The 57,671-nt window shown below is 71.8% G+C and carries 46 protein-coding genes; 16 read left to right on the top strand and 30 right to left on the bottom strand.

What is annotated here, in order from left to right:
• The 7 genes from BHU15_RS14975 to BHU15_RS15005 form a co-directional block, all read right to left on the bottom strand.
• Positions 1-1,381 (bottom strand): Ig-like domain repeat protein (locus tag BHU15_RS14975; RefSeq protein ID WP_069627641.1); only part of this gene is annotated, 1,381 nt, incomplete at its 3' end.
• A 161-nt stretch (positions 1,382-1,542) separates the two neighbouring features.
• Complete coding sequence (locus tag BHU15_RS14980) at positions 1,543-2,511, bottom strand: type 2 periplasmic-binding domain-containing protein (RefSeq protein WP_209269245.1); 969 nt, start codon at positions 2,509-2,511, stop codon at positions 1,543-1,545.
• A gap of 206 nt (positions 2,512-2,717) precedes the next feature.
• Positions 2,718-5,213, bottom strand: a complete 2,496-nt coding sequence (locus BHU15_RS14985; RefSeq protein ID WP_079128149.1) for a hypothetical protein — start codon at positions 5,211-5,213, stop codon at positions 2,718-2,720.
• Positions 5,213-6,919, bottom strand: a complete 1,707-nt coding sequence (gene pstS / locus BHU15_RS41345) for a phosphate ABC transporter substrate-binding protein PstS (protein WP_176582575.1) — start codon at positions 6,917-6,919, stop codon at positions 5,213-5,215. Before pstS ends, BHU15_RS14985 begins: the two co-directional genes overlap by 1 nt.
• Positions 6,916-8,205 carry a phosphate ABC transporter permease PstA gene (gene pstA, locus BHU15_RS14995; RefSeq protein ID WP_079128150.1) on the bottom strand — a complete coding sequence of 430 codons (1,290 nt, stop codon included), beginning with the start codon at positions 8,203-8,205 and terminating at the stop codon, positions 6,916-6,918. The genes pstS and pstA overlap by 4 nt, the downstream gene beginning before the upstream one ends.
• Before the next feature lie 52 nt (positions 8,206-8,257).
• Entirely contained in the window at positions 8,258-9,226 is a 969-nt protein-coding gene (pstC, locus tag BHU15_RS15000; RefSeq protein WP_023538065.1) for a phosphate ABC transporter permease subunit PstC, read from the bottom strand.
• A 94-nt stretch (positions 9,227-9,320) separates the two neighbouring features.
• Positions 9,321-9,719, bottom strand: a complete 399-nt coding sequence (locus BHU15_RS15005) for a hypothetical protein (protein ID WP_069627642.1) — start codon at positions 9,717-9,719, stop codon at positions 9,321-9,323.
• Positions 9,720-10,025: 306 nt separating this feature from the next.
• Between BHU15_RS15005 and BHU15_RS15010 the strand changes: the two genes are divergently transcribed.
• Positions 10,026-10,601 carry a TerD family protein gene (locus tag BHU15_RS15010; protein WP_023538067.1) on the top strand — a complete coding sequence of 192 codons (576 nt, stop codon included), beginning with the start codon at positions 10,026-10,028 and terminating at the stop codon, positions 10,599-10,601.
• 102 nt (positions 10,602-10,703) lie between these two features.
• Here BHU15_RS15010 and BHU15_RS15015 read toward each other — a convergent pair whose 3' ends face one another.
• Complete coding sequence (locus BHU15_RS15015) at positions 10,704-12,986, bottom strand: hypothetical protein (protein ID WP_255293114.1); 2,283 nt, start codon at positions 12,984-12,986, stop codon at positions 10,704-10,706.
• A gap of 203 nt (positions 12,987-13,189) precedes the next feature.
• Between BHU15_RS15015 and BHU15_RS15020 the strand changes: the two genes are divergently transcribed.
• Positions 13,190-13,732, top strand: coding sequence for a hypothetical protein (locus BHU15_RS15020; protein WP_069627644.1), 543 nt, complete (start codon positions 13,190-13,192; stop codon positions 13,730-13,732).
• A 12-nt stretch (positions 13,733-13,744) separates the two neighbouring features.
• On the opposite strand, the gene BHU15_RS15025 is transcribed toward BHU15_RS15020, so the two are convergent.
• From BHU15_RS15025 to BHU15_RS15035, 3 genes are read right to left on the bottom strand one after another with little or no spacing between them, the layout of a single operon-like run.
• Positions 13,745-14,479, bottom strand: coding sequence for an FAD:protein FMN transferase (locus BHU15_RS15025; RefSeq protein WP_069627645.1), 735 nt, complete (start codon positions 14,477-14,479; stop codon positions 13,745-13,747).
• Position 14,480: 1 nt separating this feature from the next.
• A complete protein-coding gene (locus BHU15_RS15030) occupies positions 14,481-14,900 on the bottom strand; it encodes an FMN-binding protein (RefSeq protein ID WP_069627646.1) in 420 nt (139 codons plus the stop codon).
• Between the two features lie 12 nt (positions 14,901-14,912).
• Positions 14,913-16,250 (bottom strand): ferredoxin reductase family protein, encoded by a 1,338-nt coding sequence (locus tag BHU15_RS15035; protein ID WP_069627647.1) that lies wholly within the window; start codon positions 16,248-16,250, stop codon positions 14,913-14,915.
• A 152-nt stretch (positions 16,251-16,402) separates the two neighbouring features.
• On the opposite strand from BHU15_RS15035, the gene BHU15_RS15040 reads away from it, so the two are divergent.
• Both BHU15_RS15040 and BHU15_RS15045 read left to right on the top strand, forming a co-directional pair.
• A complete protein-coding gene (locus BHU15_RS15040; protein WP_069627648.1) occupies positions 16,403-17,101 on the top strand; it encodes a response regulator transcription factor in 699 nt (232 codons plus the stop codon).
• Complete coding sequence (locus BHU15_RS15045) at positions 17,098-18,531, top strand: sensor histidine kinase (protein WP_069627649.1); 1,434 nt, start codon at positions 17,098-17,100, stop codon at positions 18,529-18,531. Before BHU15_RS15040 ends, BHU15_RS15045 begins: the two co-directional genes overlap by 4 nt.
• A 21-nt stretch (positions 18,532-18,552) precedes the next feature.
• On the opposite strand, the gene BHU15_RS15050 is transcribed toward BHU15_RS15045, so the two are convergent.
• Entirely contained in the window at positions 18,553-19,632 is a 1,080-nt protein-coding gene (locus BHU15_RS15050; protein ID WP_069627650.1) for a FecCD family ABC transporter permease, read from the bottom strand.
• On the bottom strand, positions 19,629-20,702 hold the full coding sequence (locus tag BHU15_RS15055; RefSeq protein WP_079128151.1) for a FecCD family ABC transporter permease: 1,074 nt from the start codon (positions 20,700-20,702) through the stop codon (positions 19,629-19,631). The genes BHU15_RS15050 and BHU15_RS15055 overlap by 4 nt, the downstream gene beginning before the upstream one ends.
• 25 nt (positions 20,703-20,727) lie before the next feature.
• Here BHU15_RS15055 and BHU15_RS15060 point away from each other — a divergent pair, with 25 nt between their 5' ends.
• Genes BHU15_RS15060 through BHU15_RS15070 form a run of 3 tightly spaced genes read left to right on the top strand, consistent with a single transcriptional unit; the run spans position 20,728 to position 23,489 of the window.
• Positions 20,728-21,777 (top strand): ABC transporter substrate-binding protein, encoded by a 1,050-nt coding sequence (locus tag BHU15_RS15060; RefSeq protein ID WP_247748775.1) that lies wholly within the window; start codon positions 20,728-20,730, stop codon positions 21,775-21,777.
• 36 nt (positions 21,778-21,813) lie between these two features.
• Positions 21,814-22,725: a hypothetical protein gene (locus tag BHU15_RS15065; protein WP_069627651.1), complete on the top strand. Its 912-nt coding sequence runs from the start codon at positions 21,814-21,816 to the stop codon at positions 22,723-22,725.
• The gene (locus BHU15_RS15070) at positions 22,722-23,489 is read left to right on the top strand and encodes a hypothetical protein (RefSeq protein ID WP_069627652.1); all 768 of its coding nucleotides are present in this window, start codon (positions 22,722-22,724) and stop codon (positions 23,487-23,489) included. Before BHU15_RS15065 ends, BHU15_RS15070 begins: the two co-directional genes overlap by 4 nt.
• Here BHU15_RS15070 and BHU15_RS15075 read toward each other — a convergent pair.
• Positions 23,486-24,547: a saccharopine dehydrogenase family protein gene (locus BHU15_RS15075; protein ID WP_069627653.1), complete on the bottom strand. Its 1,062-nt coding sequence runs from the start codon at positions 24,545-24,547 to the stop codon at positions 23,486-23,488. The genes BHU15_RS15070 and BHU15_RS15075 overlap by 4 nt on opposite strands.
• Positions 24,548-24,649: 102 nt before the next feature.
• Between BHU15_RS15075 and BHU15_RS15080 the strand changes: the two genes are divergently transcribed.
• Positions 24,650-25,600, top strand: coding sequence for a helix-turn-helix domain-containing protein (locus BHU15_RS15080; protein ID WP_069627654.1), 951 nt, complete (start codon positions 24,650-24,652; stop codon positions 25,598-25,600).
• Here the strand turns inward: BHU15_RS15080 and BHU15_RS15085 are convergent.
• The gene (locus BHU15_RS15085; protein ID WP_069627655.1) at positions 25,530-26,984 is read right to left on the bottom strand and encodes an MFS transporter; all 1,455 of its coding nucleotides are present in this window, start codon (positions 26,982-26,984) and stop codon (positions 25,530-25,532) included. The genes BHU15_RS15080 and BHU15_RS15085 overlap by 71 nt on opposite strands.
• A 170-nt stretch (positions 26,985-27,154) precedes the next feature.
• Here BHU15_RS15085 and BHU15_RS15090 point away from each other — a divergent pair, with 170 nt between their 5' ends.
• Positions 27,155-27,955 carry an AraC family transcriptional regulator gene (locus BHU15_RS15090; RefSeq protein WP_069627656.1) on the top strand — a complete coding sequence of 267 codons (801 nt, stop codon included), beginning with the start codon at positions 27,155-27,157 and terminating at the stop codon, positions 27,953-27,955.
• Between the two features lie 86 nt (positions 27,956-28,041).
• Here the strand turns inward: BHU15_RS15090 and BHU15_RS15095 are convergent, their stop codons facing one another.
• From BHU15_RS15095 to BHU15_RS15140, 10 genes are all read right to left on the bottom strand, one after another.
• Entirely contained in the window at positions 28,042-29,298 is a 1,257-nt protein-coding gene (locus BHU15_RS15095; RefSeq protein ID WP_171908372.1) for an FAD-dependent monooxygenase, read from the bottom strand.
• A gap of 192 nt (positions 29,299-29,490) precedes the next feature.
• Positions 29,491-30,870 carry a cytochrome P450 gene (locus BHU15_RS15100; protein ID WP_069627657.1) on the bottom strand — a complete coding sequence of 460 codons (1,380 nt, stop codon included), beginning with the start codon at positions 30,868-30,870 and terminating at the stop codon, positions 29,491-29,493.
• The gene (locus tag BHU15_RS15105) at positions 30,867-32,036 is read right to left on the bottom strand and encodes a fatty acid desaturase family protein (RefSeq protein ID WP_069627658.1); all 1,170 of its coding nucleotides are present in this window, start codon (positions 32,034-32,036) and stop codon (positions 30,867-30,869) included. The genes BHU15_RS15100 and BHU15_RS15105 overlap by 4 nt, the downstream gene beginning before the upstream one ends.
• A complete protein-coding gene (locus BHU15_RS15110) occupies positions 32,029-32,574 on the bottom strand; it encodes an Rv1443c family protein (RefSeq protein ID WP_069627659.1) in 546 nt (181 codons plus the stop codon). Before BHU15_RS15110 ends, BHU15_RS15105 begins: the two co-directional genes overlap by 8 nt.
• Positions 32,574-35,315, bottom strand: a complete 2,742-nt coding sequence (locus BHU15_RS15115; protein WP_079128152.1) for an aminotransferase class III-fold pyridoxal phosphate-dependent enzyme — start codon at positions 35,313-35,315, stop codon at positions 32,574-32,576. The genes BHU15_RS15110 and BHU15_RS15115 overlap by 1 nt, the downstream gene beginning before the upstream one ends.
• A gap of 7 nt (positions 35,316-35,322) precedes the next feature.
• Positions 35,323-38,616 (bottom strand): type I polyketide synthase, encoded by a 3,294-nt coding sequence (locus tag BHU15_RS15120; protein WP_069627660.1) that lies wholly within the window; start codon positions 38,614-38,616, stop codon positions 35,323-35,325.
• Complete coding sequence (locus BHU15_RS15125; RefSeq protein WP_023538080.1) at positions 38,613-38,897, bottom strand: acyl carrier protein; 285 nt, start codon at positions 38,895-38,897, stop codon at positions 38,613-38,615. The genes BHU15_RS15120 and BHU15_RS15125 overlap by 4 nt, the downstream gene beginning before the upstream one ends.
• Positions 38,894-40,825: a fatty acyl-AMP ligase gene (locus BHU15_RS15130; RefSeq protein WP_069627661.1), complete on the bottom strand. Its 1,932-nt coding sequence runs from the start codon at positions 40,823-40,825 to the stop codon at positions 38,894-38,896. The genes BHU15_RS15125 and BHU15_RS15130 overlap by 4 nt, the downstream gene beginning before the upstream one ends.
• Complete coding sequence (locus BHU15_RS15135; RefSeq protein WP_069627662.1) at positions 40,825-41,829, bottom strand: NAD-dependent epimerase/dehydratase family protein; 1,005 nt, start codon at positions 41,827-41,829, stop codon at positions 40,825-40,827. Before BHU15_RS15135 ends, BHU15_RS15130 begins: the two co-directional genes overlap by 1 nt.
• Positions 41,826-42,755, bottom strand: a complete 930-nt coding sequence (locus tag BHU15_RS15140; RefSeq protein ID WP_069627663.1) for a hypothetical protein — start codon at positions 42,753-42,755, stop codon at positions 41,826-41,828. The genes BHU15_RS15135 and BHU15_RS15140 overlap by 4 nt, the downstream gene beginning before the upstream one ends.
• 531 nt (positions 42,756-43,286) lie before the next feature.
• Here BHU15_RS15140 and BHU15_RS15145 point away from each other — a divergent pair.
• The 3 genes from BHU15_RS15145 (at position 43,287) to BHU15_RS15155 (ending at position 45,910) form a co-directional block, all read left to right on the top strand.
• Positions 43,287-44,294: a beta-ketoacyl-ACP synthase III gene (locus tag BHU15_RS15145; RefSeq protein ID WP_069627664.1), complete on the top strand. Its 1,008-nt coding sequence runs from the start codon at positions 43,287-43,289 to the stop codon at positions 44,292-44,294.
• A 108-nt stretch (positions 44,295-44,402) separates the two neighbouring features.
• Positions 44,403-44,672: an acyl carrier protein gene (locus tag BHU15_RS15150; RefSeq protein WP_069627665.1), complete on the top strand. Its 270-nt coding sequence runs from the start codon at positions 44,403-44,405 to the stop codon at positions 44,670-44,672.
• Entirely contained in the window at positions 44,669-45,910 is a 1,242-nt protein-coding gene (locus BHU15_RS15155; protein WP_069627666.1) for a beta-ketoacyl-[acyl-carrier-protein] synthase family protein, read from the top strand. The genes BHU15_RS15150 and BHU15_RS15155 overlap by 4 nt, the downstream gene beginning before the upstream one ends.
• Positions 45,911-46,047: 137 nt before the next feature.
• Here BHU15_RS15155 and BHU15_RS15160 read toward each other — a convergent pair whose 3' ends face one another.
• Positions 46,048-48,450: an MMPL family transporter gene (locus tag BHU15_RS15160; protein ID WP_069627667.1), complete on the bottom strand. Its 2,403-nt coding sequence runs from the start codon at positions 48,448-48,450 to the stop codon at positions 46,048-46,050.
• Between the two features lie 119 nt (positions 48,451-48,569).
• Here BHU15_RS15160 and BHU15_RS15165 point away from each other — a divergent pair, with 119 nt between their 5' ends.
• The 3 genes from BHU15_RS15165 (at position 48,570) to BHU15_RS15175 (ending at position 50,578) form a co-directional block, all read left to right on the top strand.
• Complete coding sequence (locus BHU15_RS15165) at positions 48,570-49,202, top strand: TetR/AcrR family transcriptional regulator (protein ID WP_069627668.1); 633 nt, start codon at positions 48,570-48,572, stop codon at positions 49,200-49,202.
• A gap of 246 nt (positions 49,203-49,448) precedes the next feature.
• Complete coding sequence (locus BHU15_RS15170) at positions 49,449-49,895, top strand: hypothetical protein (protein WP_069627669.1); 447 nt, start codon at positions 49,449-49,451, stop codon at positions 49,893-49,895.
• A 92-nt stretch (positions 49,896-49,987) separates the two neighbouring features.
• Positions 49,988-50,578, top strand: coding sequence for a carbonic anhydrase (locus BHU15_RS15175; protein WP_069627670.1), 591 nt, complete (start codon positions 49,988-49,990; stop codon positions 50,576-50,578).
• Between the two features lie 93 nt (positions 50,579-50,671).
• Here BHU15_RS15175 and BHU15_RS15180 read toward each other — a convergent pair whose 3' ends face one another.
• The 3 genes from BHU15_RS15180 to cseB form a co-directional block, all read right to left on the bottom strand.
• Entirely contained in the window at positions 50,672-51,622 is a 951-nt protein-coding gene (locus BHU15_RS15180) for a D-alanyl-D-alanine carboxypeptidase family protein (RefSeq protein WP_069627671.1), read from the bottom strand.
• A gap of 194 nt (positions 51,623-51,816) precedes the next feature.
• A complete protein-coding gene (locus BHU15_RS15185) occupies positions 51,817-53,076 on the bottom strand; it encodes an ATP-binding protein (protein WP_069627672.1) in 1,260 nt (419 codons plus the stop codon).
• Between the two features lies 1 nt (position 53,077).
• On the bottom strand, positions 53,078-53,794 hold the full coding sequence (cseB, locus tag BHU15_RS15190) for a two-component system response regulator CseB (RefSeq protein ID WP_069627673.1): 717 nt from the start codon (positions 53,792-53,794) through the stop codon (positions 53,078-53,080).
• 303 nt (positions 53,795-54,097) lie between these two features.
• Between cseB and BHU15_RS15195 the strand changes: the two genes are divergently transcribed.
• Complete coding sequence (locus tag BHU15_RS15195) at positions 54,098-56,767, top strand: FG-GAP-like repeat-containing protein (RefSeq protein ID WP_171908374.1); 2,670 nt, start codon at positions 54,098-54,100, stop codon at positions 56,765-56,767.
• A 72-nt stretch (positions 56,768-56,839) separates the two neighbouring features.
• On the opposite strand, the gene BHU15_RS15200 is transcribed toward BHU15_RS15195, so the two are convergent.
• Complete coding sequence (locus BHU15_RS15200; protein WP_069627675.1) at positions 56,840-57,565, bottom strand: DUF4328 domain-containing protein; 726 nt, start codon at positions 57,563-57,565, stop codon at positions 56,840-56,842.
• Positions 57,566-57,671: the final 106 nt, after the last annotated feature.

Below are 57,671 nucleotides of genomic sequence, written 5' to 3' on the forward strand. Positions count from 1 at the left end.
GTCCCTGTGCGGTCTGGGCGCGCACCACGAACAGCGCGCCCAGACCGCACAGGGACAGCGCGGCGAGACCCAGCGTCAGCGCGCTGCTGCCGGTCGAGGCCAGCGGACCGCCCGTACCACCGCCGTCGCCGCCGGAGTCGCCCGAGCCGCCGGTCGCGCCGCCGTCCGAGCCTCCCGTCGAGCCGCCGTCAACGCCGCCGTCGGCGCCCTGCGAGTCGCTCGGACTCGGGTCGGGGCCGGGCGCGTCGCCGATGCTGAAGACGAACTCGACGAGGTGCCCCTCCGCCTTGTCCTCGGTGAGCGTGAGGGTGTACGAGCCGTCCGCCAGCGGGTCAGGCACCGTGAACTCGTAGTCGGCGACGGTGCCTTCGGCGTCGGCGGTGGCGTCGGGATACGTCTCCTCGCTGCCGGTGAGCACGACCTTGACCTTCGCGTCCTTGCTGTAGCCCCGGGCGGTGACGAGGACCTTCTGCCCTGCGGTGAGCGTCGGGTTGACGTCCAGCGGTGTGCCCTCCTCGTCGGTGACGTCGAGGTCCGACGGCTCGTCGGTCGGGTCGGGGTCCGGCGGGGGTGACGAACCGGCCTCGGTGATCGTGTAGTTGGCGGCCTGCGACTCGGACGGGTCGAAGGCGGCCGGGTCGGTCGGGGCGAACTTCGCGGTCAGCGTGTGCGCGCCGGCGGTGAGCGCCGACGTCTTCAACTCCGCGCCGCCGGTGGCGACATCGACCGCGCCCAGCACGGTGGTGCCGTCGAGGAACGTCACCTTGCCCGCCGCGTCACCGGGCGTGACGGCGGCCTTCAGCGTGACCTCGGCCCCGACGGGCGCGGTGCCCGCGGGCGTCGCGGTGAGGCTCGTGGTGGTCGGTGTGGCGGCGGCGGCCTTGACCGCCCAGGAGTCGCCGGTCACCTGGACCTGGGTGGTGAAGAACTCGGGACCGAAGTTGGTCGCGTTACGGCAGAAGAGCCGGATCTCGTACGTTCCGTCGAGCGGTCCCTCGGGGATCGCCGCCCTCAGCCGGGCCTCCAGCGACGTGCCCGTGGGCACGTCGGCCGTCACGGGGCCCTGGTCGTAGGGCGCGCCGGCGGTGGTCCGGCCGAGCAGGGCCGTACCGCCCGAGGGGACGACCACGGAGACCTGGAGCTGCGCGGCGAAGTCCACGGGGCAGGCGGCGTCGGTGGCGATCTTCGGGAAGGTCGGGTTGTCGGCGATCCTGCCCGTTGTCGTCGTGAACGTCAGCTCGCCGAGTTCCCCCTCCGCCCGTGCCTGGGGGGCGAGGCCGACGACGACGGCCGCCGCTGCCAGCAGCAGCGAGCAGCAGAGCAGCAGGGCGGTGACGGCGGACGTGCCGGGCCGTGCGTTCGGTGGTGCGGTGTTTCTCATGGTGGGTTGCCCCCCAATGGGACTGTCGGGTCGGTGGAGTCGGGCCTGTTGGGCGGAGTCGGCGGTGAGGCGCGGTGGCGCTTCCCGGTGCCGGGGTACGCCGTGGGGCCGGGCACCCCTGAGGGGTGCCCGGCCGGTGCGCGGTCAGCTGGTGGTGATGATCAGCTCTCACCCTTGGTGGTGGTGCTGCCGCAGTTGGGAACCGTTCCGAAGCCGTACTCCTGGGTCACGGCGGTCTGCGCGCAGACCTTGGAGGACGTGCCGACGAACGTGGCGGCGATGGTGGCGTTGGTCAGCTTGGCGGTCGGGACGACGTTGTAGACGTCGCGGTTGAACGGGAAGGCGGTGTTCAGCGTGCCGTTGGCCAGCGTGGGCTGGACACCGTCCACCGAGCCGAGCACGGCGAGGCCGCGACGGTCGATGACGTCGCCGGGCTGGTTGCCCTGCGCGATGTACTGGGCGATGGAGTACGGGGCGATGTCGCCGGCGCTGTTGAGCGCCTCGCCGTTGTGCTCCTGGACGGTGTCGTCGACGCACGGGCCGAAGGTGGCCTCGGTCAGGCCCAGCGAGGTCAGGAAGAAGGAGCGGGTGCCGGAACCGGCCTGGGGCAGCAGCGGGGTGAGCGCGACGCCGTTCAGCGAGGTGGTGGCGCAGGTGTAGATGGACTTGAGCTGGGCGGTCGTCAGCGCCTTGGGCAGCGCGCTGTTGCCGCGGACCGCGAAGGTCACCGCGTCCTTGCCGAACGGGATGAACGTCAGGTCGGTCGTCGAGGTGTTGGCGACACCGCGCGAGGAGCGGGCGAAGTCGATGCAGCCGGTGTTGTTGTCGATCGCGTTGTTCAGCGCGGTGATGCCGGCGGAAGAGCCGTTGGGGCGCGGGATCACACAGTTGGCCGCACGCGTCTTGATGGTCGTCGTGCCGGTGGCGTTGTACGAGGCGATGAGGCTGCCACCGTCGATGGCGGTGCCCAGACCGTTCAGGACGTCCTGGGTGGTGTCCGAACCGACACCGGCGAGCACGCGGTAGTTACCGGTGCCGGGGTCGGCGGACGCGGGCACCGCCAGGGCGCCGAGGGCGAGGGCGGTGGCGCCGACGAGGGCACCGACGCGTGCGCGGGACTTGACGTTCACTTCTGTTCTCCTCCGTGATTACGGATACGAGGAATGGACGCTCAAGCGACAACACTGAATCGCGAGACCGAGAAATCGAGGGACGCAGCTGTGCGGAATTCCGAATTCTTGATCCACCGGCCCGTCGACCGGCACCGATTACCTTTCCGTATTCGGTGCCCGGCGACCACCAACTCATCAGGTTGATCAGGTTACGAGATGCTTTCCTAGATGACTCCTGGAGCGCCCGGCCCTGATTTCCGCGCGGAAAGGCGGAGCAGTATCGGACCGGAAAGGGCCGCGAGGCCGCCCGCGACGAGCACGCCGAGCAGCACCCAGCGGATGATCCCGAGGACGGTGGAGGGGGTCAGCCCGCCGGACTCGGCGACGTTCTGCTTGTCCGGGTCGGGGGGTGTCGCGCTCGCGTCGGGCGAGGCGCCCGCGTCCGGGTCGGCGGCCGGGTCGCCGCCGCCCGTGGCCGCGCCGGAGGCGCCGGCCCCGCCGTCGAGACCGGAGGTGGATCCGCCGCCTTCCGATCCCCCGTTCCGGGCCCCGTCGCCGCCGCCCGAGCCGCTGGTGCCGGCGGAACCGCCGTCCTCCCCGGCCTCCTTGGCGTTCTGCAGGCGGTCGGCCGCCGCCAGGGCCTGGGTGCGCAACGAGGCGGGCAGCGGGGCGTATCCCGGCGGGAGCTGGCCCGGTGAGACGCCGGGTGCCTGGCCGGCGCCGACCGCGTACCGGACGAGGCCCGCGTAGTCCTTGCGGTCCGCCGCCGGGGTGTTGGTGTACCCGGCCGCGTAGACGAGGGAGGTCAGCGGGTAGGCGCCGCCCTTCGCCGCGCCCGGGTCGGTCCCGAGCACGCCGGGCACCGGCGACTTCTTCATGTCCGCCACGCCCGCGAGCAGGGCACCCGTGGTGGGCTTGACGAACGCGCCGTCGGCGTTGCGCAGGGCGGCCGTCTGGAGGCCGTACCGCGCGGCGGACGCGGCGTCCACGAGCGCGAGGACCATCCGTTCACCGGGCAGCGGAGGGGTGTTGACCAGCTTGGCGGGCGAGCCGTTGCTGCCCGCGGCGGGTGTGGTGGTCTCCAGGTTGTTGCCGCGCCGGGTGCGCAGCGCACCGTCGTGCATGTCCTGGACGTACGGGGCGACGTCGGTGGTCCCGTACTCCAGGGTCGCCCCGTCGATGGTCACCGTGGTCCGGGTGGGGTCCGCCTTGGGGAAGTCCGACACGGACTCGTCGGTGGCCAGGCCGATGTTCGCGAAGAACGGATTGACTTTCGTGCCCCAGGGGTCGGCGATGCCCGACAGGAATTCCTTCGCCTCCCGGTCCGACCTCAGCCACTGCCAGGCCATTCGTGTGGTGTCCGTGTTCGCGAGCTGCACCATAAGACTCATGGGCGGCAGGGACGTAGGACCCCAGTTCTTGAACTCGGGGTTTATCTCCTGGAATTCCGGGTCGTGGAAGAGACTCGGCGGATTGTTCTTGACGTGCTCGGGTATTTCCCGGCGGCTTCGTGTCACGTCCTTCTGGTACGAGGAGGTGAGCAGTTTGGCCAGCAGTCTGGGGGTGAGTCGCATCGACGTGAGCTGTCCGGCGTCCGGCAGCTCGACGAAGAAGCCGACCGCGAGGCCGCTCACCGCGACGGGCGCGTGGACCACGTCGGGTCCGTCCGCCGGTGCCTCGACCGGATCGACGGTGAACGCGAGTCCGGGGGCGCCGGCGGCCGGCCGGGAGATCGTGTCCCTGGCCCCGCCCTCGCCGCTCTGGCTGAAGGCGAACCTGGCGCCGCCGGGGGCCGAGCAGAGCGCGGGCTGCCAGGACGACATGGCGTCGGTCACCAGCTCCGAGCCGGTCACCCGGCGCTCCGCCCGGTCGGCCGGGCAGCTGTTGCCGACCGGCAGGAAGTCGAGCGGGACGACCATCCGCTGCGCCCAGTTGGAGGCGGTGAGCGGGGAGGACAGGAGCGGGGTGGCGGCGCCGCCGGCCGTCCCGTCGACGTCGTGGTCGCCGCGCGGCACGATGACCAGCCAGCAGGGCCGCCCCTTGACCGTGCTCCCCTGTTTCACGGGGGCGCCGCAGCCGAGCTGGTCGGCCTCCTGGTCGGTGTACATGGGGAAGGTGAACTCGCCGGTGCCGTCCGCGTGGGTGATCCCGTACGGCTCCTCGTTGGTGTCGAGGCTCCCGAAGTAGGTCCAGTCGCGTGAACCGGTGGTCGGGGCGTCGCCGTTGGCGGGGTGGAACGGTACGTAACTCTCGCCCTGGCCGTTGTCGACGTACTGCGTCTCCGCCGGGTCGGGCGCCCCGTCGATCTGCCGCAGCGAGGTCCACCCGCCGCCGCTCGTCAGGCCGCTGCCGCCGAACTGGCACTGCTCGCGGCTGGGCCCGGCCGGGTCGTCGCCCCAGCACTGCATCAGCTGAAGGTAGTTGTGCCGGAAGCCGGTCTCGGTGGGCTTGGCCCCGGTCCAGCTGACGCGTACGCCCTGGGCGCGCAGCTGCTCGGTCTGGTGGACGGTGACCTTGAGGGAGGAGAAGTCGTCGTACTTCCCCTTCTTGCCGGTGACCGTGACGGCGGAGCCGGCCGCCCGCGCGGCGTCGGCCGCCTGCGCGGGGGTGGTGGTGGCGGGCAGCGGGAGCAGCGCCACCACCAGGGCGGCGAGCAGCGCGGTGATGCCCGTGGTCGTCCGTACGCGTACGGACGCACGCTTGCCGGAGCGCGTGCTCATCAGAAGCCTTCCTTGCGTCGGTTCCGCGCGGCCAGCGCGCGGGCGGTGAGCGGCGGGCCGACGACCACGCCGAGCAGCAGGACCGCGGACAGGGCCATGAGTACGCCGCGCAGGCCGCCGGACTCGCCGGCGGCGAGCGTGACGGGGTTGCCGACGACGGAGGTGTCCCCGCCGGTGCCGCCGTCGCTGATCAGTTCGCCGGTGTCGGGGTCGATGGCGCCGCCGGCCGCGGCGCCCGCCGTGGAGCCCTCGGTCCCGGCGGTGCCCGCGGTGTCGCCGCCGGACGCGGCGCCGCCCGTCGCCGCGCCGCCGCCCGTTCCGGCGCTGCCGCCGCCCGAACCGCCGCCGGTGGACGCGCCGCCGGTGCCGCCGCCCGAACCGCCGCCCGTGGCACCGGGTTTGACGGGTGTCTTCTCCTTGGCGCCTGCCGTGCCGTCCGCGCACTGTGTCGGGCCGCGCTTGTCGCACGCCTTCGGGTACGGGGCGTTGTTGGCGAGGGTGTTGGAGCCGTCGGCGGAGAAGGTGGGGTTGCGGCACTTGGCGATGTCGGTGCTGCCTGCGGGGGCGCCGGGGATCTTCCTGACCTGTGCGAACCCGGCCTGGACGAGGTTCCTGGGCAGCGGTGAGTAGCCGAGTTCCTCGGCCTGTTGCTGGCCGTCGCAGAGGAAGTAGTTGGCGAAGGTGCCGAGTGTCTTGCCCTTGGCTGTGGTGAAGGGCTGTTCGGCCTTGGTCGGGATGATCATGTAGCTGTAGCTGGAGAGCGTGTACGTACGGCGGTCGGCCGACCGGTAGACGTTGTCGAGGATCTGCGTCAGATAGTTCGGCGAGTTCTTGTCCTCGTTGATACGGGCCTTCAGCAGGGCCACGGCGACACTGGAGGCGGTGGGCTCCACGTAGTAGCCGGACGCGTTGAGCATCTTGGCGACGGGGAAGCCGGTCGTGATCGCGTAGGAGTACTCGACGTAGGTGATGGCTCCTTCGGCGTGCCCCTGCTTGGTGAAGCCGGAGACGCCGAGCGAGCCGGACTTGGCGATGTGCGACGAGCCGGGGACGACGGGGAAATACGAGGTCATCCCGCAGGGTGTGGAGCGTCCCGCCCGGCCGCAGTAGTCGTTCCACAGGGCGGGGTGCTGCTTGGACATCCAGGTGGTCAGCTGGGCCGTCGTACCGGAGCCGTCGGAGCGCACCACCGGGATGACGCGGGCCGCGGGCAGGTTGAGACCGGGGTTGTCGGCCCGGATCTCCGGGTGGTTCCACATGGTGATCTTGCCGGTGAAGATCTTGGTGACGACCTCGCCGGACAGCCGCAGGTTGGTGACCTTCTTGCCACCGATCTTGAGGTTGTACATGAAGGCGGTGCCGCCCGCGACGATCGGCATGTAGGCGTAGCCGCGCTTGGGCGGCGCGTCCGTGGCGCCGGCTTCGGTCAGTCCGTAGGGGATCTCGGAGACGGCGAAGTCGGCGGTGCCGTTCTTGAACTGCTCACGGCCGACGGAGGAGCCGAGCGCGGCGTAGTTGACGGTCATGCCGCTGTTGGAGGCGACGTTGCGGCGCCACTGGTCGAGCGCGTTGGAGCTCCAGGTGGAGCCCGCGCCGCTGATCTTGGTGAACGAGGCCGCCTGGGCGGCCGGTGCGTGGAAGGCGAGCAGCGCGCAGAGCAACGACGCTACCGCCAGGGCGAGTCGGGAGACGGTGGCCGGTCTCACGGGGCGCTCCTTCGGGGGGTACGGGGTGGACTCGGCTGTGCGGTGGGCGAGTTGGCGCCGGGGCCGCTGGCGGCGGCAGGGGTGCGAGGGGCGCTCGCGGCGGCGGAGGTACGGGCGGCGAACCGCTCCGCGTCCTGCCGGGAGGCCCGCACCCGGCGGTGTTCCTGACGGCGGGTCAGCTGACCGGGGCCGCGCCCGCCGATGACGCGGGCGATGACGAACAGCAGCAGGACGAGCGCCATCAGGGCCGCCGCGGTGCCGAAACCCCGGGCGATCATGGTGGGTTCGGGTGACTTGACGAACTCGAAGGTGGCCAGCGGCAGGGAGAGCTGCGGCCCTTCGAACGGGTTGCCGTTGATCTCGGCGGTGAATCCGGCGGTGAGCAGCACCGGCGAGGTCTCGCCGACGCCGCGCGCGGTGCCCAGGATCACGGAGGTCGTCAGTCCGGAGCGCGCGGTCGGCAGGACGACGTGCCAGACGGTGCGCCACCTTGAGGTGCCGAGCGCGTACGCCGCTTCGCGCAGATTCCCCGGCACCAGCCGGATCACCACGTCGGCCGCCCGGATGATGATCGGCAGCATCATCACGGAGAGCGCGAGGGAGGCGGCGAAGCCGGACCGGTCGAAGCCGAGCGCGAGGATGATCGTCGCGTAGATGAACAGGCCCGCGACGATCGACGGCAGCGCCGTCATCGCCTCGACCACGGTGCGGACGAACCGGGCGAAGCGGCCCGGTACTTCGTTGAGGAAGACCGCGCAGAGCAGCCCGGTCGGCACGGTGATGGCGAGCGCGATGGTGATCTGCTGCAGGGTGCCGAGGATGGCGTGCAGGATGCCGCCGGCCGTCAGTGGATCGAGGGGGCCCGCCTCGGCCATGTCCTGGGTGAAGAAGTTCAGATGCGGCAGCGCCTTGCGGCCCTCCCACAGGGTGTAGATCACGACGACGGCGAGCGCGGTCACCATCACCAGGCCGAGGCTCTGTACGACGACGGCGGCGATCCGGTCGCGTACGGCGGGCCCGTCCTCGTCGAAGGAGACCAGCAGGCCGTAGAGCGCCAGGAACAGGACGTACGCGACGACCACGAAGCCGACGGTGCCGCTGAACGGCAGCAGCCGGGTGAACATCAACGCGGTCAGGGACAGGGCGGCAGCGGCGGCGCCCAGCATCGCGTACACGTCGGTGGCACGCAGCTGTCCGGGCGAGCGGCGCCGCTCCCCCACGGTCGGCGCGCGTAGATTCGGACCGGTGCCGCCCGGTGCGACCGGTCTCTCCGGCGCGATGGTCATCTGCGCTGTCCCCTCGTCGAGTTGGTCACTGCTGCGCTGACTCGCGGCTGTCTCATTCGCTGGCCGCGCCGGACCGGCTGCGCGCGACGATCGAGGACGCGGCGAAGTTGACGACGAGCGTCATCAGGAAGAGCGCGAAGCCCGCGGCCATCAGGGCCGACATGCCGAACTCGCTCGCCTCGCCGTAGCGCAGGGCGATCAGCGCGGCGACGGAACTGGAGCCGCTCTGCAGGACGTGCCACTGGATCTCGAAGACCGGCGAGATGATCAGGTAGACGCCGATGGTCTCGCCCAGCGCGCGGCCGAGCCCGAGCATCGTGCCGCCGATCATGCCGCCCTTGCCGAACGGCAGGACGACGCTGGAGATCATTCCCCAGCGGGTGGCGCCCAGCGCGAACGCGCCCTCGCGCTCGCCGACGGGTGCCTGCGAGAACACCTCGCGCATCACCGAGCAGGCGATCGGCGCGACCATCAGGGCCACGACGACGCCCGCGATGAGGGTCGACGACGTGTAGACGGTCTCCGGTGCGAGCGGGTCGTTCGGGTCGGCCCCGGCCACCTCGAAGATCGGGATCCAGCTCAGATAGGTGGCGATCCAGCGGGCGGTGGGCAGGATCTGCCCCTCGAAGAAGAACAGGCCCCACAGCCCGTACACGACGGACGGCACGGCGGCCATCAGGTCGACCACGCCGATCAGGGTCTGGCGCAGCCGGGGCGGGGCGTACTCCGAGATGTAGAGCGCACCGCCCACCGCGAGCGGTACGGCGACGACGATCGCGACCAGCGCGATCAGCACGGTCCCGACCAGGACGGCCGCGATGCCGAAGCGGCCGGCGTCCGGTTCCCATGCCTCGGTCGTCAGGAACGACCAGCCCGCCCTGGACAGCGCTTGCCATGCCCGGTACAGCAGGAACCCGCCGACCAGGAGCATGACGGCGAGCACCAGTCCCCCGCCGCCTCGGGCGACCCCCCGGAAGACCCGGTCGGGCAGGCCCGGGTCCGCGTACAGCCTCCGGGGCACGTCGATTTCCGCCCCACTCGCTCTTCTCGTCACGTGGCCGACGCTCTCGGTGCGCGATTGACACGCGCGCACCGAGATGTGAACGAGGTGTGCCCTAAGGGCAACTTCCCGTAACTTCCACCATGTCGGTCAGCAGGGCCCGGAACCTCTGCCAGGCCGCGCGGCAGGTCGAGTGCCGCTCGTAGGGGCGCGCGGAGACGGCGACGACGCCGCCTGCCGCGTCACGTAATAACCACATCCAGCCGTTGCCTCCCGCCGTGTGCTGTACGGCGCCGGCCAGTTCCGCGTGATCGCGGCACAGCGTCTCGAAGGCGCTGCGGCAGTGGCCGTACTCCCCGTACGGCCGCGCGGAGACGGCGACGACGCGCCCGTTCTGGGCGACCACCCGCCAGCTGTACGCGCCGTCGGCGTCGACGTCGATACGGCAGCGGGCCCCACCGGTGTCCGGTCTCTCCCCACCGTCCGCGCCGTCCACGTCCTTGGTAACCGTCATGTCGAGATTCCACCCCCGCCGCCCCATCGGGAAGCGGGGCGGCAGGCGCAACTTAGTGAGACGGACGTGACACAGGACGTCACAAACCCGACAGCGCCGCCGGGTTTCATGACGAAGTTGCCCTTAGGGCGCCCGCAGTACACCGGAGGCAAGCCCTTTCACCGTGCGGCGCCCGACCGCCGCGCCCGACGGCCGCGCCGACGTCCGGCGCCCGACGTCCGAGCGTCGGCCGACTCACCTGGGTCGCGTTTTCTACAGTGTTGTAGATTTTGATCAGTCATTACCTTCGAGCACCAGGAGAAGATCGTGGGAGTTTCCCTCTCCAAAGGCGGCAACGTTTCGCTCAGCAAGGAGGCCCCGGGCCTGACGGCGGTGCTCATCGGTCTGGGCTGGGACGCGCGCAGCACGACCGGCGCCGACTTCGACCTCGACGCGAGCGCGCTGCTCGTCAACGCGGCCGGCAAGGTCCCCTCCGACCAGCACTTCATCTTCTACAACAACCTGAAGAGCCCCGACGGTTCGGTCGAGCACACCGGTGACAACCTGACCGGTGAGGGCGAGGGCGACGACGAGTCGCTGAAGGTCAACCTCGCGGGTGTCCCCGCCGACGTCGACAAGATCGTCTTCCCGGTCTCGATCCACGAGGCCGAGTCCCGCGGCCAGAGCTTCGGCCAGGTCCGCAACGCGTTCATCCGCGTGGTGAACCAGGACGGCGGCGCCGAACTGGCCCGCTACGACCTCACCGAGGACGCCTCGACGGAGACCGCGATGGTCTTCGGCGAGCTGTACCGCAACGGCGCGGAGTGGAAGTTCCGCGCCGTGGGCCAGGGTTACGCCTCCGGCCTCTCCGGTATCGCGACGGACTTCGGCGTCGGTGTCTGACCCACGCACCACCTCGCGGGGGGCCGCCCTCGCACCGACGGCGCCGCGGGGAGCGTTCCCGCGGCGCCGTCGGCCGTTCGTCAACCCGTCCGGGCCGTACGCCTATTGAGCGGCGGTCCCTGCTTTGCGGCGGCGCATCCACCACACCAGCGCCCCGCCGAGCGCGACGATCGCGACGGCGATGGCCGAGATGAGTCCGACAGGGGTGCCGGAGCCGGTGTCGGCGAGATCGCCGTCGGGCTCCTTGCCCGTGACGGGGTCGGACGGTTCGCCGCCGGCGGACGAGGGGTCCGGTGCCGGGGACGACGGTTCGCCGTCGCCGGGGTCGGCCGGCTTCGTGGGACTCGGCGTGGGATCGGGCTTCGAACCCGGGTTCTCACCCGCGGTGTTGCCGCCGAGGAAGAGCGTGCCGTCCCTCTCCGCGTCGTTCGTCATCGCCTTGACCGAGGTGTCCTTGGTACGCGGCAGATAGCGGTGCTCGGAGCGGAACTGTTCGGCGCTGACGTTCTTCTTGGGCGCCTTGGACATGTCGACGCCACCGACGATGTAGATCATCGTGCCGCCCGCCGTCGGGACGTCGTACTGGAACTCCCCCTCGGTGTAGATCTTCCGGTACTCCTGGAACAGCTCGTTCTTGTCCCACTTCTCGTTCGGCGCGCGCAGCGGCCACTTCGAGACGTCGTTGCTGTTGATGACGGAGCGGTAGTCCGTGGGCGCCTCGGCGTCCTGCTGGCGTACGAACTCCGCGGCGACCCGGGCGTTGTAGACGCGGCGCAGGTCCGCGTACTGCGGCTCGGTGTTGATCTGCTTCTCGACCGCCGGGACGATCATGGCGTCGATCACCGTCTGCGCGGCCGCGGTCTCCGCCTCGTCCGGGGTGCAGATCGGCTCACCGGGGCCGGGCGTCGACGTGGTCTGCGCGGTGGACTTCAGCCGCAGCGGGGCGTCGAGGATGTAGATGCCGCCGTCCTGCTCGCGTACCTGGGCGGGCTTGGGCTCGATCCAGTTGCGCAGACCCGGCATGCACGGCTTGCCGTCCTCCTTGGGCAGCGCGGCCCAGTAGCGGCGGCCGAGGTCGGTCTTGGGGTCCATGGCCCGGTAGAAGTCGTGCTTCATCCGGAGGTCGGCCTCCAGCAGGACCCGTCCGGCGTCGGTCGTGCCGAACTTGGCGTCCATGATGCGGTCGGGCTCGTCCGGGTTGAGGTTGACCCAGAACTTGTCCGGTGTCAGGGCCAGCCAGGTGAGGAACGAGTCGGAGATCAGCTGGGCCTTGGCCTTGCCGCCCCAGCCGGTGTTCTCCTCCGGGTCCTCCTTCGCGCTGAACGCGTAGTCGACGCCCTTGCCCTTGACGGGCTTGCCCACGTACTGGAGTTCCAGGGTGGAGAAGTCCACCCCGCCCGGACCGCGCAGCGCGTTCGCCGCACCGGGCACGCCGCGCGCGGCCTCGATCTGGCGGCGCATGGTCTCCGGCGTCGGCTGCGACCGGTTGATCATGTCGGCGCCACCGGTCCTGGCCCCCGGCTGTCCCGGGGGTGTCATCAGTCCGTTGCCCTGCTTGTACGGGCTGCCGCCGGCCGGCGGGCGCTCATTGGCCGAGGACAGGTGCTGGTACGTGGTGACGGTCCGGTTCGGCGCGTTGGTGCGCAGTTCCTGGACGAACTTGGTCGTGCCGGACTTCTGCGGCTGGCCGTGGACGATGGTGTAACGGGAGCCGTTCCACTTCGGGTCCTTGGACCAGGCACGGTCCTTCGGCGCCTGCGCCGGGTCGTGCTTGCCGTTGGACTTGATCTCGACGATGTGGTTGGTGCGCTTGTTGTAGGCGTCGAGGGTGCGCTTGTACTCCTTGCCGGTGTCGGGGTCCTTGAAGGTGACCTCCTTCTGGCAGATCCAGTCCGGACCCACCAGCCCCATGTCCCGCACGACCTTCGCCTCGAAGGCCTTGCCGCGCGGGTCGTGGCCGGAGGGCGGTATGTACGCCTCCCGCAGCCAGGTCCCGAAGTCGGACCACCGGTCGGGGTACTTGGTGCGCGCCCGCTCCCAGTACGCGTAGACGCGCTCCTTCGTCCCCTTCTTGTAGTCGTCCGGGTCGTCGCTGACTTCACCGGGCTCCGGCGCGGGAAGGCCGTCCCACTGGAGGCCGCTGTTGACGTAGTCGTAGGTGTCCCACAGTGACTTCACGCGGGAGGCGTCTCCGGCGGGCAGACCCCCCGGGCGCACGCCGGATATCTTGTACAGCTCGTCGCAGCGGATGTCCGGCTTCGGCGCGGCGCCGGCCGTTCCCGTCAGCGCCGGCAGCGCGCCGAAGGACAGCACGGCGGCACCGGCGACGGCGACGACGGCACGCATCAGCGCACGCGGACGTCCGTGTCTGGTCGAATGGTTCACGTCGGTTTCCCCCGGGGACCCCGTTCAGGCGGTCCTCGCGCGGCCCCTGGGCCCCCGTGGTCGATCGGGGCCGGCGAGACCCACCAACATAGGACTGTCATGTACGGGACGTCCCGCCGACACGCGCGGGCGACATGTTCCAACTCCCTTTGCTCACATGGTCTTTACGCGGGTGCTGGTACAGGCGGTTAGAGTCGCGCGGTATGGAACGCGGTGAGGAGTTCGAGGACGAGGACGCGTATCTGGCCGACCAGGAACGCCAGCACGCGGCGGACCGGCTGCGCGGCGACAACCCCGTCCTGCGCAAATGGCTGGCCGCGCGGCGGGCGGCGTTTCCCGCGTGGGCGGAGCGGGCGCGGGCGTACGGGGCGTGGGACTTCGGCGCCGAGTCGGTCGACCGGCTCGAAGAGCTGATCCGCGCCACCTTCAGTTCCCACGAGGACGCGCGGGCGCACGAGGACAGCCCCTTCATGCTTGTCGCGGCCTGGTATCTGGGCGAGGTGCACAACCGCGTCTGCGGCACCGTGTGGCAGCTCCATCCCGACGCGGCGTCGTTCCCGCCGTACACGGTGCGGCCGTTCGTGACGATCCCCTGGGAGCGGAAGGCCGAGTACGCGGACGAGGAAGGCGTCGAGGACGACGCACGCCCGCTGTACGGACCGGTCAACGGGATCTGCCGGCTGTTCACGTGGGGACCGGACCGGCGTCTGCGCGACGACATGAAGCGGTACGAGCCCTCGGCGTAGCGCCGGGCATCGTCAGGCCGCGGCGCGTACGGAGGGGAATCCGGGCGTGCGCAGTACCCGGCGCTTCTCGTCCACCGCGAACACCTCGCAGCCGTCCCTCGACGCGGCCCATCCGACGCCCCGCGCGCCCATCGCGAACGCCGCCGTCGCGGTGGCGTCCGCCTCGGTCAGGGACGGGGCGACGACCGTGAGGCTGAGCAGGCCGGTGGCGGGGCGGCCGGTGCGGGCGTCGAGGATGTGGTCGCCGCGCTCGTACCGGGCGGAGGTGGCCACCGCGCCGTCGGTGATCTCCAGTGCCGCGCAGAGCCGGTCGGCGTGTTCGGGGTGGCGTACGCCGACGCGCCAGGGCCCGCCGGCCGCGACGACGTCGCCGCCGGCGTTCACGCAGTACCGAGTGGCGCCGGCGGCCGACAGCAGTTCCGCCGCCTTCTGCACCGACCAGCCCTTCACCACCGCGCAGGGGTCGAGGCCGCGCCCCGGCAGCCGGGCGTCGAACGCGCCGCCGGTGGCGAGCCGGTAGTGCTCGCACAGGCCGAGGATCTCCGCCAGTTCCGGGCTGACGGCACCGGCCGGGATCTCGCCCCGGTCCAGCGCGGACACCTCGCTGTCGGGCCTGAACGGGCTGAAGCGCGCGTCGACTTCGCGCAGCCAGGCGAACACCTCGTCCGCGGCGGTCTCCGGCGCACCGGCCCCCTCGTCGACGCGCACCGAGACGGGGAAGCCCATGACGTGCTCGACCCGCAGCACCTCAGGCGCCCCTCGCGTCGATGGCGGCCTGGAGCGACTCCCGGTACCCGTCGCTGGTGATCGTGGCGCCGGTGACCGTGTCGATGTCGGCGCTCTGCGCTTCGAGCGTCTCCTCGATCAGGGTCGGTACGGCGGCGGTGGTCTGCGGGTGGTCGGGCTGTCGCAGCAGGCGTACGGCGCTGATCCGCTCGCCCTCGAAGGTCACCTCGACCTCCACCGGGCCCTTCTCGGTGGAGACGGTGGAGCCACGGACCACCAGCGGGGCGGTGGCGCCGGACTCCCCGTCCGGATCGGGCGGGTTGACCGGCGGGGCCGGTACCGGGGGCGCCGTCTCGGCGCTCGTGCCGAGGGACGGTTCGTAGCGCCACAGCGGGATCACCGCGGCGACGGTCAGTGCCAGGACGGGCAGGACTCGCTTCATCGTCTTCCCCCTCTATCCGGCCAGGCTGAAACGCTCGGCGTGGATCTGCCGCCTGGGCACGGCCAGTTGACGCAAGGAGCGCAGCACCGCCGTGGTCATGCCGGGCGGTCCGCACACATAGACGTCCCGGTCGGCGATGTCCGGTACGAGCAGGGCCAGTTCGTGCGGGGCCAGCTTGTCCGGGGCGGCCGGCCCGGTGATCAGGTGCAGTTGGGCGCCCTTGGCGTGGGCCAGTTCGGTCAGCTCCTCGTACAGGACCGCGTCCCGGTCGGTGGCGACGCGGTAGATGAGCACGACGTGGCCGTGCAGTTCCTCAAGCAGCGCGCGGACGGGGGTGATGCCGACGCCTCCGGCGACGAGCAGGGTGTCCTGTCGGGTGCGGTGCATCGTGGTGAACGCGCCGTACGGGCCCTCCGCGAACACCCGGGTGCCGACCTTGAGTTGGCGCAGCGCCGCCGTGCCGTCGCCGGCGGTCTTGACGGTGAGCCTGAGCCGGTCGCCGTCGGGGGCCGCCGAGAGCGAGAAGGGGTTCGCCTGCCACCAGCGGTCCCTCGTCAGGAACCGCCAGAGGAAGAACTGGCCGGCGCGGGCGGGCAGCCGGTCCAGGTGGCGGCCGGTGACGTAGATCGAGACGACGTGGTCGGACTCGGGGACGACGGCCGTCACCCGCAGCCTGTGGCGCAGGTTGCGCCACAGGGGCAGGACGAGGCGGCCGACGAGGACCGAGGTGAGGGCGACGCCCCACAGGGTGTACCAGTACGCCGTGGCGATGGGCGACGCGGTGAAGGTGGAGCCCGCCGCGACCTGGTGGGTGAAGGCCAGCACCACCGCGAGATAGGTGTAGAAGTGGATGAAGTGCCAGGTCTCGTACGCCAGTCGGCGGCGGGCGTAGCGGGCCGAGACGGCGCCAACCAGGATGATCAGGGCCATCGCGACGACGGCGCGCAGCACCCCCTCGACGGTCTCGGCGAGGTCGACCAGCTGGTCGACCGGGCCCATCGACGACGACTGGGCGTAGCCGAAGACGATGAACACGCCGTGCGCGAGCAGCAGCCACAGCAGGCCGAAGCCGACCCACCGGTGCCAGGAGGTCAGCCGGTCCATGCCGATACGGCGGTCGAAGAACGGCAGCCGGGCGACGAGCAGCAGTTGGAAGGCCATCAGCAGGGCCGCGTAGAGCCCGGCCAGCCGCCCGAGCAGGACGAGGGCGTTCGACGCGAACCCCGCCCGGACGAAGAACACGCTCACCACGATCACGTTGGCGGCGAACAGGGCGTACAGACCGGCGCGGGCCACCACTTGGGGGCGGACCGGCGTGGGAGGCGGCTGGACACGTTGGACGGTCGTCACGGGCGGCGACTCCTTGATCGGTGTCTGGGAGTCCGAGCCTGCCTGCCGGGAGCTGTCGTTTTCCTGTCGGCGAACTTTCAACTGCTTATCGATATGGGCCGGGAGCCGTCCGGGCGTGGGGCGGCGGCGGGCGCGTACAGCACTATGGGTGGGTGGAAAAAGTGCGCCTTCTCGTCGTGGACGACGACCCGCCGATCGCCGATCTCGTGGCGACGGTCGCCCGGTACGAGGGCTGGGAGGCGGTCACCGCGCACACCGGCGAGGAGGCGCTGCTGCGGGCGGCGGAGTTCGGGCCGGACATCGTGGTGCTCGACCTGATGCTTCCGGGGCTGGACGGTTTCGCCGTGCTGGACCGGCTGCGGTCGTCCGGGACGATGGTGCCGGTGGTGTTCCTCACGGCGCGCGACGGTGTCTCCGACCGGGTCGCCGGGCTGACCCGGGGCGGCGACGACTATCTCGTCAAGCCGTTCGCGGTCGAGGAGTTGATGGCCCGGCTGCGTACGGTGCTGCGCCGCAGCGCCGGGCCCGGTTTCCAGCGTTCCGTCCTGCGGGTCGCGGAGCTGACGATGGACGAGGACACGCGGGAGGTACGGCTCGGCGACCGGCTGCTGACGCTCACGCCCACCGAGTACGAGGTGCTGCGCTATCTGATGCGCAAGTCGCCGACCGTGCTGACGAAGGCGCAGATCCTGGACCATGTGTGGGAGTACGGCTTCGGCGGCCGGTCCAACGTGGTGGAGCTGGTCATCAGCCGGCTGCGCCGCAAACTCGACGAGCCGGGTGACGGCGGCGCGCCGCTGATCCACACCGTGCGGGGCGTTGGGTACGTGGTGCGGGAGGTCGCCCGGTGAGCGGCCGTCCCACCCGGCTCACCGCGACGTACCGCAGGCTGCGCCTGGGCACCCGGCTCGCGCTGGGGCTCGGCGTGCTGGCCCTGGCGGTGTTCGCCGCCGTCGGCACCGCCCTGTCGACGTACATGCGCGACTATCTGGAGCACCAGCTCAACGACCAGATGGCGCTGGTCCAGGGCACCCAGGCCAAGGACGCCGAGGTGCACGGGACGGTGGAGCGTCAGCCGTACTACCGCTGGTACACGGCGGTGTACGAGGTGACGGACGACCGGGCCGTGCTGCGCAGGCCGAGCGACGTGCCGGCGGACGCCGGGAAGCTCTCCGCCGTCGCCGAGGTGCAGCGCGACTCGGGGGCGAGGGAGGTCTTCCGCACCGCGTACATCGAGGGGCAGGGCGAGTACCGGCTGCGCGCCTGCGAGGTCAGCCCCGGGGTGGTCCTGGTCACCGCGGCCCCCATGGAGCCCATCGAGAAGACGATGGACCAGCTGGTCACCGTCCAGCTTGTCGGCTTCTCGCTGGCCCTGGTCGCTCTGGTGGTGCTGGGCCGTTCGCTGCTGCGGCGCGGGCTCAAACCGCTCAGCGACATGGCGCACACGGCACGCGACATCACCTCGCACGACTTCACCGACTCGGCGCGGCTGCCGGTACGCGTCGACTCCGACGACGGCGGCCCCGAGGTCGGGGAGCTGCGCACCGCGTTCAACACCATGCTGGAGCACATCGACGACTCGCTGGCCGTACGCACCGAGGCGGAACAGCGGCTGCGCCGGTTCGTGGCGGACGCGTCGCACGAGCTGCGTACGCCGCTGATGTCGGTACGCGGTTACGCGGACCTGTTCCAGTACGCGGCGGCCAACGAGCCCGCCGAACGGGACAGACACCTGGCACGTCTGCGCGCGGAGGCGGCCAGGATGGGGCTCCTCCTTGACGACCTGCTGCTGCTCGCGCGCCTGGACGCCGCCGATGTGGAGGCCCCGCTGCGGCTGGAGGAGACCGATCCGGCGGAGCTGCTGAACCAGGCGGCGGACGCGTTCCGGGCGGGGCGGCCGGACCGTCCGCTGTCGGTGAGGGTCGACGGCGGGCCGGTACGGATGCGGCTCGACCCGCTGCATATCCGGCAGGTCCTGGACAATCTGCTGACCAACGCGGCGGTGCACACCCCGGCCCGTACGCCGGTGTCGCTGGAGCTGTCCGTCGAGAGTGACGCCGCGGTGGTCCGGGTCGGCGACCGCGGTCTCGGTATCCCGGCCACCGACCAGGAGCGGGTCTTCGACCGCTTCTACCGCGTGGACAAGGCCCGCACCCGTGACAGCGGCGGCAGCGGGCTGGGGCTCGCGGTCGCGCGGTCCCTGATACAGGCGCACCACGGCACGACGGAGGTGGCCAGCCGCCCGGGTTCGACGGTCTTCACGGTCCGGCTTCCCCGCTAGGGCGCGTGGTGCGGGCGGGTTTCAACCGCCGTTCCGCTTCTCCCGCCAGAGCAGTCCGAGCAGATAGAGGCCGCCGAGGGCGCCGGTGACCAGCCCGACCGGAATCTGGAAAGGGGCCAGTACGCGCTGGGCCGTCGCGTCGGCGACGGCGAGGATCAGCGCGCCGACGAGCATCGCCGAACCGGGCGTGATGCCGGGGCCCCGGGTGACGCGCCGGGCCAGTTGGGGTGCGGCGAGCGCGAGGAAACCGATCGGGCCGGCCACGGCGGTCGCCCCGGCGGCCAGGGCGACGCCGAGCAGGAGGCTTGTCGCGCGCACCCGTTGGACGTTCACGCCCAGCGCGCCGGCGGTGTCGTCGCCCATCTCCATCATGCGCAGGGGCCGGCCGGCCGCGAGGGCCGCGGCGGCGAGCACCGGGAGCGCGACGAGCAGCGGTACGACCTGGGTCCAGGTGATGGCGTTGAGACTGCCGAACGTCCACGCCTTGGCGCTTTCCGCGGACTCCAGATCGGCCCGGGTGATGAGGAAGGAGTTGAACGCGGCGAGCATCGCGCCGACCGCGATCCCGGCGAGGACAAGCCGGTTGCCAGAGACGCCGCGTGGCGCGGTGAGCGCGTAGACGACGACGGCCGTCGCCAGACCGCCGGCGACCGCCCCCGTACCGACACCCACGCCGGTGCCGGCGCCGCCCGCGAGGATGACAGTGAGGGCGCCGCTGGTGGATCCGGTGGTGAATCCGATGACGTCGGGGCTGGCCAAGGGGTTACGGGCCAGGCTCTGGAAGAGGGCTCCGGAGAGTCCGAGGCACGCGCCGACGAGCAGGGCCGCGCAGATACGGGGCAGCCGCTGGTCCACCACGATGAACCGGTCGGCGCCGGAGCCCGACCCGGTCAGCGCGTCGAGCACCTGCCAGCCGCCGATGCGGTAGGTGCCGGTGAACAGTCCGAGCAGTGCGGTGGCCAGGCACGCGAGGAGCAGGACGGCGGCGACGGTCACGGCGCGCGCGGAGTACCGCAGCGTGATGCCGCCGGGAAGTCGGCGGACGCGGGCGGCACGGGTACGGGTACGGGTAACGGTGCGGGGTGCGTACGACTCGGTCACAGGGCCGTCCTCCGCCGGCGGACGATGAACCACACCAGCACCGGCGCGCCCAGGAACGCGGTGACGATACCGACCTCCAACTCCCCCGGCGGCGCGACGATCCGCCCGATGATGTCGCTCATGAGCAGCAGGACGGCGCCTGCCGGGAGCGCGTACGCGAGCAGCCACCGGTGGTCGGGGCCCAGCAGCAGGCGCAGCGCGTGCGGCACCGCGAGGCCGACGAACGCGAGCGGACCCGCCGCGGCGGTCGCTGCGCCGCAGAGCAGCATGACGGCGCAGAACCCGGCGGCCCGTACCCAGCTCACGCGCAGGCCCAGGGCGCGGCCGGTCTCGTCGCCGAGGGCGAGGGCGTTGAGGGCGGGGCCGAGAAGGAGCGCGATCACCGTTCCGGCGGCGACGAACGGGGCGACGGCCACGAGGACGTCGATCCCACGGTTCTGGAGGGATCCGACGACCCAGAACCGGTAGGAGTCGAAGGCCGTCGAGTTGAACATGGTCAGGATGCCCGTACAGGCTCCGAGGCTCGCCGACAACGCGGCCCCGGCCAGGACGAGTCGGGTGTGCTGGTGGCTCCTGGCGGAGCCGGCCGCGAGTGTGTGGACGAGCAGCGCGGCCAGGATCGCGCCGACGAGGGCGAACCAGATGTATCCGGACACCTCGGTGACCTGGAACGCGGCGACCGCGATCACGACGGCGAGCGAGGCACCGGCGTTGACCCCGACGAGGCCGGGCTCCGCGAGCGGATTGCGGGTGATCGCCTGCATCACGGTCCCGGCGAGGGCCAGGGCGGCGCCCACGACGACGGCGAGCGCGGTACGGGGCACCCGCAGCCGCCAGACGATCAGGGCTTCCGGGCTGCCGTCGTCGTGCAGCAGTACGCTCCACACCGTTTCGAGCGGGACGGTACGGGAGCCCACGGCGAGGCTGACCAGAACGAGGCCGGCCACCAGGACAAGACAGCCCGTCAGCACGAGGAGACGGCGGCGCGCGAGGCGCCCGGAACCGCGTTCGGGGGGCCTGGCGGGAGAGATGTGAGCGACGGCACGGTCGCGATCCTTGCTCAATGACACTTAGGTGAGCCTAAGCTAATTTCTCGTGTACCGCTTCCGTGACTTCCCCCTCACCCGTCTCAGCGCCGGCCTCCTCATGGCAAGTGCCCTGCTGCTCACGGCCTGTTCGTCCGATTCCTCCTCCCCCGCCTCCCCGGACACGGGCGCCGCCCCGCAGTCCGGCACCACCACCCACACCGCCCCCAGAGCCGTGCCCGACGGCATGGGCAGCGGCGTGAAGGACGGCCAATTCCCGCGTACCGTCGCCCACTTCGAGGGCAGAACCGCGATCGGTACGGCGCCCGAGAAGGTGGTCGTCATCTCCACCGGGCAGGCCGACGCGCTGCTCACCCTCGGGGTCGTACCGGCGGGATCCACGCGCGGCGAGGACGCCGGGCTGATCCCTCCGTACCTGTCGGCGGCCTTCCCGCAGAAGTCGGCCGCGCTCGCCGATGTCGCCGACGTGGGCTCCCGGGTGGACCCGAGCCTGGAGGCGATAGCGAACATCAAGCCCGACCTGATCCTGATGAACATCGCCGGGAAGGACGCCGACGGCCTCTACAAGGCGCTGAGCGAACTGGCTCCCACGGTGGCGACCCAGGGCACCGGCGTCTACTGGAAGCAGGACTTCCTGCTCGTCGCCGACAGCATCGGCAAGACGGAGCAGGCGCGGAAGCTCCTCGACGCCTTCCACCGGGACGCCGAAGAGCTGGACAAGGCCGTGGAGAAGCCGGTCAGCGTGTCCTTCCTGCGGTTGAACGGTGACCGCCTGCGGGTCTTCGGGGTGCCGTCCTTCACCGGGAGCATCGCCGAGGACGCGGGGCTCGGCCGCCCCGGGAGCCAGCGGTTCGACGAGACCTCCGAGGACATCAGCAACGAACAACTGGACCGGGCCGACGCCGACTGGCTGTTCTACGCGGTGCAGGGCGACGACGCCGAGGCGACCGCGCTCACGCGGGCACCGCTCTGGCCGACGCTGACCGCCGTCGCGTCCAAGAGGGCCGTCCCCGTCGACGACGACGCCTTCTACCTCAACACCGGTCCCACGGCGGCCCGCGGCGTCCTCGCCGAACTCGACAAGCGCCTGCGGCCCTGACCTGCGCGTACCCGCCCCTCGTGCTGTACTGGCCTGATGGAACGCAAGCACACGCGGGCGTTCGTCTCGCACGCCCAGCGGCACGGCCGGGCGGCCTCCGACGCCGCCCGCGCCGAACAGGCGGATCTGGTGCGGACCCGGGTGCGGCTCATGATCGAGATCACCGCGCGGGCCGGGGCGTACCGCAAGGGCCTGGTCCAGGCCGCCGAACGGCTCAGCCCGGAGGAGGCGGAGATCCTGGCCGACCTGGAGGGGCACGGGCTCCAGGTGCCGCAGCTCAGAGACGTACTGCGCGGTGGGCATGTGCTGGTGGACGATCCGCGGCTGTACGAGAAGTGGCGGCTCGCCAAGGGCAGCCATCCCCGGATCTCCAGCCACCACCGCGACATCGACAAGAAGCTCTACCCGGACATCGGGATGCGCGGGCAGGTCGTACGGGAGAAGCTGCACGGCCGGACGGTGCAGGGCACCTGGGTGCAGCTGGAGAAGACCCCGGCCGCGTTCGGCGGGTCCAAGCTGCCGCGTCCGAGCGACCTGCGGCACCTGATGGATTACGTCGTGTACAAGTTCACCGACAGCAATGTCGGGCCCTGGGGGCTGTCGCGGATGACCGAGCGGCGGCCGATGTATCTCTCGCCGGTGCTGGCGATGCCCACGTCCCTGTCGCCACCGGTCGCGCGGTCCCTGACCCAGGCGCTGCGGCGGATCGAGGCCGACGACGACGTCACGTCCGCGTCCCAGGAGCTGGCCGGCCGGTTCCCGCCGCCGGACCGGCCGGATCTGGCCGGCGAGCTGGGCCAGGCGCTGTCCGACCGGGGCGGCCGGGGCCTGTTCGGCAACTCCGACGTGTGGGTGACACAGACCCCGTCCCGTACCGCCGCCGAGGTGCTGCGCGAGAGCCGTAGGGCGACCGCCGCAGACGACTGGCGGACAGGAGGTTCGTCATGAGCGAGGACCAGAGCGGCGCCCCTTCGGCGTCGCGGCCGAGCCCCGGCGAGGCGTCCGTTCCGCACGGGCTCGTCTCGGCCGTGGTCGATCTGGTGAACACCGGGCCGGTGCTGCTCGGTGCGTACACCATCGCCGAACTCACCGCGGTGGACGCGGTCGTGGACTTCCTGGAGGCCAGGCCGTCGGACGACGAACTCGCCGAGGCCGTACGCTCGTTGGCCGCACGCGAACTGCTCCTCGCGGGTTCCTCGGGCGAGGAGGTCCAGGTACGCGGGGACCTGGGCATCGCCGTAGCGTTCCAGCAGCGCGCCAGGAAGGTGCTCGACGCCCGTACGACCGGTACGGAAGCGGGCGAGCCGTGGCGGATCCTGCTGCTCCCCCAGCCCGAACAGATCTGCCTGATGATCCGTATCGACGCGCTCGGCGTGCACCAGATCGGCCTCCACAAGCTGGACGAGGCGCTCCGTACGCTCACCGAGTGGCTGCCCCGCGGCCCCGCGGCGGACAGAGATCCGTCGACGGACACCGATGCCGTGCTCAGCGGCGCGGAGCGCTCCGCACTGGTGACCGTCACCGACTACACGGCGGTGGGCTCCGCCGAGACGGCGGGGACCAGCACGGACCTGGTGCTGGCCCGCAACGACGGGCGGCTGCATGTCCTGTCCCGGGACCCGGAGCGGCGGGAGCGGCTGGTGCCGGCCCCGGAGGGCGGCAGGGACAGGGACGGTGTCCGCGACCGGCTGGTGGACCTCCTGGCGGCCTAGCGACCGGCGGCCGTGCGGCTGGTCTCCGTGTGACTCAGCTCGACGGTCACGTGCGCGGACAGCGCGCGCAGGAAGTCGGCCGCGTCGAAGACCGCCCCGGCCGAGGCGGCGCCCACCGTCCTGGTCCGCCCCGTGAGGACGCGGTGGACCGCCTCCACCGCGAGCGGCGCCGTGACGGCGTAGATGTCCTGGCCCCGCGCCACCGCGCGCCGTTCGGCGCCGCCGGAGCGGACGACGACATCGACGAGGAAGGTCTGCGCGGAGCGCCCCCGCGCGTCGACGGCGGCCGGTGCCGGTGTGTCAGGGGCCGCCAGCTCCTTGGCGGCCTCGACCGTCATGTACGTGCACACCTCGGGGACGTCCACATGGCTGGGGATGGTGACGACGTCCGCCATCGTGAACTCCCCGACGACGGCCCGGCTGCCCAGGGGCTCGGGAAACGGCCAGTGGAGGGTGGGCGGGGCGTCGGTACGGTACTCCAGCCGCCCCTTGGTGTAGCGGACGCGTTCACCGCCCCGGCGCGTACGGGAGACCTGGCCCGCCAGCCGCGTGCCGTCCGTGGGGTGCCAGCCGCTCAGCCCGTACGCGATGTGCGCCTCGTCGGCGGCGGTCCAGTCGCCCATCGCCGCCGTGGCCAGCAGATCGCCGAAGCCGCCGAAGAAGGCCATGGCCGGGACGATCACCGTTCCCGCGGCGCGGGCGCGGTCCGTGAAGAGCGCGAACGTGTCCATGTTGGCCTCGACCTCGGCCGCCACGTCCACGTACGGGATCCCAGCGCGCAGGGCCGCCTCGATCACGGGGGCGGCGGTCGTGGCGAACGGCCCGGCGCAGTTGATCACGGCCGCCGCGCCCGCCAGCGCGCGGTCGAGCGCGGCCGGGTCGTCGACCGGGGCCGGCCGGACGTCGAGTCCGGGCCGGTCCGCGGCCAGTTGCTTCAGTTTGCCGGGGTCGCGGCCGGCGAGCAGGGGGGTCAATCCGCGTTCCAGCAGCTCCGCGACGACGAAGCGCCCGGTGTGTCCGTACGCGCCGTACACCGCGACAGTGGGGCCCGATTCCATTGTTTCTCCTCCTGCGCTCGACCGTTCCGCTGTCCGCAATCCTGTCGACGGCGGGGCCCGTGGACGAGTGTCCGGAACGCCACGCCCCGTACAGTTCCGGACATGGACACTGTCGCGCTGGCCGTCACCGACGGAATGCTGCATTTCGAACTGTCCGTGGCGTACGAGATCTTCGGCTCCGCACCTGACGCCGTCACCACTCCCTGGTACCGCCTCAGCGTCTGCGGTCCCTCCCCCGTGCGGGTCGGCCGGTTCCTGCTGGAGCCCGACCACGGTCTCGACCGGCTGCGGTACGCCGACACGGTCATCGTCCCCGGCTGGGCCGACGTGGACGTGGACCCGCCCGCCGACCTGGTCGACGCGGTGCGCTCGGCCCACGAGGCGGGCGCGCGCGTGGCCTCCCTGTGCACGGGCGCGTTCGTACTGGCCGCCGCCGGCCTGCTGGACGGCAGACGCGCGACGACGCACTGGGCGCACACCGATCTCCTGACGGACCGCCACCCACGGGTGAGCGTCGACCCGGACGTGCTGTACGTGGACAACGGCAGCGTGCTCACCTCCGCCGGCAAGGCCGCCGCGCTGGACCTGTGCCTGCATCTGGTACGCCTCGACCACGGCTCGTCGATCGCCAACACCGTCGCCCGGCGCCTGGTCGTGCCACCCCACCGGGACGGCGGCCAGGCCCAGTTCGTCACCACACCGCTGCCCGCCAGGACCGACCACCCGCTGGCCGCGCTGTTCCCCTGGGTGCTCGAACGGCTCGACCACCCGCTGAGTGTTGAGGACCTGGCCCGCCAGGCGCGGATGAGCTCACGCAACCTGGGCCGCCACTTCCGGTCGGTGGCCGGCACCACCCCGCTGCGCTGGCTGCTGACCCAACGGATCCGCCGCGCCCAGGAGTTGCTGGAAACCACCGACGACACGGTCGACGCCATCGCGTCGGCCACCGGCATGGGCACGGCCGCGACCCTGCGCCGCCACTTCAACCGCGCGGTCGGGGTGCCTCCGGACAGCTATCGCCGGACCTTCCGCTCCCCAGCAGGGCGGCTATGAGGACGGCGCCGATCGCGAGCAGAACGGCGGTGACGGTGAGAGCGAGCGAGAAACCCTCCGTCGCGGCGTGCGCGGCGTCGCCCCGGGCGGCCAGGGCCTCGCTGCGGCGCGTGGCCAGGGCGACGAGCACCGCCACTCCCACCGCCCCGCCGATCTGCTGTCCGGAGCTGAGGACGGCCGAGCCGAGTCCGGCGTCCTCCTCGGTGGTGCCCGTGAGCGCGGCGACGGTCAGGGCCGGCAGGCTCAGTCCGCATCCGAGGCTCGTGAGGAGCATGCCGGGCAGCACCCCGGAGGCGTAACCGTCGCTCGGCGCCACCCCGGACAGCAGCAGGAGTCCGGCCGCGCTGGTCAGGAACCCGGTGACGAGGGTCGGGCGCATGCCCAGCCTGATCACCGCCCGGGAGGACAGCCACATGCCCGCCAGGATGCCGCCGCCGTACGGCAGATAGGCGAGGCCGGCCGCGAGGGGGCGGTAGCCGAGCACGGTCTGCAGGTGCAGCATCAGCAGGAAGGCCATCGCGTACATGGCGGCCGAGAACAGCAGGGTCGCGCCGTTGGCGACCGCGCGGAAGCGGAAGGACAGGAACGACAGCGGCACCAGTGGCTCGGTGGTCCGTGACTCGACCACGAGGAAGGCGACGGCGAGGAACACGGCCAGCACCAACGGCCCGGCGGCGGCGGTGTCCCCCCAGCCCGTCTCCCCGGTCCGCAGCAGTCCGTAGACCAGGGCCACCAGGGCGCCGGTGCCGAGAACCGCACCGGGTACGTCGAGGCGTACCGCGCGCTCGGCCCGGCTCTCGGGGACCAGGCGCGGGAGCAGCACCAGGGCGGCGAGGGCCACCGGCAGGTTGATCAGGAAGATCCAGCGCCAGGACGCGAGGCCGGTCAGCGCGCCGGAGATCACCAGGCCGGCCGTTCCGCCGAGACCCGCGATGCCGCCCCAGAGGCCGAACGCCTTGGCGCGTTCCTCGGTGCCGGGGAACAGGAGCGCGATCAGTGCCAGCGCGGCAGGGCTGGCCATGGCCGCTCCCGCGCCCTGGACGAAACGCCCGCCGACGAGTTGCCACGGCTCCTGCGCGAGCCCGCAGACGAGGCTCGCCGTACCGAACAGCGCCACACCGGTCAGGAAGACACGTCTGCGGCCCAGCAGGTCGGCCATGCGGCCGAACAGCAGCAACAGCCCGCCGAAGGCGAGGAAGTAGGCGTTGACGACCCAGGCCAGGCCGGCGGTGCTGAAGCCGAGGTCGTCGCGCAGGGTGGGGAGCGCGACGCTCACCACGTTGTCGTCCAGGACGAGCATGAACTGTACGAAGCAGAGCACCACCAGGGCCGGTCCCCTGCGCCCGACGGCCTTGGTGGTGGCGGCGGTTGTCGGCGACGTCATGCCGGGCGCCCCGTCCTGGTGGGCGGACGGTACGAACGGTGGCGGCGCCCGGGGCGCGGCTGGCTGATCGGCATGCAACGACGCTATGCACCGGCCGAGTTGGCTGCCAGCCGCTACGGGGCCAGGTCGTATCGCGTTGAGGACACGCCAGAGGACATACCCTGGGGGGTATGACCGATGCCGTCGTGGGGGCCGTCCCCGCCGGAGTGGGCGCGATCGTCGTCGGGAACCTCCCGCTGGCGTCCGGGCAGTGGTTCGTCCCGCACAGCCACCCGCAGCACCAGCTGGCCTGGGCGCGGCGCGGGGTCCTCGGCGTCGCGGTCGGTGACGCCTACTGGGTGCTGCCGCGGACACGGGCGCTGTGGCTGCCCGCGGGGGTCGTCCACCGGACCGGCGCGACCCGTGACGCGGTGCTGTGCAGCCTGTACTTCGAACCGGACCGGTGCGATCTGGACTGGACCGAACCGACGGCGGTCGCGGTCGACGGGCTGCTGGCCCACCTCATCACCCACCTCGGCCGCGAGAACCTCCCCGACGCCGCTCGGCTGCGGGCCGAGGCGCTCGTACCGGACCTGCTGCACCCGCTGCCCGCCACGCCCATCGATGTGCCGGATCCGTCGGACGACCGCGTACGGGCCGTGGCCGACGCGCTGTTGGCCGATCCGTCCGACTCCCGTGGCCTCGACGCGCACGCCCGGGCCGTGGGCGTGAGCCGGCGCACCCTGAGCCGCCTGTTCGTCCACGACACCGGCATGAACTTCGACCGCTGGCGCACCCATGCCCGCCTGCGCGCCGCCCTCCCCCTCCTCGCCGAGGGCCACCCGGTCTCCCGGGTCGCGCACACGGTGGGCTACGCGACGCCGAGCGCCTTCCTGGCGGCGTTCCGCCGCGTCGTCGGCACGTCCCCGGGGCGCTACCTGCACGGCGACGCCTCGTTCGAGGCGCCCGCCACGGGCGCCGCCGACGGATGACGGCCGGTGCCCGTCGGACCGGCCGTCACCTCACCGAAGGACGACGTCGACGCCTCGTTCCGCGCAGATCTCCCTGGTCATGGTTCTCACAGCACCGGGTCCGCCGTGTCTCGTGAAACCGACCAGGACTCATGGGTGTTGACCTGCTCCGCCGTGGCCTGGGCCAGTGTCCGGTAGCCGTCGGCCATCCTCAGCGCCTCGTCGGCCGGCAGGGCTCCGCCGTGGTCCGCGGCCCGGGCGATGATCTCCTCGGGGCCCAGTTCCCGGTTGCGCAGGACGACGGCGTTGACGGTGGGGCGCCGCAGTTGCTCGTAGCGGCGCAGGGCCGCCAGCGGATCGGGGTCGCCGGCCAGGCACCAGGCCAGTACGCGGGTGTCGATGACGGACTGCGATCCGCCGTTCATGCCCATCGGGAACATGGGGTGCGCGGCGTCGCCGAGGAGGGTGACCCGTCCGGAGGTCCAGGAGGGCAGCGGGTCGCGGTCGAGCATGGGGTACTCGAAGATCGCCGAGGAGTGCTCGACAAGCTTCACCAGGTCGATCCAGGGCAGGCTCCAGTCCGCCAGGCCTGCGAGGGCCTCCGCCGGTGCGATGCGGCGGTTCGAGCGGTCCAGCGGGGCGGCGGGGCGCTCGTGCCGTACCTCCAGCACCCAGTTCATCAGGGCTTCGCCGCCCTCGATCGCCGGGTCCTCGATCGGATAGGCGACGAACTTCGCGCCGGGGGTGCCGCCGGCCACCACGATCGAACGGCCGTCGAGTATGTGCGGATACGGCGCCACTCCGCGCCACATGTGGACGCCGTTCCAGTTGGACGGGCCCTCGTCCGGGTGGAGTTGGGCGCGGACGGCGGAGTCGATGCCGTCGGACCCGATGAGCAGGTCGGCGTCCTCGGCCGTCTCCGCGCCGCTCGTCCGGTCCAGGAAGTGGGCCCGGACGCCGTCCGCCGTCTGCTCGAAGCGCTGGAAGCGCAGGCCGGTACGGACCGCGTCCGGCCCCAGTCGCTCGCGCACCGCGGCCAGCAGCAGCAGGTGCAGCCGGCCGCGGTGGACGGAGTACTGCGGCCAGTGGTAGCCGGCCGCGAGTCCCAGCGGCTCCTCCCACACCGGTTCGCCCGCCCGGTCGTAGTACCTCAGCCGCTGGGGCGGCAGCGCGATGGCGGCCAGCTCGTCGGCCAGGCCCAGCTCCGCGAGTTCCCGGACGGCGTGCGGCAGCAGGTTGATTCCCACGCCCACCGCCTCGATGGTCCGCGCCGCCTCACACACCCTCGGCCGGAACCCGGCGGCGTGCAGACTCAGGGCACAGGTGAGCCCGGCTATGCCCCCGCCCACGATGGTGACGTTCACGAATGCGGCCCTGCCTTTGTCCGGCGCCTCGGTGACCGAGGCTGAGGGGTGGTGAGCATGGCCAGATGGTAGGCGGGGGCTCCCGTCCGGCGGTGTGACCGTCCTTTTTCGGACACCGCCTTTCCCCCACTTTGGCCGACAACTTCCGGCCACGACAGGCGAGTCGGGCTTGCGGGAGCGCGGGCGGGCATCTCAGTCCCGGAGGACCACCCGCGCCCGTACCCCCGGGCTCGGCCGCAGATTCACCAGCAGCTGGGGGCGGATCTCCTGGCCGGGCAGCAGGTCGACGCGCAGTCGCTGCGCCATCACGGCGGTCAGCAAGTGGCCCTCCATCATGGCGAGATGGCTGCCGGGGCAGACGTTCCCGCCCGTACCGAACGGCAGATAGGCGCTCTTGGGCAGGGCCTTCTCACGCGCGCGTGCGAAGCGGTCCGGGTCGAACCTCTCCGGGTCCTCGAACACCTCGGCCCGCCGGTGCAGGCTGTAGGCGTTGATGAAGACCATCGTGCCCGCCTTGATCGTGTAGTTGCCCACGGTCGTGTCCCTGACCGCCTGCCGGGGGATCATCGACGCCGGCGGGTAGAGCCGCATGGCCTCCTTGAAGACCTGCATGCAGTACGGGAGCAGAGTCAGGTCCTCGAAGGTGACCGTGCGGCGGCCGAGGACCGAGTCCACCTCGTCGAGGACGCGTTCGCGCACCGCGTCGTGGGTGGCGAGCAGGTAGAGCGTCCAGGCCTGCGCGTCGGCCGACGTCTCCTGGGAGGCGCCCCACGCGGTCAGCGCCTCGTCGAGGAGCAGGGCGTCCGGCATGCCGCTGCCGTCCTCGTACCGGGTGTTCATCAGGTCGGTCAGCAGGTCGACCGTCTCCTCCCGGTCGGGCGAGGCCCGCCGTTCGGTGATGAACTCGGCGATCCAGCGCCGGATCAGGGCGATGTTGCGGCGGGCGCGGCGGTTCCTGGGCGTGGGGACCCACAGCGGCAGCCCCACCACGCTGGTGATGGCGTGCATCTCCCACTCGAACGCCTCGGTGATCGCGCGGGCCAGTGCGCGGTTGTCCCGCGACGAGGCGCTGAAGAGGAGCTGGGTGACGATGTCCATCGTCAGGGAGTTCATCTCGGCGACCAGGTCGACCTCGGCCGGCTCCGCCCAGCGGGACACGAAGCGCTCCGCCTCGGCGACGATCGTGTCCGCGTGCTTGGGCACCTGGCGGGGCGAGAGATGCGGCAGGACGATACGGCGCTGCCGCGCGTGTGTCTCGCCCTCGCTGACCAGCAGCCCCTGCCCCATCAGCGGCTCCAGCGCCCTGGTCTGCCGCTTGCCCCGGCCGTAGTCGGCGGCCCGCTCGATGAGGACCTCGCGCACGGTCGCGGCCGTGGAGACGACGACGGCCCGGCCGGGGCCGATCCGGAAGCCGGCCACTCCGTCGGGGGCGTCGGCCGACAGCCCGGCGAGCGCCGTGATGGTGTCCCGCTGGAGTTCCCGCGCGTGGCCGAGGAGAAGCGAGGCGCCGGGGGCCAGCGGCGGCGGCTGGGCGGCGGTCGTGCTCGCCGCGGAGGCGGTACTGGCGGTCATCGGACGGCCCTTTCATCGCTCGGGACACCCCGCGCGGGCTTCGCGGCCCTGGCGGGGAGGAGGGTGCCTGCCTTCTGGTGTGCGCGGGACTCGCGCACCAGCCGGCCCAGGGACGCGAACAGGCCGGGGCTCTCGGTGAGCCGGTAGGCCGAGTCCGGGGGCAGCGCGCTCACCAGACGGTCGTGCGCCAACTGGTAGTTGTGGTACGGCAGTCCGGGCATCAGATGGTGCAGCGCGTGCAGCCGCAGCCCGACCGGGGCCCACAGCTCGGCGAGCGGACGGTTGCGCGGGTGGTTGACGGTGTCCATCATCTGCTCGACCACGGACATCTCCTCCTCGTTGCCCACGTAGCGGTGGGCGGCGAGCAGCCGGGCGGAGTTGAGTACGGCCACGGCGGCGAAGAGCGCGCACCACTGCCAGACGCGGCCGAGCGAGACGGTCCCGGTGGCGACCAGCGCGGCGACGGCCCCCATCCAGAGCAGGCAAGCGGCTTCCTGGAGGCGCCAGTTGAGCTTCTCCTCGGGCTTGGGGAGCCGGCCCTCGTACTCCAGGTCGATCTTCAGCGAGGAGAGGTTCCGGTAGAGGTAGGTGCGCACGCGGGGGACGAACCAGGAGACCGGGGTGACGACCCCGAACCGGTACGGGCCGAAGAGCGGCAGCATCAGCGGCAGGACGAGCAGCTGGACGCTGCTCCAGAGGGACATCCGGGCGAGCGGCAGATACTCCGCGTCCTCCCCGGTGCCGTAGAAGCGCCGGTTGTGGTGCTCGCCGTGACAGTCGTACATGAACACCGGCACCAGCATCGGGATGCCGAAGATGATGTTCCAGCCGTTGCGGAAGCGGTTGAAGGAGCGCTTCGCGCGGAAGTGGGCGATCTCGTGGATGAAGGCGAAGCAGCGGAAGACGGCGAGGACCGAGACCACGAACGCGGCGGCGCCTCCGACGGTGAGGCCGCCGAGGGGGCCCACCGCCCAGAACGAGGCGACGGCGACCACGTACGAGCACAGGAAGTCCGCCCAGTAGACCGCGAGGCGGGGTTTGAACAGGCCGTTCAGGCTCTGGTGGGCCTCGCGTACCGAGAAGTCCCGCATGGCCCGCTGGACCTCGGGTTCCCAGACGATCGCGGGCGCGGCCGGCCCGGGCCCCTGTCGTTGGCGCTCAGCCATGCCGCCGGCCTCCCTCGGTGCTCGAAGAGACGCCCTGCTGGGCGTAGTTGCGGACGAGCCTGCGGTGCCGGTGGGTGAACAGCGCGCCCATCATGCGGTGGAAGGGGACACGCATGGGCCGCATGTGCGGCCGTACGACATAGGAGAGCCGGTCGGTGATGCGCGTACCGCCCGGCGCGGCCTCGACGGTCCGCTCGTGTTCCCAGACCTTGGTGCAGGAGGTGGTCGACCGTTCCAGGAATCGGCGGCCCTCCTCCCGTTCGGCGATGGTGATCTCGTCGAAGTCGATCGGCAGGACGCCGCCGAGGAAGATCCACGACTTGCCGAGCGACGACCCGAGCGGCACGTCGCGGATGGACGGGTCGCGGCGCAGCTCCCTCGGCAGGGTCATGCGCATGTACGGCAGCAGTTCGGCGTTGACGCCGCCCATGCTCGTCACATCGGTCCACAGGGCCTGGGGGTCGACTCCGGGGAGGACGGAGGTGCGTACGACCCGGTCCCACTTCTTCTCGTCGGCGGGCGGTCCGGCGGTGGCCATCAGGCGGCTCCGTCCACGGTGTCGGTACGGCGCTCGGGCAGGTGGAGGCGGAAGCCGAGGCGCGCGGCGTCGTCGCGCAGGGTGCGGACGAGCTGTCCGGAGAGGCGCTCGCCCTGGCTGACGACCGGGTCGTCCAGGCGGTGGGCGGCGATCATCGTCTCGGCGGTGCAGGCGTACGTGACGCCGTACGGCAGCCCGAAGTCGAGACCGGTGTCGCGGTCGCCCGGCATCCGGATCAGGCCGCCCGCGACCACCATGACGTCGGGGCGCTTCCTCCGTACGTCGTCGCCGACGTTCGGGGGCTGCGACACGTCGCACACGGCGGCGTTGCGGCGCAGCAGGTCGGGGCGGACGATCTGGTCGGGGGTGGAGGTGGCGGCGAGGATCAACTCGCCGCCGGGCAGGGCGTCTTCGGCGGAGAGCGAGGTCGTCAGCAGCCCGTCCGCGGCGAGTTGGCGCGCGATCCCGGCGGCGTCCACGGCGTCCGCGCCGTCCTTCGCCAGCCGCAGCGCGGCTCGGGCGAGCGCGCCGTACCCGGACTCCTCGCTCCCCGACGCCGACTCGCCGCCCAGGCCCACGAGATGGGCGGCAACGTCCTCGGCGACGGCGGCCAGACGCTGTTCGCTGCGCTCGGGGTGGGCGGGATTGCCGACCAGGACCAGCCGGCCCACCCGCTCGGCGAGCAGCAGGCTGGAGGCCCGGCCGATGGCGCCGGCCGCGCCCAGGACCACCGCCCCCGCGTTGGCGAGGTCGGTCCCCTGGCGGTGCGCGGCCTGTTGCAGACCGTCGACCCCGGCGGCGACCGTGTAGGCGTTGCCGGTGGTGATCGGCACCCCGCGGTCGTCGAGGGCGGCGGCGTTGGCGGTCACCACGGAGGTGTACGCGCCGAGACCGACGAGCTGCGCCCCGCGCCGTACCGCCTCGTCCACGGCCTGCTGCACCAGTTCGGTGGCCTGCTCGGCGGGCATGTCGAGCAACCGCCTGGCGCCGTAGGGAAGGGCGAAGATCTCGCCGTACGAGGTCTGGCCGCCGTCCGTCACGACGCGGCACGAGCCGACGAACATGGCGGCGGGGGTGTCGACGTTGCGGCACTGGTTCATCCGGTCGAAGAGGACGCGTACCTGATCGCCGGGCAGACCGAGCCTGTTGTCGTAACTCGCGTAACTGGCCAGGTCGGTGGGGTGCGCCACGAAGGCCCAGCGGGGCTCGCCCTCGCGAGGGGCGACGGGGTGCTCGACGGGCGGACGCTCGCCGGTGGCCACCCGCGCGTCCGCGTCCGGTGCCTTCGAGATGACACCCGCGGGCAGCAGATGACGGAAGAAGCGCGCGCTGTCCCCCGCCTCGATGAGTTCCAGCCCGCGGTGCAGTGCCTCCACGAGCGTCCGGCACTCGTCCTCGGAGACCGTGAGCGGCGGCTCGACCCGCAGGACGCTGTTGGAGAAGTACGTGGGCGCCAGCCGGATGCCCTCGTTGCGCAGCAGATAGCCGCAGAGGAACCCGGCGAGACCCTCCTGGCCGGCCAGCGAGCGGAAGAGTCCCTGGTGCGGGAAGACGTCCGGATCGGTCGTCAACTCCACGCCCATCAGCAGCCCTTGGCCCCGGACGTCGGTCACCAGGCGCGGATGCGCGGCACGGACCTCCTCAAGGCCCTTGCGGAGCAGGTCGGCCCGGTCGGCCACCTCACGCACCAGGGCCTGGCCGTTCTCGGTGAGCAGTTCGAGCGACCGGAGTCCGACCCGGGAGCAGAACGCGTTGCCGCCGAAGGTCGACGTGTGCCGCAGGCCGAAGTCCTCGCTGAGCGAGGACTCGCCGAAGAGCACGGCGCCGATGGGCACCATGCCACCGCCGAGCGCCTTGGCCAGCGGCATGATGTCCGGGACGACCCCGCTGTGCTCGCACCCGAACAGCCGTCCCGTACGGCCGAGTCCGGTCTGCACCTCGTCGATCACCAGGCGCGCCCCGTACCGGGTGCACAGCTCCCGCGCGGCCAGCAGGAACTCGTGGGACGCGAGGTGGATGCCGCCCTCGCCCTGGACCGTCTCCACCAAGAACGCGGCGATGTTCCCGCCGTCCTCGGCGAACAGCTCGGTCAGCGCCCCGACGTCGTTGAACGGGACGTGCCCGAAGCCGGAGACGGGTGCGCCGAACGGCTCCTGGTAGCGCGGGCGTCCGGTCGCGGACAGCGCGCCGAGTGTCTTGCCGTGGAAGGAGTCGCTGGTGGCGACGACGCGGTGGCGTCCGGTGGCGGCGCGGGCGATCTTGATGGCCGCCTCGACCGCCTCCGCGCCGCTGTTGCAGAACCACGCCTGGGTGAGACCGGGCGGGGCGGCCTCGACCAGCCGCTCGGCGAGCAGTGCCGCCGCGCCCTGCACGGAGGGCTGCGTCAGGCTCGGTTCGGCCGACTCGCGCAGGTCGGCGACAGCCTCCCAGACACGGGGCGGGTTGTGCCCGAAGGGCAGGGCTCCGTAGGCGCCGGCGAAGTCGAGATACGCGTTGCCGTCGGCGTCGTAGAGGGACGTGCCCGAGCCGCGCACATAGGTGATGTCGAGGCCGAGCCCGTCGAGGGTCCGGGCGATGTACGGGTTGACGTGCCGCCGGTAGCGGTCGGCGGTGGTGTCGCGGGCCGCGAGTCCTTCGAGACGGCGGCGCAACTCGGCCCGCCTGTCGTCCCCGTGGCCGGGGGCGGCGTCCTTGTGCGGCGCCCCGGAGTCGTACTGCGTGTCCATCACGTTCTCGTCCACGGTGTCGTCACCATTCTTCGCGGTTCTCAAGAGTGCTCAGCAGTTCGGCCACTTCGGCCTCGGACAGCTCGTCGATGCGTTCCAGGGCGGCGCGTGCCTCGTCGTTGGACGTGAGCCGGCGCTCGGGCAGGGCGAGCCTGCGGGCGATCTCCCGGAGGCTGGCGCCCTCGGTCAGCGCCGTCAGGGGGATCGCCGTGCCGAGTTCGTTCTCCAGCCGGCTCTTGAGTTCGACGAAGACGACGGAGTCGACGTCGAAGTCACGGGTCGGGTGGTCGACGCTCAGCGCGCCGGGGTCGACCTCCATGGCCTCGGCCACGGTCTCCAGGAGGAGGGCGAGCACCCTCGCCCCGGGGTCGTCGCCGTGGGCTTCGTGGGCGTGGGCTTCGTGCGCGTGGGCTTCGTGGGCGTGGGCGGCCCCGGGGTCGTCGTGCGCGGCGGCCGGGGAGGATGGTGCGGTCGCGGAGAAGGGCGAGGCCTGCCCCGGGGGACTCTCCGCGACCGCGGTCTGTGGTGGCCCGCCGGTGCCGGCGGGCGATCGGGTGCCGGGGATCCAGTGCGCGCGCCGCTGCCAGGGATAGGTAGGCAGCGGGAAGGTGTCCGGCGGACCGGGGTGCAGGGCTTCCCAGTTGACGTCGCAGCCGGCCTCCCACAGGTCGCCGGCGGCCTTCCAGAGGCAGGCCGCCTCGTGGCGTTCACCGCGCAGCGTCGACACGGCGACGCCGTCCACTCCGCGGTCGCGCAGGGCTCGCCGCAGGTGCGAGGTGAGGGCGGGGTGCGGTCCGATCTCGACGAACGACGTCACGCCCGCGTCGAAGAGGGTGTCCACGGCCTCGGTGAAGAGCACGGGACGCGCCGCGTTCGCCGCCCAGTGCTCCGCGTCCAGGGACCGGCCGTCGACCCGGCCGCCGGTCGTGGTCGAGAACAGCGCGATGCCCTCGGCCTTCGTACGGAGGCCGCCGAGCGCGCTTCGGATCTCCTCGGCGGCCGGCCCCAGACCGGGGCTGTGGAAGGCGTAGTCGGTCTCCAGCGCGGTGGTGCGCCAGGGGGGCAGCAGCGCCTGTACGGCGGCCAGCCGCGACGCGGGGCCCGACAGTACGACGGTCCCCGGCGCGTTGAGCGCCGCGATGCCGACGGTGGCGAGCGACGCGTCGCGTTCCGTCAGGCGGTCGAGCAGCGCCTGGACCTCGGGGGCCCCGGCCCGTACGGCGAGCATGGCGCCGCCGGTGGCGTGCCGGTGCAGCGCCTCGCCGCGGGCGAGGAGCACCTGGACGGCCTCCGTACGGCCGAGGGAGCCGGCGGCGACGGCCGCCGCCACCTCCCCGACGCTGTGGCCCGTCACCGCGTCCGGGGTCAGCCCCCAGGCGCGCAGCCGTGCGGTGACGGCGAGTTGGAGGGCGACGATGCCGATCTGGGCGAAGCGGGTGTCCTTGAGCGCGCGGGCCGAGTCGGGGCCGCGCAGTGTCTCCAGGAGCGGCGGGCCGCCGGCGCGGGTGATCGCCTCGTCCCAGCGGGCGAGTTCACCGGCCACGAGGGGGTCGCGGTCGGCCAGTCGCATGCCCATACGGGGCCACTGGCCGGACTGTCCCGAGTAGACGAACGCGAGCCTGGGCCGGCCCGCCCGGTGTGGCGGGGTCGTCGCCAGCCGTTCCCCGGCCCGGCGCACCGCGGCGGGCAGGTCCTCCGCCAGCTCGGCCGTGACGGCGACCCGTACGGGGTGGTGGGCACGGCGGCGCGCGGCGATCGAGGCGGCGGCCGTCAGCGCGGCGGCCGGGGCCCCTTCCAGGGCGCGGGCGGTGCGGTCGACGTGCGCGGCCAGTGCCTCGGGCGAGCGCGCGGACAGCGGCATCAGGACGGCCGGTCCCCCGGTGTCCGGAGCGTGGCCGCGCGCGGCCTCGGCCGCCGTCCGGGCTTCGCGTACGGCGGGGACGGCGTCCGGGTGGGCGAGGATGGCGTGGGCGTTGGTGCCGCCGAAGCCGAAGGAGCTGACCGCCGCGTACCGCCGTGCGGAGTCGGTCCAGGACTCCTCCTGGCGGGCGATCGCGAACCGCTGCCCCGTCAGGTCGATGCGCGGGTTGAGCGCGTCGATGTTGATCTGCGGGGGTACGGTGCCGTGCTTCAGGGCGCCCAGCGTCTTCAGTACGGAGGCGATGCCGGCGGCGAACTCCAGGTGCCCCAGGTTGGCCTTGACCGAGCCGAGCCAGCAGATGGGGTCCTCGGCGGTGGCGCCGTAGACGTCGCGCAGCGCCGAGAACTCGATCGGGTCGCCCAGCGGCGTACCGGTGCCGTGCGTCTCCACGAACGTGATGTCGGACGGCGCGAGACCCGAGGTCTTGAGCGCTCCGGACAGGAGCAGGGACTGGGCGACCGGGGAGGGGGCGGTGAGTCCGTTGGTGCGGCCGTCCTGGTTGGTGGTGGTGGCGAGGATGACGGCCTCGATCGGGTCGCCGTCGGCGAGGGCGTCGGACAGCCGTTTGAGGGCCACCACACCGAGGCCCTCGCCGCGGACCATGCCGTCCGCGTCGGCGGCGAACGCCTTGCAGCGGCCGTCCGGTGCCATCGGCAGGGCGCGCCCGGTCAGCGTGGACGACAGGGGCGAGAGGATCAGGCTGACGCCGCCGGCGACGGCGCGCCTGCTCTCGCCCGTACGCAGACTCTGGCAGGCCAGGTGCAGGGCCACGAGGGAGGAGGAGCAGGCGGTGTCGACGGCGATGCTGGGGCCGCGCAGGCCGAGTTCGTACGAGACACGGTTGGCGATCATGTTGCGCGCGGTGCCGGTGGCCAGCCTGCTGCCGATTCCGTCGCCCGCGGCGAGCGCGGTGAGCAGATAGTCCTGGTGGCCGACGCCCAGGAAGATCCCGGTGGGCGTGCGGCGCATCTCGTCCGGTGTCCAGCCGGCCCGCTCCGCGCACTCCCAGACCGCTTCGAGGGTGAGGCGCTGCTGCGGGTCCATGAGGTCGGCCTCGGCGGACGAGATGCCGAAGAACCCGGAGTCGAAGCCGTCGACTCCGTCCAGCAGCGCGGCGTGGCGTGGGATACGGCCGAAGGCCGGGTCGTCGAGGCCGTCGAAGTCGACGCCGCTCCAGCGCTCGCCGGTCAGCGGCCGGACCAGGTCGCGGCCGGCGCGCAGCGAATCCCAGAGCGCGTCGGGGGTGTCGGCGCCGCCCGGCAGCCGGCACGCGGAGCCGACGACGGCGACGGGCTCGCCGGGGTCGGGGGTACGGGAGCGCAACTCGGCGATCTCCCGGCGCAGTTCACTGATCAACGCGTCGTTGTCCGGCCCGCCGCCGGTGGCAGCGGTCATGACGTGGCCGCGAGATGACGGGCCAGTTCGGTCACGGTGGCGTGGCCGAAGAACGACTCGGGCGGCACCTCGCGCCCCAGGGCGTCGGAGACGCGTCCCGACACGGCGACGACTCCGGCGGAGTCCAGCCCGAGGTCGCTGAAGGCGGCGTCGGGGTCGACGCGGGTCCCCGGGGGAAGTTCCAGGTCGGCGACTATCGCCTCTTCCATGACCGCGGCGATGTGCGCCTCGGTGTGGCGACCGCCGTTCCGCTCGTTCACGATTCCCCGTTCGGTGTTCACACGTGTCCCTTCTCCAGCGCCAGTGACTGCGGTTGGGTCTGCGGTTGCGTCTGCTGGGGCGAGTGCGGGGCCACCGCGCTCCCCGGCCAGCCGGCTAGCGGGTTGAACCCGGCCGTGGCCCAGCGTCTGGCCGCCTCCCGGCGCCGTACCTTTCCGCTGGTCGTCCGTGGCACGGCGCCGGGCTTGAGCAGCTCGACCGCCCTGACCGCGATGCCGTGCGACTCGGTGACCGCGCGGCGTACGGCGGTGAGGACCGCGTCGTGGTCCCGGTCACGCCCGTAGTCGGCGAGTTCGACCAGCAGCACCAGCTCCTCGGCGCCCACGACGCCGTCGACCGGCACCCCGACGGCGGCGACCCGGCCGACCGCGGCGTGGGCGGTCTCGACGGTCGCCTCCAGGTCCTGGGGGTGGTGGTTGACGCCGTTGTGGACGATGACGTCCTTGCGGCGGCCGACGATGTGCAACTGGCCGCCGTGCATGACGCCGAGGTCCCCGGTACGCAGATAGCGCCGGTCCGAGCCCTGTACGGCCGCGCCGAAGGTCGCGTCGGTCGAGCCGGGCCGGTTCCAGTAGCCGCCGGCGACGCTGGGCCCGCTGACCCAGATCTCGCCCACCTCGCCGTCCGGCAGGTGGACCTGCGCGTCGGGATCGACGACGGCGACCTCGGTGTCGTCGGTGAAGCTCCGCCCGCAGCCGACCAGGGTCAGTGCCCGGTCGCCGCCGCTCTCCCCCGCGCCGTGATTCCCGGGGCTGCTCACCCGGCCTTCGCGCAGGGCCTGTTGGGACGCCTCGGTCAGCGCGGGCTCGGCCTGCCGGTCGACGCAGCTCACACAGAGCGTCGCCTCGGCGAGCCCGTAGACCGGCATCATCGCGCGGGGCTCCAGCCCCCAGGGCGCGTACGCCTCGGTGAAGTCCTCGATGGTGCGCGGGCGTACGGGCTCGGCGCCGCTGAGCGCGTGCCGCAGACAGGACAGGTCGAGTCCGGCGCGGCGCTTCTCGGCGACTTTGCGCGCGGCGGTGGCGTAGCCGAAGTCGGGCGCGATGGTGATCGTGGCGCGGGACTGCGAGATCTCGTGGAGCCAGGAGGCCGGGTCGCGCAGGAAGGCGGCGGGGGTGCTCATGCGTACGCTCATACCGGCCCAGAGCGGGTGGCAGATCATCCCGATGAGGCCCATGTCGTGGAAGAGCGGCAGCCATCCGACGGCGGTCTGTCCGGGGCCGGAGCCCAGGTTCCTGGCCAGGCCGGCCGAGTTGTGGACGAGGTTGGCGTTCGAGACCATCACGCCCTTCGGCTCCGAGGTGGAGCCCGAGGTGTACTGGAGCAGCGCCAGGCTCTCGGGCCGCCCCAGGGGCGCGGGCAGGGGGGTGGGCGGCGAAGCGGCACCGGCCGGGGAGCGTTCCGTCCCGTACGTCGTCGGGTCGAGCAGCAGGGGCGGCCGAAGCCCCGCCCGCTCGGCCAGGGTCCGCAGCCGCTCGTGCAGCGCGCGCTCGGCGAGGACGGCGGCCGGCCGGCAGTCCTGGAGGATCGCCAGGGCCCGCTGGTCGTACTTGTCGCCCGCGCGGGCGGTGGACAGGGCCGGCGGGTGGAAGGTGACCGCGACGGCGTCCGCCATGAGGCAGGCGAAGAACGACGCGACGTAGTCGAGCCCGTTGGGCAGCGCGATCAGGACGAAGGGCCGGTCGTGGCCGTCGCCGGGCAGCGGCGCCAGGGCGGCGCCGAGAACGCTCGCGCGCAGGTGCAGCCCGGCGTAGGTGTGGGTGCGGGGCTCGCCGGTGCTGCCCCGGTAGGTGACGGCCGCCCGGTCGGGCATCGCGGCCGCGTGCGCGGCGAGGGCGTGCGCGAGTGTCGGCACCTCGCGCGGGTCGGGCAGCTGGTGCGGGTCGGGCAGTCCGGGTGTGTCGGGCAGGTGGCGCGTGTCGTGCGGCATCAGTGTGCGGGCCCCTCTGCGAGCCATCGGTCGACGGCGACGATGGATTCGTGCAACGGCGTGTGGCGCAGGCCGAGTTCGTTCTGGGCGCGGGTGGTGTCGTAGTACAGGTGGTTGACCATGAGGGCGGTGTTCTCCGGCACCACGAAGGGGGATCTCATCGGGTCCCGGCTGAAGACGCCGAGCACGGCGCCCAGCCGTCCGGCGGCGCGGATCAGCGGACCGGGCACGGCGAAGCGGGGCTCACGGGAGCCGACGGCGCGGCAGATCTGGGCGCACAGTTCGCGGTAGGTGAGGTTCGCCGACGAGACGATGTAGCGGCGGCCCGGTCGGCCCTTGGTCATGGCCGCCCGCATGCCGTGCAGCATGTCCTCGACGGCGCACATGGACACGCCGCCCGGCGGATAGCCGATCAGCTTGCCGCGCCGCGCGGTGTCCACGAGCATGGCCCAGCCGTAACGCGGGTGGCTGTACGGGGCGATGACCGCGCCCAGGTTGACGAACACGACCTCGGCGCCGCTCTCCTCGGCCGCGCGCAGCGCCTCCCGCTCGCCGGCCCGCTTGGTCAGCATGTAGCTGTTGCGGGTGACGGTCCGGACGACGTCGAAGTCCTCGTCGGCCAGCTCCCCGCGGGGCGGGTAGCCGATCGCCGAGATGGACGAGGCGTGTACGACGCGGCGCACGCCCTCTTCGCCGGCGGCGCGGACGATGTTGCCCACGCCGCGTACGTTGATCTCCTCCATCACGGAGTGCAGCCGGTTGAGGGTCACGGCGACGCCGGCGAAGTGGTAGATCTCGTCGATGCCGCGCACGGCCTCGCGCAGCCCCCGCGGGTCCCGGATGTCCGCGTACCGGGTCTCGTACCGCCCGGCGTGCCGCACCAGACCTCCGGGGCCCTCACCGGGCTTGAGCAGGGCGACGACGTCGTCACCGGCGTCGATACGGTCCCGTGCGAAGGCCGATCCGAGGCTTCCGGAGGCGCCGGTGATCAGAATGCGGCTCACGGGGTCAGCGCCTTTCCGTAGATGGCGTAGGAACGTGCGGGGCTGGCGTCGGTGAGGCCCATGTAGGCGCGGCTCTGCCAGTTGTGTTCATGCACCCAGGTGGTGTGGACGGCCCGGTACGGCGGCACTTCGCCGAGTCCGACCCGGGCGATCTCACCGGCCAGTACGCGCCCGATGCCCCGGCCGGCGACCTCCGGCCGTACGCCGATGAGCAGCACCAGCGCGGCGCCGACGCGGCGCTTGAGCCACGGGTAGCGGATCAGGAATCCGGGGCCGGCGCGGCCGTGGGTGGCCGCCAGGACCTCGTTGGCGTCCGCCATCAGCATGCTGAATCCCACGGGTTCGCCGTCGAGTTCGACGAAGCGCACGAGCCGGGGGTCGAGGAACGGTCTGATCTCGTCGGTCTGGAAGCCGAGCACGGCCCGGCTCATCGGCACCATGTCGTGGTTGGTGGCGAAGGACGCGCTCAGCAGGTCGTGGATCAGGTCGATCTCCCGCTCCCAGCGGGCGGGCTCCAAAGAGCGGACACGCAGGCCCTGTTGGTCGACGACGGCCGCGCCGCGCCGGACGAGCCTGGCCAGCTGGTCGGCGTCGCGGTCGGCGAAGTAGCTGAAGGTGTCGGTCCGGAAGTCCGGGGTGAAGCCGGCGGCGGACAACAGGTCCAGGTAGTAGGGCGGGTTGTGGCTCTGGAAGGCGGCCGGGCGGCTGTCGAAGCCGCCCGTCAGCAGACCGAACTCCTGCGTGGAGCAGTAGGAGTGAGGGCCCGTCAGTCGCACCATGTCGCGCTCGCGCACCCATGTCCCGGCGGCGTCGAGCAGCGCGTCGGCGACCTCGGGGTCGTCGACGCTCTCGAACCAGCCGAAGTAGCCGTGCCGGCCGAACCGCTCGACGTGCGCCGGGTCGACGCTGGCGGAGATCCGCCCCACGGTCCGGCCCCTCGCGTCGCGGGCGACGAAGTGGTCGATCTGCGCCTCACGGAAATATGGATTTCTCCGGGGATTTACAAACCGGCGCATGTCGGAGGTCAATGGGGCGACCCATTTCGGGTCCTCGCGGTGAAGCCGTAACGGCAAGCGGAGAAAATCCTCCGTCATGCGTCGGCCACGTACGGGATGCACGGTAACCAAGACGTCTTCCTTTACGGCTGCCTCGGGGCTCAAACACTGTTGCGATTCAAACAGGCTGATCGAGATCCACTCAACAAAATGCGGGGCCGGCGACCCTCCGAGAGGCGAGGTTCACTAAATGCGCAGGTCAGCGGCGTGCATATGAAAGTCAGATTCATTAACGACCGGTGACATGGGAGTCGTTTTCAATAACTGGGCAAATGGATTCCCCGTTGCATCGCCGCCGAACGAGGTGCTACGGTCAGCCGCCGTTGCGGCCCGATGGAATTGCGCAGTCTGAAATCGGGCAGTGCGGACTGTCTTCCGACAAGGCAAGAAAGGCGGCTTCTCATGCAGCCGGCTCCCGTAATATGCGGAATAGGAACTTCCTTACCGAGTCGCGTGGTGACGAATGACGATCTGGCAGCCGAGCTGGACACGTCCGACGAATGGATAAGCACCCGAACCGGAATCCGCGAACGGCGGATCGCCGACCCCGGAACGGCCACGGGAGATCTCGCCCGCGCCGCCGGTGAGGGCGCGCTCAAATCGGCCGGGGACGCCTCGGTCGACATGGTCGTCCTCGCCACGACGACGCCCGACCACCGCTGCCCGGCCACCGCGCCCGACGTGGCGCAGCGGCTGGGACTGACCGGTGTACCGGCCTGGGACCTGTCGGCCGTGTGCAGCGGATTCCTCTACGGCCTCGCCTGCGCGTCCAGCTTCATCCGGGCCGGGACGGCGGAACGCGTCCTGCTCATCGGCGCCGACACCTACTCGACCATTCTCGATCCCAACGACCGCGCCACGCGGGCCATCTTCGGCGACGGGGCGGGCGCGGTGGTCCTGCGGGCCGGGAGCCCGGCCGAGGACGGCGCCGTCTCCTCGGTGAACCTGGGCAGCGACGGCACGCTCAGGGACGCGATCCTCGTGGCGGGCGGCGGCTCCCGCAGCCCCTTCCCGCCCGGTGAAGTACCGGGCGAGGGGCGCTACTTCACCATGCGCGGCAAGACCGTCTTCCGGCACGCGGTCGACCGGATGTCCGAGGCGTCGCGTACGGCCGCGGAGTCGGCCGGCTGGGACCCCTCGGACATCGACTGCCTCGTGCCCCACCAGGCCAACGCCCGCATCATCCAGGCGGTGGCCGACCGGCTCGGTCTGCCCGTCGAGCGCTGCGCGAGCAACATCGAGCGGCTGGGCAACACCGCCGCCGCCTCGATACCGCTCGCACTCGCCGACGCGGCGGGCTCCGGACGGCTCCGGCCGGGCGACCGCGTACTGCTCACCGCGTTCGGCGGTGGGGCCACCTGGGGCGCCGCGGCGCTGACCTGGCCCGACGTCACCCCCATGGCCGGCTGAACGGAACGTGCCGGGCCGGCCGTTCCCCGGCCGGCTCACGCGCGGCGGCCGACTCTCCCTACGTACAACCCTCCCGACGAGCAACTCCCGATGAAAGCAGGAAGCGTCATGACGACACCCGTACAACTCCAGTCGGTACGCGAGCAGATGGTCTCGCTCCTCTCCCAGCGCTTCGGTCTGGAACCGGAGTCGGTCGCCCCCGAAGCGACCTTCGACGCCATGGAACTCGACTCGCTCGCCCTCGTGGAGTTCTCCATCGCGCTCCAGGAGGTCTTCGGAGTACCGGTCAACGAGGAGGAGTTCGGCGCCGAGAACACCGTCGACCAGGTGGCCGAGCTGATGGCGGCCAAGCTTCGTTCGCAGGGGCAGGCCGGATGACGGTGACGGGCGGCGGTCCGTTCCGGGCGGCGGTCACCGGCCTCGGCATGGTGACCGCCGCCGGTCCCGACACGCGCAGCAGCTGGGAGGGCATCCTGGCCGGGCGGCCGACGGCCGCCGAGGCACCGGAACTGGCGGGTCTGCCGGTCTCCTTCGCCTGCCGGGCCGACGCGTTCGACGGCGAGGCCGTGCTGGGACGCAGGCAGACCTGGCGGCTGGACCGTACGACGCAGCTGGCGATGGCCGCCACGGCGGAGGCACTGGCGCAGGCCGGGCTCGATCCGGCGGAGTGGGACGGCGCGCGGGTCGGCGTCGTCCTCGGCACCGCGCTGGGCGGTGTCACGACGTGGCAGCGCGAGGCGGACCGGCTCCGCGAGCTGGGTCCGGACAGTGTCTCCCCGCTGCTCATCCCGATGTCGGCGGTCAACATGACCGCCGGCCATCTGGCCGCCGCGCACGGTGCGCGGGGGCCCAACTTCGCGACCGCGACCGCGTGTGCCTCCGGGACCACCGCGCTCGGCGCCGCACGTGATCTGCTGCGGTCGAACATGTGCGACATCGTCGTGGCGGGCGGGACGGAGGCCGCGATCAGTCCACTGGTCGCCGCAGCCTTCGCCAAGATGGGCGCGCTGTCGAAGCGGTCCGACGATCCCGCCGGCGCGTCCCGGCCGTTCGACCGGCACCGGGACGGCTTCGTCCTGGCGGAGGGCGCGGCGGTGCTGGTGCTGGAGAGGCCGGAGCACGCCGCGGCGCGGGGAGCGGTTCCGTACGCGTATCTCAGCGGGTACGGGGCGTCGGCCGACGCCGGTCACGCGACCCGGCCGGACCCCGAGGGCAGGGGCGCCGAGAGCGCCCTGCGCGCGGCGCTGGCCGACGCGGATCTCGGCCCGGACGATGTCGACCACGTCAACGCGCACGGCACGTCGACGCCGCTCAACGACGCCGTCGAGTCGGCGATGATCCGCCGGGTGCTGGGTGAACGCCACCCGGCGGTGACCTCGGTCAAGGGCGTGACGGGGCACTGCCTCGGGGCGTCCGGAGCCATCGAGGCCGCGGTAGGGGTGCTCTCGCTGCACCACCAGCTCGTGCCTCCGACGGCCAATCTCACGGAGATCGACGCGGGGATGGAGGTGGACGTGGTCGCGGACAAGGCCCGTTCCCTGCCGATGAGCACGGTGGTCAGCCACTCCTTCGGGTTCGGCGGCCAGAACGCGGTGGTCGCGCTGACCAGCGCGTGAGTGGGCGCGGGCGCGCGCCAGGGCCCGGCCACCGGATCTCCTCCGGTGACCGGGCCCTTCGCCGTGTCCGGCGCGTTCCGGGGCGGGCGTCGGCCCCGGTCCGCCACGAGGGCGGCCGGGGCTCGACCGGCCGGGGCTCAGCCTCTGGCCGCGGGCTCCTCCCGCAGCCGGCCGGCCGCCTCGTCACGCGCCGGGGCGTCGTCCGGCGGCGGCGCGGAGCCTTCGGTGAGTTCCACGCGGGGCAGCACCCGGTCGAGCCAGCCGGGCAGCCACCAGTTGGAGCTGCCGAGCAGTCGCATCAGCGCGGGCACCAGGACGACCCGGATGAGCGTGGCGTCGACGAGCACGGCGACGGCCAGCGCGAAGCCCATCTGTTTCACCTCGACCACCTTCGTGATCATGAAGGCCGCGAAGATCACCATCATGATGGTCGCCGCCGCCGTGATGACCTTCGCCGTGTGCGCGACCCCCTCGGTCACCGCGCGGGTGTTGTCCCGCGAGTGCCCCCACTCCTCCTTCATCCGGGAGATGAGGAAGACCTCGTAGTCCATGGAGAGCCCGAAGAGGATGACGAAGGTGAGCAGCGGGAGGTACGCCTGGATGAAGCCGCCGCTGGTGAAGTCGAGCAGCGACGCGCCGTGCCCCTCCTGGAAGACCAGGGTGAGGAGGCCGAAGGCGGCGCCGACGGAGACGAGGTTCATCACGATGGCGCTCAGCGGCAGCAGCAGGCTGCGGAAGGCGAGCAGCAGCAGGATGAAGGAGAGGCCGAGCACCAGCGCGAGGACGAGCGGCGTGGCGCGCGAGACCTCCTCGGAGATGTCCACCGTCTGCGCGCTGAGCCCGCCGACGAAGGCCGATGTCCCGTCCCGCTCGCCCACCGTGTCCGGTACGGCGGTGTCCCTGATCCAGTGGACGAGGTCCACGGAGGCGTCGCTGTCGGCGGCCTCGCGCGGCAGCACGGCCAGGGCGGTGGTCCGTCCGTCGGTGGCGATCAGCCGGCCGAGCCCTTCACCGTCCTGCTTCGCCGCCTCCATGAGCGTGCGCAGTCCCGCCGCGTCGACGCCGCCGGTCTGCTGCCTCAACACATCGGTCACGGACTGCACTTCGGCGACGTCGTCGTTGTCGCGCAGTCGCTCGGTGAGCTGTTCCAGCGCGGCGAGGTCCGCGTCGTCCAGCGCGCCCGCGGGTTTGTCGAGCACGATCTGGAGCGGGGTGGCGGCGCCCGGTACGAACTTGTCGGCGACCAGTTCGTAACCGCGCCCCGCAGGGGCGTCGGAGACCGCGGAGGCGCCGACGTCGAAGCCGAGCTTGAGCTGGGCCGCGGGCAGGATGGCGAGCAGCAGCACGACGCCGGTGAGTCCGCCGACCAGTACGGGGCGGCGCATGACCACCTTGGTCCAGCGCGCCCAGCCGGACCGGCTCACGTCGGTCGTACGTACGGAGCGCTTCATGCCCGGTACGGCGAGCTTGTCGATACGCGGGCCGAGCAGGCCGAGTACGGCGGGCAGCAGCGTGGTCGCGACGGCCAGCATCGCGGCCACGGCGATCATCACGCCGAGCGCCATGGTCCGGAAGACCGGCGCGCGCACCACCAGGAGACCGGCCACGGAGATGATGACGGTGCATCCGGAGAAGAGCACCGCCTTGCCCGCGGTGGCCATCGTCGCGCCGACGGCCGCCGGTACGTCGCCCTTCCTGGCGGCCAGTTCCTCCCGCATGCGGGTGACCGCGAACAGGCAGTAGTCGATGCCGAGCGCGAGGCCGAGCATGGTCACCACGGCCTGGGAGAACACGTCGAAGCTGACGACACCGCTGACCGCGCCGAGCGCGCCGAAGGACGTCACCAGCGCCACCACCCCCAGCAGCAGGGGCAGACAGGCCGCGACGAGGGTGCCGAAGGCGGCGAGCAGGACGAGCAGCGCGATCGGCAGCCCGATGGACTCGGCGCGGGCGAGGTCCTTGTCCTGCTGTTCGACCACGGCGGCGTTCAGCGCGCTGGATCCGGTGAGCATGACGTCGACGCCCTCGCCGTCGGCCGCCACGTCGTCCAGGGTGTCCTGGATGCGCGGCACCGTGTCCTGCCGGTCCCGTTCGCCACCGCCGAGTCCGACCGGTACGAGGAGAGTTCGGCGGTCCTCGGAGAACAGGGTGGGGTCGTCCGCCGCGTACGGGTCGGCGATGTCCAGCACCCCCTCCTGGTCGCGCAGCGCGGCGACGGCGGCGCCGACCGCCGCCCGGTAGGCGGGCGCGTCTGCGGTGTGCCGCGTCGAGTCGAAGACGACGACCGCGTCCTCCGAGACCGGGCTGGCGAACTTCTCCGTCAGCAGCGTCTCGACGCGTGCGGAGTCCGAACCGTCCACCTTCAGCGACGATCCCGTGAGGCTGTCGGTGAACTTCGGCACGAGCAGCCCCGCGCCGACGATGACCAGGGCCCAGACCGCGATCACGCGCCAGGCCCGCCGGGCGCACCAGGCCCCCCATCGGTACAAGATCGGCCGGTCGACGCGGCCGTGAACGCTCCTGGCCGTTTCGGTCCCCATGAACTCTCCCTAGACTGACTGGTCGGTCGTGTGACTTTAGCCTGCATCGACCGGCCGGTCTAGAGTGGCTCCCTGAACGCGCCGCCCCGCCGGCGGTGGTCGGAGCAGAAGGTGGAGACATGGGTACGGCACGCGAAGAGGACGCATCGGCCGGACGCGGCGAAGGCGGCGAGTCACGCCAGACGGCCCGCAGGACCCAGATCCTGCAAGGCGCCACCGCGGTCTTCGCCCGGCTCGGTTACCACGGCGCGCGGATGGACGACATCGTCAAGGAGTCGGGCCTCAGCAAGGGCACGATCTACTGGTACTTCACCAGCAAGGAAGAGATCGCCGTCGAACTGGTCCACCAACTGCTCAGGGCGGAGGAGGAGTCGATGGAACTCCCCCGCGAGGAGTGGGTGACACCGGAGGCCCGGCTCGGGGCGATGGCGGAGGACTTCACGCGGAGCCTGCGGGAGGACCCCGTACGCGCGCCGCTGGCGCTCGAACTCCTGGCGCTCGGGCAGCGCATCCCGGCCATCAAGACGTATTTCGCCGGATACCACGAGAAGTACCTGGCCGTGCTGGCCGAGTTGCTGGGCGCGGCTTCCGGTCGCGCGCCGACCGAGAAGCGGGTCAGATCCGCGGCGGTGGCGGTCACCGCGATGGTGGACGGCTGGGCGCTGCACGAAGCACTGAACCCGGAACACGCGGCCACCGGGGAGAGCCTCGGCGAGGCCGTCGCCGTACTGATCGACGGCCTGCGGTCGTAAGGGGCCGCGCAACCGGGCGCGGATCGCGCCCGGTTGCCATGCCGGACCTGACAGATACCTGTTGGATCCCTGCGGGAGCGCACCGCCGGTAACACTAGACCGGCCGGTCGGTCTATGGGTAGCATTCCAGCCATGTGACGCTTCACGGGGGGTGGGGGCCATGGGGGCGGAGAGGCACGCAGGACTTATTCTCGCGGCACCTCACGCCCACCCTCGCGTTACTCACGGGTATTGGCGTGAGGCGCGATGAGAATTGGCGCGTTCTCTCTTCGGTACGCGACCGTGCTGTTCGCCGTCCTGCTGGCCTACAAGGCATTCCTCTCGCACACCCTCGTCCTGCCCGGCGACGCGGCGGACCTCGCCCCGGACGTGCTGGTGACTTCCACGCACTACTACTCGGCGAATTACGCGACCGCCCAGGAACCGCACTCCCGGTACAGCGCGCCGCCCAAAGCCCGCGCGCTTTTCCACATCGAGGACTTCCGCGTCCTGCGCAAGACTCACTGCGAGGGCTCCGTCAACCCGGTGGCCGATCCGCACGGTCAAGGCGCGGAACGCCCGTACGCCACCGCACCCGCGCACGCGGCGACCGAGCCGCGCGCACCACCGTCCGGGCTCGACCGAACCCTGTTATCGGCCTGGTGCGATTCCCCCGCACATATCCGGGCCCACCTCCAGATATGGCGCGTATAGCCGGAACGGGCCTCCCGGGGACGTCACCAACACCCCTCGGGAACCTCGGCTTCCACGGCACGTAGCGCACCATCAACAGGGGGAAATTCACCATGAGTAATCTCAAGAGTCAGAACCGGCCAACCGACCATTCGGGACACGCGCGACTGGGCAAGAAGGCGCTCTTCATCACCTGCACGGACGCGAATTTCTCGCCGACCCGGCTGACCGGTATCGCGCCGGAACGGCTTTTCGAGCTGCGGAACATGGGAAACATCGTTCCCAAGAGCGGTACGGCCGCGATATCCAGCGAAACGGCGGCAATCCAGTACGTACTGAGCGAGTCAAACCTCCGCGACGTCATCCTCTGCGGCCACTCCCGGTGCGTGGCCGTTTCCTGCCTGCTGAGCCGCCACAACGCCCCCGTGCCGCCGGCCGTCAAGCGCTGGCTCTCGATCGGGCGCTCCCGGGTCGCCTGCGAGGACGCGATGGGCAAGGTCCCGGTCGGACCGCTGAGCCAGGCGGCCTGGGACACGGCCTCGCGGGCCCATCTGGCGGTCCAGCTGGCACATCTGCTGGAGTACGCGGAACTGGCCCGCCGCCACGCGGACGGTGAACTGCGCATCCACGGCTGGTTCTTCAACAGCCGGGGCCGGGTGGAGACGCTCCCCGTCCCCACCGCCCACCTCACGACGACGGCCTGACCACCCGCCCGAGCTGGGGGCGCCGTCGGCCGGGACGCCACCTCCCGGCCGGCGGCGCGGGAGCGCCCGGACATCCACCTGGTCCAGGCGCACCTAAGCGAAGGGGTGTTGACGCGGGCCCTCCCCGTGAAGCGGACCCTCCCCTGCCTGCGCCCGCACCGCCGTGCCCAGTGACTTCCGCACCCCCTCGATCAGCTTCCCGCTGCTGTCGAACGCCGCCCGAAGGCCCTCCTGCGGGGTGGTGTCCGCGCGCTGGTGGAGGACGACGCCCAGGATCAGGCGTTTCGACGAGTGCGTCTGCGCCGTGGCCGCCCACATCAGGGCGCCTCCGGCCGGCGTGCTGGAGCCCGTCTTGAGGCCGATGACGCCGGACCGACCGAGGAGGGTGTTGGTGTTGGGGATCGTGGCGCCGGTGACGGGATCCTCGGTGCCGGGCATCGCGACGATCTCGCGGAGCACCGCGTCGCGCATCACCGCGCGGGCCAGTTTCACCTGGTCGACGGCGGTGCTCCGGCTCGTGGACTCGTACCCGCTGGCGCCGGTGTACATGGTGTCGCGCATGCCGAGCTTCGCGGCGGCGCGGTTCATCTTCGCGACGAAGGCCTCCTGGCTCCCGGCGTCCCAACGGGCCAGCAGGCGGGCGATGTTGTTGCCCGAGGGGATCAACGTCAGTTCGAGCAGCCGCCGTTCGGTGAGCCGCTGCCCCTCGTCGACCCGGACGGTCGACTCGTCGGCCGAACCGGACTCCTGTGCCGCCTTCCTGTCGACGGTGATGACCGGACCGGGGTCCGTGGTCCGGAGCGGGTGGTCCTTGAGGATCACGTACGCCGTCATGACCTTGGTGACGCTCGCGATCGGCACCGGCTTCTGCTCCCCCTTCGTCCCGAGGCTCCCGACGCCCTCGACCCACACGCTCGCCTGGCCGTCCTCCGGCCACGGGAGGGAACGCGCCCCGGGGCTCAGGTTGTCGGAACCGCCGTCACCCGTGAGTCCCCACGTGGCGCCCACCAGGGCGACGACGGCCGCCGCGATCGCGGCCGTCATGAGAACGATCAGGCGCTTTCGCCGTGGGCGGGCGACGCGGGGGTGCGGGGCAGGGCGCATGAGCGGTTACCTCCAGGGACTCCGACGTGGCGGAACGCGCGTCGTTCGCGCATGTCAGCCACCCTGGAAGGCAGTTGTTTCCGTGCTGTGCGAAGCGTCGGTCCAACGCCGCTCCGCTGCCCATCCGTCGTGTATCAGCCAGGCAGACGGAGGGTCGCCACCGCGCCCCCGTCGTCCGCCGCGTTGGCGAACGTCAGCGTGGCCCCGATGACCTGCGCCTGGCCCAGCGCGATGGTGAGGCCCAGGCCGTGGCCCCGGCCGCGTTCGGCCGCGCCCGTGCGAAAGCGCCGCGGGCCGTCCGCCAGCAGCGACTCGGGGAAGCCGGGGCCGTGGTCGCGTACGACGACGACCCCGTCGCCGACCGTGACCTCGACCGTCGCCCGCTCATGGCCGTGTCCCTGCTCGACTCCGTGCCGGTGGGCGTTCGTCATGAGGTTGGCGACGATACGGTCCAGACGGCGCGGGTCCGTCGCGGCCACCGGCTTGCCCGCGACCGTCACACGCGCCACCAGCCCCGTCCTGGCCACGGATTCGGCGACGACTTCGCCCAGCGGCACCGGCCGGATGTCGGCCTGTTCCGCGTCCGCGTCCAGGCGTGAGATCTCCAGCAGGTCCTCGACCAGCGTCCGCAGCACCCGCACCCGGTCCCTGACCAGCTCGGTCGCCTCGCCCTCCGGGAGGAGCCCGGCTGAGGTGACCAGGCCCATCAGCGGGGTGCGCAGCTCGTGGGCGACGTCGGCGGTGAAGCGCTGCTCGTTCAGCAGCCGGTCCTGGAGGCTGTCGGCCATGGTGTCGACGCTGGCCGAGATCTCGGTGATCTCGTCGCCCGTCCGGCGGCCCGCCCCGGTCCTGGCGGCGAGGTCACCGGAGGCGATGCGCCGGGCGGTCCGTGCCACCCGCCGCAGCCGCCGGTTGGGGAGTTCGGCGGCGACGGCGGACAGCGGGACGATGACGGCGAGCGTCGCCAGCGAGTACTTCCACATGTTCCGGTCGAGGGCGCGGCGGCTGAGCTGGTCGGGAGTCATGTCGAGCGAGACCGCCGCGAGAGCGCCGTCGTCCAGCCGCTGCGCGGCCCACATCCGGGGGCTGTACCGCCGGCTCTCGTCGTAGAGGTCGGCCTGTCCGTCTTCCCGGGCTTTCCGCACCAGCTCGGCGGGCATCTCCTCGGGGTTGTACACGACATGGGCGACGTCGACGCCGTCGGCACCGTCGGCGCTGCCGCGCTCGGTCGCGAGGGCGCCGTCCAGAGCGGTGTACGCCTTGGCCGCGCCGTCGTTCATGGACCGGTCGTACGTGCTGCCGTGCACCAGCACGCCGACGGTGAACGCGATGGAGCAGCACGCGACGGCCACCAGCAGGGCGATCTTCCAGCGCAGGGAACGCCAGGAGCCCATGTCAGCGCCGCAACTTGTAGCCGAAGCCGCGGACCGTCTCGATGCGCTCGGTCCCGATCTTCCTGCGCAGCCGCTGGACGCAGAGATCGACCACGCGGCTGTCCCCGTCCCAGCCGTAGTCCCAGACGTTACGCAACAAGGTCTGCCGCTCCAGCACGATCCCGGGATGGGCGGCGAACTCCAGCAGCAGGCGCAGCTCGGTGGGCGCCAGCGCGACCGGTTCACCGGCCCGGAACACCTCAAGGCCGCCGGTGTCGATGCTCAGGTCGCCGAAGACGAGCAGCCGGTGCCCGTCGGCGGCCGGCCCGTCCGGTTCGGACGGCGGCGCCTCTCCCCCGGCCGGACCCGGCGCGAACGTCGCCCGGCGCAGCAGCGAGCGCATCCTCGCCACCAGGACGGAGATGTCGACGGGCTTGACGACGTAGTCGTCGGCGCCGGCCTCCAGCCCGGACACGACGTCCAGCGCGTCGCCCCGCGCCGACATCATCAGGATCGGGTCGGTACTGGACTCCCGAATCCGGCGGCACAGCCCGATACCGTCCAGCCCCGGCAGCATCACATCGAGCAGCAGCAGGTCATGCCGCCGCTCCCGGAAGAGTTCCAGCCCCGTCAGCCCGTCCCCGGCCACGGCCACGTGGTAGCCGTACCGCTCCAGTGCCATCGCGACGGATTTCCGGATGACCTCGTCGTCCTCGACGAGAAGAACAGAGACGGACATTTCTTCCCACCTGTAGCGCGTGCTCGTTCGACGTTGCCCTGCCGGCGCCCGCCGCCGTACGGCCAACCAGGCCCTTGCGACCGTACCTCGCCCATGTATCAGCCACGCATCATCACCGAGCCACCGCCATCGCTCACCCTCGCCCACCCTCGGAAAAGGCCGGGATCCGTGGGCAGGTGATGTTTCGGGGGTGGGGTGCGCTGGGTATGACAGGCCGCCCCGTATGAGGGTGCGCCGCACGTGAACTTCTGAGGGGTGGGGCATTTGAGCCCGCGTACGTCGCACGCGTACCGAAGTCTGAGCATGAAGCGCCGGGTGTGGCTGACCCTGGGCGCCGTCGTCCTGGGGGGCGCCGGAGTGGTCACCGTCGCCATGGCCGATCCGCCGGAGGAGCCGGGCAAGGGCGGTCCCGAGAAGCGGTCGGCCAAGGTGCACACGGTGCAGCTGTCGAAGGGCGGGGCGAACGAGAGGGAGCTGCCGAGCACCAGCACGGAGCCGTTCTCGCTTGTAGGTGTCGGCTGGGACAGTGCGTCGGCCGAGATCGACGGTGTGGCTCAGGTGCGTACCAGGGAGGCGAAGTCCGGCAAGTGGTCGGGCTGGCAGTCGCTGGAGCTGGACTCGCACGGACCGGACGAGCCGGAGGGCGCGGCGCGGGGTGCCTCCGAGCCGCTGTGGGTGGGGCCGTCCACCGCGGTGCAGGTACGGGTGGAGTCGGACACGGCGCTGCCCAAGAGCCTGAAGCTGCACATGGTCGATCCCGGGGTGAGCGCGGCCGAGGCGAAGAACCCGGCCGACCCGGTCCTGGACAGTGCCGCCTTCGCGGTGGAGGAGACCGCGTCCCCGTCGCCGGGTGATTCCGTTACGCCGACGGATGTCCCGACGGTTGTCCCGACAGAGCCGGCCGAGTCGGCCACCCCGACGGACACCGCGACGCCGGATCCGAGCCCGACGGACACAGCGACGCCGGATCCGAGCCCGACGCCCACCAAGCCGACCGCCCCGCCCTCGACGGTGAAGCGTCCGCCGATCATCGACCGCGCGCAGTGGGGCGCGGACGAGACGATGGTCGCCGACCCGGCGGAGTACATCGACAAGGTTCAGGCGGTCTACATCCACCACACCGTCGGCTCGAACAACTACAGCTGCGCCGAATCGGCCGCTCTGGTCCGCGGCATCATGACGTACCACGTCAAGACGGAGGGCTGGAACGACCTCGGCTACAACTTCCTGGTCGACAAGTGCGGCCGGATCTTCGAGGGCCGCGGCGGCGGCGCCGACCTGCCGGTCAAGGGCGCGCACACCTACGGCTTCAACAGCTACTCCACGGGCATCGCGCTGCTCGGTGACTTCGAGGGCGACGCCGCCACCGGCAAGGCCGCCGGGCGGCCGACGACCGCCGCGCAGCAGTCCGCCGCCCGGGTCGCCGCCTGGAAGCTGGGTCAGTACGGCGGCAACCCGAAGGGCTCCGTGACCCTCGTCGCGCAGGGCGACACGGGCAAGTACAGCGAGGGCCAGAAGGCGACGATGAGCGTGATCTCCGGTCACCGCGACGCCTTCGCCACCGCGTGCCCGGGCAAGAACCTCTACGCGAAACTCCCCGCGATCCGCGATTTCGCCGCCGGCCCCGGCCGTAACTCCGCCATCCCGAGCGCCGACTTCAACAGGGACGGCATCAACGATCTGGTGGTCGGCCTGCCCCTGGCCGCGAGCAGCGACGGAAGCGTCACGGTCCTGCCGGGCACCACCGCCGGACCGGGCTCCTCGGCGCGCAGGATCATCAACCAGAACAGCCCCGGTGTCCCCGGGAACTCCGAGGCCGGCGACCTCTTCGGCTCCGCCAACGCGTGGGGCGATGTCAACGGCGACGGCTACGCCGACCTGATCGTCGGCTCGCCCGGCGAGAACGGCACCACCGGGCAGACCGACACCGGCGTGGTGGCGGTGCTCCACGGCCCCGGCCTGAACACCGGCAAGGGGTACTGGACCGACGCGGCCACCCGGGCCGCGGGCGAGAAGCTCGGTGCCACGGTCACCTCCGGTGACTTCAACGCCGACGGCAACGCGGACATCCTCTCCATCGCCCCGGGCAAGCCCGGCCGTTGGTGGGCGTGGGACGGCAAGTCCGGCGCGGCCAAGTCCGGTTACCTGAACTCGACGGCGTACACCACCGCCGCCGGCTACGCCTCAGCCGTCAGCGGCGACTTCAACAAGGACGGATACGCGGACGCCGCCGTCGGCTTCCGCGACCCGGGCGGTGTCGGCCGGCTGCTGTGGCTCAAGGGCTCGGCGACCGGGCTCCAGCGCGTCGGCGTCCTGGAGGCGCGCGGCGGCCGTTCGCTCGCGGCGGGCGACCTCAACGGCGACGGCTACACCGACCTCGCGGTCGGCCAGCCGAGCACCACGGAGTCCGGGCACACGCTCAAGGGCGGCGCGGTCACGGCCGTCTTCGGGTCGGCGACCGGACTGACCTCGACCGGACGCAAGACGTTCGGCCAGGACACCACCGGTGTCCCGGACACCGGCGAGACCGGCGACGACATGGGCGCCTCCGTCTCCGTGGGTGACGTCAACCTCGACGGGTACGACGACATCCTCAGCGGCCTGCCGGGTGAGGACATCACCCGAGGCGGTGTCGCCCGGACCAACGCGGGCCAGGTCATCCTGCTGCGCGGTTCGTCCACGGGCCCGACGGCCACCGGCTCGGCCGCGTACCACCAGGACACCGCGGGTGTGCCGGGTACGACCGAGTCCAACGACCGCCTCGGCTCGTCCGTCTCGCTCACCGACCTGTCGGGCTACAGTCGGGCCGATCTGGCCATCGGCGCCGACGGCGAGGACGGCGACAACGGCACGATCCTGCAGCTGGACAACAGCAGCACCAGCGGCATCGTGACCAGCTCGGGCGTCTACTACGGCACCACGGCGCTGGGCGCCCCGGCGGGCATCCGCATCGGCCGGACGCTGGCGCCGTAACACCTCGCAGCCCCGGTCTCCGCGACAACGGACGGAGACCGGGGCTGCTTCGTCATCGGGATGCCGGCGGGATCAGCCGCGCGGCTCTCCCTCTTGGGCGGTCGACCCGTACCGCGCCTTGATGTGCTGCATGTGCGTCAGTGTGCGGACCAGCCGGATGGCGAGAACGGCACAGACGATGTCGAGAACGTCGGCGAGCATGAGAAGGCCGAGACCCGCGTTCGTCGGGCCGACCGATTCGGCCATGTCGTAGACCGCGCCGCCGGCCAAGGCGACGAAGCCCTCCGCGACCCAGAAGCCCCACCACAGGTTGATCAGCCCACGGCCCGGCCAGTCGGGCGAGTGCGGTCCCGTGGAACGGCTCGCTTCCCAGATGTCGAGGTGGATCCGTCGCGGAAACCACAGGTTGACGACCGGGATGAGCCAGCTCCAACCGGTCCAGCCGCGGCCACGCCGGTGGGTGCCGGGGGCGAAGACCTCGGCGTTGTCGCGCAGGCGGTACAGCCAGCAGACGTAGACGATTCCGGTGGAGAGGTAGAAGACGCTCTGAAGCGAGCCGGAGAGATTGTAGTAGCGCAGCCGTTTCTCGACACCGGGCACCGTCCACAGGACCGCCCGGGCGTCCGGCACGCCGCGCAGCAGGTCGTACAGATGGACGCCCGAGGCGAGAGACAGCACATCCGTGACGATCACGGCACCGAGCAGCAGGGAAGTGGCCAGCCCCAGACCGATCGGTGAGCGCAGTACCGCGAGGTAGGCGGGCGAAGGGGCGGCGGCATGCGTCGCACTGGTGTTCACACACCGACCAGCGCATCGCACGCCCCAGACGTCACACCAGGCCACTCCAGGAACGGCGGCGCGGCAACGTGGCAGTCGGGCGCCGGCCCCGCCGCTCCCCCTTGAG

The organism is Streptomyces niveus (assembly GCF_001723055.1).
Classification (GTDB): Bacteria; Actinomycetota; Actinomycetes; order Streptomycetales; family Streptomycetaceae; genus Streptomyces; species Streptomyces niveus.

What these genes read in the sequence shown, in the direction of transcription:
- BHU15_RS15005 (WP_069627642.1), bottom strand. Translation starts at nt 9,719, where the DNA reads ATGACGGTTACCAAGGACGTGGACGGCGCGGACGGTGGGGAGAGACCG.
- BHU15_RS15090 (WP_069627656.1), top strand. Translation starts at nt 27,155, where the DNA reads ATGACCGATGCCGTCGTGGGGGCCGTCCCCGCCGGAGTGGGCGCGATC.
- BHU15_RS15070 (WP_069627652.1), top strand. Translation starts at nt 22,722, where the DNA reads ATGAGCGAGGACCAGAGCGGCGCCCCTTCGGCGTCGCGGCCGAGCCCC.
- BHU15_RS15150 (WP_069627665.1), top strand. Translation starts at nt 44,403, where the DNA reads ATGACGACACCCGTACAACTCCAGTCGGTACGCGAGCAGATGGTCTCG.
- BHU15_RS15130 (WP_069627661.1), bottom strand. Translation starts at nt 40,825, where the DNA reads ATGCCGCACGACACGCGCCACCTGCCCGACACACCCGGACTGCCCGAC.
- cseB (WP_069627673.1), bottom strand. Translation starts at nt 53,794, where the DNA reads ATGTCCGTCTCTGTTCTTCTCGTCGAGGACGACGAGGTCATCCGGAAA.
- BHU15_RS15175 (WP_069627670.1), top strand. Translation starts at nt 49,988, where the DNA reads ATGAGTAATCTCAAGAGTCAGAACCGGCCAACCGACCATTCGGGACAC.
- BHU15_RS15100 (WP_069627657.1), bottom strand. Translation starts at nt 30,870, where the DNA reads ATGACCGCCAGTACCGCCTCCGCGGCGAGCACGACCGCCGCCCAGCCG.
- BHU15_RS15075 (WP_069627653.1), bottom strand. Translation starts at nt 24,547, where the DNA reads ATGGAATCGGGCCCCACTGTCGCGGTGTACGGCGCGTACGGACACACC.
- BHU15_RS15160 (WP_069627667.1), bottom strand. Translation starts at nt 48,450, where the DNA reads ATGGGGACCGAAACGGCCAGGAGCGTTCACGGCCGCGTCGACCGGCCG.
- BHU15_RS15065 (WP_069627651.1), top strand. Translation starts at nt 21,814, where the DNA reads ATGGAACGCAAGCACACGCGGGCGTTCGTCTCGCACGCCCAGCGGCAC.
- BHU15_RS15170 (WP_069627669.1), top strand. Translation starts at nt 49,449, where the DNA reads ATGAGAATTGGCGCGTTCTCTCTTCGGTACGCGACCGTGCTGTTCGCC.
- BHU15_RS15165 (WP_069627668.1), top strand. Translation starts at nt 48,570, where the DNA reads ATGGGTACGGCACGCGAAGAGGACGCATCGGCCGGACGCGGCGAAGGC.
- BHU15_RS15195 (WP_171908374.1), top strand. Translation starts at nt 54,098, where the DNA reads ATGAAGCGCCGGGTGTGGCTGACCCTGGGCGCCGTCGTCCTGGGGGGC.
- BHU15_RS14985 (WP_079128149.1), bottom strand. Translation starts at nt 5,213, where the DNA reads ATGAGCACGCGCTCCGGCAAGCGTGCGTCCGTACGCGTACGGACGACC.
- BHU15_RS15155 (WP_069627666.1), top strand. Translation starts at nt 44,669, where the DNA reads ATGACGGTGACGGGCGGCGGTCCGTTCCGGGCGGCGGTCACCGGCCTC.
- BHU15_RS15105 (WP_069627658.1), bottom strand. Translation starts at nt 32,036, where the DNA reads ATGGCTGAGCGCCAACGACAGGGGCCCGGGCCGGCCGCGCCCGCGATC.
- BHU15_RS15110 (WP_069627659.1), bottom strand. Translation starts at nt 32,574, where the DNA reads ATGGCCACCGCCGGACCGCCCGCCGACGAGAAGAAGTGGGACCGGGTC.
- BHU15_RS15185 (WP_069627672.1), bottom strand. Translation starts at nt 53,076, where the DNA reads ATGGGCTCCTGGCGTTCCCTGCGCTGGAAGATCGCCCTGCTGGTGGCC.
- BHU15_RS15120 (WP_069627660.1), bottom strand. Translation starts at nt 38,616, where the DNA reads ATGACCGCTGCCACCGGCGGCGGGCCGGACAACGACGCGTTGATCAGT.
- BHU15_RS15020 (WP_069627644.1), top strand. Translation starts at nt 13,190, where the DNA reads ATGGAACGCGGTGAGGAGTTCGAGGACGAGGACGCGTATCTGGCCGAC.
- BHU15_RS15080 (WP_069627654.1), top strand. Translation starts at nt 24,650, where the DNA reads ATGGACACTGTCGCGCTGGCCGTCACCGACGGAATGCTGCATTTCGAA.
- BHU15_RS15145 (WP_069627664.1), top strand. Translation starts at nt 43,287, where the DNA reads ATGCAGCCGGCTCCCGTAATATGCGGAATAGGAACTTCCTTACCGAGT.
- pstA (WP_079128150.1), bottom strand. Translation starts at nt 8,205, where the DNA reads ATGACCATCGCGCCGGAGAGACCGGTCGCACCGGGCGGCACCGGTCCG.
- BHU15_RS15085 (WP_069627655.1), bottom strand. Translation starts at nt 26,984, where the DNA reads ATGACGTCGCCGACAACCGCCGCCACCACCAAGGCCGTCGGGCGCAGG.
- BHU15_RS15180 (WP_069627671.1), bottom strand. Translation starts at nt 51,622, where the DNA reads ATGACGGCCGCGATCGCGGCGGCCGTCGTCGCCCTGGTGGGCGCCACG.
- BHU15_RS15030 (WP_069627646.1), bottom strand. Translation starts at nt 14,900, where the DNA reads ATGAAGCGAGTCCTGCCCGTCCTGGCACTGACCGTCGCCGCGGTGATC.